The organism is Streptomyces sp. NPDC004031 (assembly GCF_053604375.1).
Map to the genome: position 1 here is coordinate 1 of NZ_JBSGHL010000052.1, position 57671 is coordinate 57671.

Annotated in this window: 26 protein-coding genes (1 of these 26 running past the window's edge); 20 read left to right on the forward strand and 6 right to left on the reverse strand. The window is 74.8% G+C overall.

Going from position 1 to position 57671, the window contains the following annotated elements; all coding sequences use genetic code 11:
• Positions 1 to 557: 4'-phosphopantetheinyl transferase family protein (locus tag ACWERV_RS27765; protein ID WP_452938056.1), on the reverse strand; the 557-nt coding region annotated here is incomplete at its 3' end.
• 77 nt (positions 558 to 634) lie between these two features.
• Here ACWERV_RS27765 and ACWERV_RS27770 point away from each other — a divergent pair.
• Both ACWERV_RS27770 and ACWERV_RS27775 read left to right on the forward strand, forming a co-directional pair.
• A complete protein-coding gene (locus ACWERV_RS27770; protein WP_452938059.1) occupies positions 635 to 16084 on the forward strand; it encodes an SDR family NAD(P)-dependent oxidoreductase in 15450 nt (5149 codons plus the stop codon).
• A 7-nt stretch (positions 16085 to 16091) separates the two neighbouring features.
• Positions 16092 to 23519 (forward strand): SDR family NAD(P)-dependent oxidoreductase, encoded by a 7428-nt coding sequence (locus ACWERV_RS27775; protein ID WP_452938061.1) that lies wholly within the window; start codon positions 16092 to 16094, stop codon positions 23517 to 23519.
• 84 nt (positions 23520 to 23603) lie between these two features.
• Here ACWERV_RS27775 and ACWERV_RS27780 read toward each other — a convergent pair whose 3' ends face one another.
• Complete coding sequence (locus ACWERV_RS27780; RefSeq protein WP_452938064.1) at positions 23604 to 24200, reverse strand: TetR/AcrR family transcriptional regulator; 597 nt, start codon at positions 24198 to 24200, stop codon at positions 23604 to 23606.
• A 64-nt stretch (positions 24201 to 24264) separates the two neighbouring features.
• Here ACWERV_RS27780 and ACWERV_RS27785 point away from each other — a divergent pair, with 64 nt between their 5' ends.
• Together ACWERV_RS27785 and ACWERV_RS27790 are read left to right on the forward strand one after the other, a co-directional pair.
• Positions 24265 to 25290 (forward strand): ATP-binding cassette domain-containing protein, encoded by a 1026-nt coding sequence (locus ACWERV_RS27785; protein ID WP_398186147.1) that lies wholly within the window; start codon positions 24265 to 24267, stop codon positions 25288 to 25290.
• Positions 25287 to 26135 (forward strand): ABC transporter permease, encoded by an 849-nt coding sequence (locus ACWERV_RS27790; RefSeq protein WP_452938067.1) that lies wholly within the window; start codon positions 25287 to 25289, stop codon positions 26133 to 26135. Before ACWERV_RS27785 ends, ACWERV_RS27790 begins: the two co-directional genes overlap by 4 nt.
• Before the next feature lie 61 nt (positions 26136 to 26196).
• Here ACWERV_RS27790 and ACWERV_RS27795 read toward each other — a convergent pair whose 3' ends face one another.
• Together ACWERV_RS27795 and ACWERV_RS27800 are read right to left on the reverse strand one after the other, a co-directional pair.
• Complete coding sequence (locus ACWERV_RS27795; RefSeq protein WP_452938069.1) at positions 26197 to 29583, reverse strand: amino acid adenylation domain-containing protein; 3387 nt, start codon at positions 29581 to 29583, stop codon at positions 26197 to 26199.
• Positions 29584 to 29604: 21 nt separating this feature from the next.
• Positions 29605 to 33561, reverse strand: coding sequence for a type I polyketide synthase (locus ACWERV_RS27800; RefSeq protein WP_452938072.1), 3957 nt, complete (start codon positions 33559 to 33561; stop codon positions 29605 to 29607).
• 361 nt (positions 33562 to 33922) lie between these two features.
• Here ACWERV_RS27800 and ACWERV_RS27805 point away from each other — a divergent pair, with 361 nt between their 5' ends.
• From ACWERV_RS27805 to ACWERV_RS27855, 11 genes are all read left to right on the forward strand, one after another.
• Positions 33923 to 34873, forward strand: a complete 951-nt coding sequence (locus tag ACWERV_RS27805) for a hypothetical protein (protein ID WP_452938075.1) — start codon at positions 33923 to 33925, stop codon at positions 34871 to 34873.
• Between the two features lie 16 nt (positions 34874 to 34889).
• Entirely contained in the window at positions 34890 to 35774 is an 885-nt protein-coding gene (locus ACWERV_RS27810) for a diiron oxygenase (protein WP_452938078.1), read from the forward strand.
• Positions 35771 to 36013 (forward strand): acyl carrier protein, encoded by a 243-nt coding sequence (locus ACWERV_RS27815; RefSeq protein WP_398186131.1) that lies wholly within the window; start codon positions 35771 to 35773, stop codon positions 36011 to 36013. Before ACWERV_RS27810 ends, ACWERV_RS27815 begins: the two co-directional genes overlap by 4 nt.
• A complete protein-coding gene (locus ACWERV_RS27820) occupies positions 36013 to 36840 on the forward strand; it encodes a hypothetical protein (protein WP_452938080.1) in 828 nt (275 codons plus the stop codon). Before ACWERV_RS27815 ends, ACWERV_RS27820 begins: the two co-directional genes overlap by 1 nt.
• Complete coding sequence (locus ACWERV_RS27825) at positions 36840 to 37844, forward strand: NAD(P)H-dependent flavin oxidoreductase (RefSeq protein WP_452938083.1); 1005 nt, start codon at positions 36840 to 36842, stop codon at positions 37842 to 37844. Before ACWERV_RS27820 ends, ACWERV_RS27825 begins: the two co-directional genes overlap by 1 nt.
• Positions 37831 to 38694, forward strand: coding sequence for an alpha/beta fold hydrolase (locus tag ACWERV_RS27830; RefSeq protein ID WP_452938086.1), 864 nt, complete (start codon positions 37831 to 37833; stop codon positions 38692 to 38694). Before ACWERV_RS27825 ends, ACWERV_RS27830 begins: the two co-directional genes overlap by 14 nt.
• Positions 38687 to 38941, forward strand: a complete 255-nt coding sequence (locus ACWERV_RS27835) for a phosphopantetheine-binding protein (RefSeq protein WP_398186119.1) — start codon at positions 38687 to 38689, stop codon at positions 38939 to 38941. Before ACWERV_RS27830 ends, ACWERV_RS27835 begins: the two co-directional genes overlap by 8 nt.
• A 9-nt stretch (positions 38942 to 38950) precedes the next feature.
• Positions 38951 to 39520, forward strand: coding sequence for a 4'-phosphopantetheinyl transferase superfamily protein (locus tag ACWERV_RS27840; RefSeq protein ID WP_398186116.1), 570 nt, complete (start codon positions 38951 to 38953; stop codon positions 39518 to 39520).
• A 197-nt stretch (positions 39521 to 39717) separates the two neighbouring features.
• The gene (locus ACWERV_RS27845; protein WP_452938090.1) at positions 39718 to 46104 is read left to right on the forward strand and encodes an SDR family NAD(P)-dependent oxidoreductase; all 6387 of its coding nucleotides are present in this window, start codon (positions 39718 to 39720) and stop codon (positions 46102 to 46104) included.
• The gene (locus ACWERV_RS27850) at positions 46101 to 46874 is read left to right on the forward strand and encodes a thioesterase II family protein (RefSeq protein ID WP_452938093.1); all 774 of its coding nucleotides are present in this window, start codon (positions 46101 to 46103) and stop codon (positions 46872 to 46874) included. The genes ACWERV_RS27845 and ACWERV_RS27850 overlap by 4 nt, the downstream gene beginning before the upstream one ends.
• A gap of 113 nt (positions 46875 to 46987) precedes the next feature.
• Positions 46988 to 47998, forward strand: a complete 1011-nt coding sequence (locus ACWERV_RS27855; RefSeq protein ID WP_452938096.1) for an alpha/beta hydrolase — start codon at positions 46988 to 46990, stop codon at positions 47996 to 47998.
• Between the two features lie 16 nt (positions 47999 to 48014).
• Here ACWERV_RS27855 and ACWERV_RS27860 read toward each other — a convergent pair whose 3' ends face one another.
• Positions 48015 to 48638, reverse strand: coding sequence for a TetR/AcrR family transcriptional regulator C-terminal domain-containing protein (locus ACWERV_RS27860; protein ID WP_398186103.1), 624 nt, complete (start codon positions 48636 to 48638; stop codon positions 48015 to 48017).
• Positions 48639 to 48751: 113 nt separating this feature from the next.
• Between ACWERV_RS27860 and ACWERV_RS27865 the strand changes: the two genes are divergently transcribed.
• From ACWERV_RS27865 to ACWERV_RS27885, 5 genes are all read left to right on the forward strand, one after another.
• Positions 48752 to 50233 carry an MFS transporter gene (locus tag ACWERV_RS27865; RefSeq protein WP_452938099.1) on the forward strand — a complete coding sequence of 494 codons (1482 nt, stop codon included), beginning with the start codon at positions 48752 to 48754 and terminating at the stop codon, positions 50231 to 50233.
• Positions 50234 to 50927: 694 nt separating this feature from the next.
• The gene (locus tag ACWERV_RS27870) at positions 50928 to 51533 is read left to right on the forward strand and encodes a response regulator transcription factor (RefSeq protein ID WP_452938102.1); all 606 of its coding nucleotides are present in this window, start codon (positions 50928 to 50930) and stop codon (positions 51531 to 51533) included.
• 43 nt (positions 51534 to 51576) lie between these two features.
• Positions 51577 to 52887 (forward strand): cation:proton antiporter, encoded by a 1311-nt coding sequence (locus tag ACWERV_RS27875; protein ID WP_452938105.1) that lies wholly within the window; start codon positions 51577 to 51579, stop codon positions 52885 to 52887.
• A 38-nt stretch (positions 52888 to 52925) separates the two neighbouring features.
• Positions 52926 to 55700: an AAA family ATPase gene (locus ACWERV_RS27880; RefSeq protein ID WP_452938108.1), complete on the forward strand. Its 2775-nt coding sequence runs from the start codon at positions 52926 to 52928 to the stop codon at positions 55698 to 55700.
• A gap of 358 nt (positions 55701 to 56058) precedes the next feature.
• Positions 56059 to 57120 (forward strand): alpha/beta fold hydrolase, encoded by a 1062-nt coding sequence (locus ACWERV_RS27885; protein ID WP_452938111.1) that lies wholly within the window; start codon positions 56059 to 56061, stop codon positions 57118 to 57120.
• A gap of 72 nt (positions 57121 to 57192) precedes the next feature.
• Here the strand turns inward: ACWERV_RS27885 and ACWERV_RS27890 are convergent, their stop codons facing one another.
• Positions 57193 to 57671, reverse strand: the final stretch of a protein-coding gene (locus tag ACWERV_RS27890) for a DUF6351 family protein (RefSeq protein ID WP_452938114.1). 1153 nt of this gene lie beyond the right edge of the window; only the last 479 of its 1632 coding nucleotides appear in the window; the start codon falls outside the window, past its right edge; its stop codon occupies positions 57193 to 57195.

The following is a 57671-nucleotide window of genomic DNA, read 5'->3' on the forward strand; positions in this document are numbered from 1 at the left end:
GAGAGGTCACCGCACCCGTCGGGAAGGGACACCACAGCGCCATGGGCCGTCGTGACGATGCCGCGCAACTGCGTGGCCAGTCCGCTGCCCAGCGCCTTGGCGACCGCCTCCTTGCGCGTCCAGAAGCGCAGCACCTGCGCGTCCCGTCGCTCCTCGGGCAGTGCGTCGACGGCCGCGCGCTCACTGCCGGCGAGCGCGGTACGGGCCAGCGCGCCACGGTCCGGCAGCGGCCGCAGCCGCTCGACGTCCACCCCGACCGGCGCGTCCCACGCCAGCGCCGCGGCCACCACGCCGCCCGCGTGACTGAGGCTCACGTGCAGGCCGCCGGGCTCGACGACCAGCGGGCGCCCCCGCGGATCGCGCTCCCAGGCCTGCTGCTCCGGCGGACATGACGTGTACGCCGCGACCAGCTCCCGGCCGACCCGATGCGCGGCGGCGCGCGTCCCGCGGTAGACCGCGGCGCGCTGCTCCAGATCCTCCGGCGGCCCGCCGGGCGGATCGCCCGCCGCTACCCAGACGACGACGTAGCCGGACCCCGCGAGGTGCGGCTCACCCATCGGTCGCCCCCTTCGGTGTCCCACGGGGATCCCGATGCCGAATTGCGGATGATCATTGTAGAGCAAGGAATTCTTCAATGGCTGAACGACCGCTGACGAGCCCGATCCCTCCGCAGGCCGAACCGATCGCCGTCGTCGGCATCGGCTGCCGCTACCCCGGCGGGGTCCGCGACTTCGCCTCCTTCGGCGCCACCCTGCGCTCGGCGAGCCCCGTCTTCACCGAGGTCCCCGCGACCCGCTGGAGCCGCGAGGCCGCGTACCAAGACGAGGGCGCCACCCACGTGGGCGGCTTCCTCGACGACATCGACCGCTTCGACGCCGCCTGGTTCGGGATCTCCCCCCGCGAGGCCGGGGCGATGGACCCCCAGCAGCGGCTGCTGCTCGAAGTGGCGTGGGAGGCGATGAGCGACTCCGGGCGCCCCGCCGACGCCTGGCGCGGCACCCGCACCGGCGCCTACTTCGGCTTGTTCGCCCACGACTACGCCACGCTGCACAGCAAAACCCTCGGCGTCCAGGGCATCGGCCCGCACTACGGCAGCGGCAACGAGTTCAGCTTCGCGGCCGGACGGCTCGCCTACACCTTCGACCTGCGCGGACCCATGGCCTCGCTCAGCGTCGCGTGCTCGTCCTCGCTGCTCGCGGTGCACCTGGCGAGCCAGAGCCTGCGCTCCGGCGAGACCGACGTCGTGCTCGCGGGCGGCGTCAACCTCATGATGTCGCCCGAGCTGACCGTCTTCATGAACCGCATCGGCGCCATCTCGCCGACCGGCCGCTGCCGCCCCTTCGCGGCCGACGCCGACGGCATCCTGCGCTCCGAGGGCTGCGGCGTCGTCGTCCTCAAACGGCTCTCCGACGCGCTCGCCGACCACGACCGTGTCTACGCCGTCATCCGCTCCTCCGCCGCCAACCACGACGGCCGCAGCCTCGGCATCACCGCCCCCAACGGCGCCGCCCAGGCCGAACTGCTGCGCACCGCCCTCGGCACCGCCGGGCTCGCCGCCTCCGACCTCGACTACGTGGAGGCGCACGGCACCGGCACCCCGCTCGGCGACCAGGTCGAACTCATGGCACTGCACGAGGTCTACGGGCGCGAGCGGGAGAACGGCCTGCGGCCCCTGTACGTCGGCTCCAACAAGGGCATCTTCGGGCACACCGACGGCGCCGCCGGTGTCGCGGGCCTGCTCAAGGGCCTGTGGGTGATCGGTTCCCAGGAGGTGCCCGCGCAGCCCGACCCCGGGCGGCTCACCTCTGCGGTGCCGTGGAAGCGCGGCACGATGGCCGTTCCCCTCGGCCCCGTCGATCTCGCCGGGACCGGCCGCCCGCTGCGGGTCGGCGTCAGCTCCTCGGGCCTCAGCGGCACCAACGTCCACGTCATCGCCGAAGGCGTCGCCCCCGTCCCCGCCGCCGACGCGACCGAACGCCCCGCGGGCCCCTACGTCCTGCTCGCCTCCGCCTTCCACGAGGAAGGCCTGGCCGGTCAGCTCGCCGGGATGCGCGAACGCCTCGCCGCCGACGGGGACCAGCCCGGCGACCTGCTCGCCTCCGCCGCCACCCGGCGCACCCACGAGCGGCACCGCTTCGCCGCCGTCGCCGCGAGCCCGGCGGACCTGGCCGCGGCCCTGGCCGACGACGACGCCGAAGGCACCTGCACCGGCACCGCCGACCCCGAGAACGCCCCCGAGCCGGTCTTCGTCTACTCCGGCCAGGGCGCCCAGTGGGCGGGCATGGCCGTCGACCTGTACGAGACCTCGCCCGTCGTCCGGGACGTCCTCGACGAGTACGACGCGCTGATCCGGCAGGACCTGCCCTGGTCGCTCGTCGAGGAACTGCGGCGCGCCGAGGACAGCCGCCTCGACCGCACCGACTACGCCCAGCCCGCCCTGCTCGCCGTCCAGTCGGCGGTGACCGCGTGGCTCGCCTCCGCCGGGATCCGGCCCGCCGCCGTACTCGGCCACAGCGTCGGCGAGATCGCCGCCGCGCACGCCGCGGGCGTCCTCACCCGCGGCGAGGCCGTCACCCTCGCCGTCCGGCGCGGCCAGATCCTCCAGGAGACCGCCGGCCACGGCGCGATGCTCGCCGTCCGCACCGACCGCGCGACCGCCGAGGCGCTGCTCGCCGAGGCCGGGCTTCCGGTCGTGGTCGCCGCCGTCAACGGTCCCGAGGCCGTCGTCCTCAGCGGGCCCGCGGACGCGGTCGACCGGGCCGCCGGCGCCGCCCAGGCACGCGGCCTGCGATGTAAGAAGCTGGCCGGCGGCTACGCCTTCCACAGCCCGGTGGTCGCCGCGTGCGGCCCCCTGCTGCGGGAGGCGCTCGCCGGTCTCACCCCCGGCGCCCCGGCGGTGCCGCTGCTCTCCAGCGTGCTGCCCGGCGAGACCGGCGTCACCTTCGACGCCGCCTACTGGGAACGCAACCTCACCGACCCCGTGCTGCTGTGGCCCGCCGTGGACGCGCTGCTCGCCGACGGCGAGCGCGCCCTCGTCGAGATCGGCCCGCACCCCACCCTCACCCGCCAGCTCACCGACGCCGTACGGCACCGGAGCCGCCGCGGCCCCGTCACCGCGACCCTGCGCCGCGGCGAGGACGGGCTGCTCGCCCTGCACCGCGCGGCCGCCCGCCTGCACGTCGGCGGCGTCGAGGTCGACTGGACCCGCCTCACCGGCGCCCCCGCCCGCTACCGCACCCTGCCCACCCCCTCGTGGGGCGGCGCCCGCCACTGGCTCCCGGGCGTCGAGCCCGGCGACCAGGGCGGCACGGCCGCCGCGACGGCTGCCCCGGCCCAGGTCCGGCTGAGCCTGCTGGACGACGCGGGACGCGTCATCGGCGAGATGCTCGCCCACCCGGCGGACGGCTCCGCCGCGGCGGAGGGCGGGGGGTACGCCAACGGTGCGGGCCGCGCGGGTGGTTCGGGCCGCGCGAGCGGTGCGGGCGCGGTCAACGGTGCGGACGCCGCCAACGGCAAGGTGCACACAGTTGGTTCGGGCCGCACGGGCGGCGCGGGCGCGGTCAACGGTGCGGGCCACGCCAGCGGTTCGAGCCGCGCGAACGGCGCCGACGCAGTCAACGGCGCTGGTCACGCGGGTGGTTCGGGCGCCGCGAACGGTGCGGGTGCGCGCGGGCGCGGTGACCGGGAGGTGCTGCGGCGCGTCGAGGAGCACGTCGCCACCGTGCTCGGCTTCGCCGACGGGCAGCGGCCCGCCCGCCGCCGCGGGCTGTTCGACCAGGGCCTCGACTCGCTCACCGCCGTCGAGCTGCGCGACCGGCTCGCCGCCGACTTCGGCGTGGAACTGCCCACCACCATCGTCTTCGAGCAGCCGACCGTGGACGCGCTCGCCGCGTACCTCGCCGAGGCCGCGCCGCAGGACGGCCCCGCGCAGGGCGCCGCCGCGGCGGCTCCCGGCTCGGGCCCCGGCTCCGGCTCCGCGGAGACGGAGGACGACGCCGTCGCCGTCGTCGGCATGGCCTGCCGGCTGCCCGGCGCCAACTCGCCCGATCAGTTCTGGGCGATGCTCACCGAGGGCCGCGACGCCGTCCGCGACCTGCCCGCCGCCCGCCGCGCCGACCCGATGTGGGCCGAGGCCGCGCCCGGCGTGCCGCTGCGCGGCGGCTTCCTCGACGACGTCACCGGCTTCGACGCGCCGTTCTTCCGCGTCTCGCCGCGCGAGGCGAAGGCGCTCGACCCGCAGCACCGGCTGCTGCTGGAGGTCGCCTGGGAGGCGATGGAGGACGCGGGCACGCCGCCCGCCGCGCAGGCGGGCAAGGACGTCGGCGTGTACTTCGGCCTCAACACCGCCGACTACCAGCAGCTGCTGACCCGCGACATGGCCGACGTCGACCACTTCTACGGCACCGGTACGACCTTCGCCGCCGCCGTGGGGCGGCTGTCGTACTTCCTCGGGCTCAGCGGCCCCAGCATCGCCGTGGACACCGCGTGCTCCTCCTCGCTGACCGCCGTGCACCTGGCCTGCCAGGGCCTGCGCGAGGGCGACTGCGAGGTCGCCGTCGTCGGCGGCGCCAACGTCGTCGCCGCGCCCACCGTGTCGGTGTCGATGGCCGGAGCGGGCGCGCTCGCCCCCGACGGGCGCTGCAAGACCTTCGACGAGGCCGCCGACGGCTACGGCCGCGGCGAGGGCGCGGCCGCGCTCGTCCTCAAGCCGCTGTCCGCCGCCCGGCGCGACGGCGACCGCGTCTACGCCGTGATCCGCGGCTCGGCCGTCAACCAGGACGGCGCCAGCGGCGGCATGACCGTGCCCAACGCGTCCGCGCAGGTCGCCGTCATCCGCCGCGCGGTGCGGGCCGCGGGCTGGGCCCCGCGCGACGTGGACTACGTCGAGGCGCACGGCACCGGCACCCCGCTGGGCGACCCCATCGAGGTGCGCGCGCTCGCCGAAGCGCTCGGCTCCGGGCGGGCCGCTGACGAGAACCTGCTGATCGGCGCGGCCAAGGCCAGCGTCGGCCACCTGGAGGCCGCCGCCGGCGTCACCGGCCTGCTCAAGGTCGTCCTCGCCGTGCACCGTGGCGAGCTGCCGCCGCAGCCGCTGAACAGGCCCTCCTCGCACATCGACTGGGACACCCTCCCGGTCTCCGTCGTGACCGCGCGCCGCGCCTGGCCCGAACGCGACCACCCGCGGCGCGCGGGCGTCAGCGCCTTCGGCTTCACCGGCAGCAACGCGCACGTCGTCGTCGAGCAGCCGCCCGCGGCCCCCGCGCCCGCGCCGCTGCCGCCGCGCCGCGCCCCGTACGTCCTCATGGTCACCGCGGCGGCCGAACCCGCGCTGCGGCAGGCCGCCGGACGCCTCGCCGCCCGGCTGCGCGCCGCCCCCGCGGAGGTCGACGACATCGTCTTCACCGCCGCCTACCGGCGCTCCTGGCTGGGCCACCGGCTCGCCGTCACCGGCCGGGACGCCGACGCGCTGGCCGCGGCCCTGGAGGTCGCCGCCCGCGGCGGCAGCACCCCCGCCGTACGGACCGCCCAGGTGCCCGACGGCACCGAACGCACCACCGGCTTCCTCTTCGGCGCCGAGCCGCCGTCCGCGCCCCTGCGCGAACAGCTCACCGCGATACCGGAGTACGCGGACGCGCTGCGCGCCTGCGCCGAGCGGCTGACCGCACTGACCGGCGAACGGATCGACCCCTTCGGCGAGCCGCCCGCCGCACCGGCCGCCGCGTACCTGCTGTGCCACCACGTCGCCGCCGCCCGGCTGTGGACCGCCGTCGGGCTCGCGACCGACGCCGTGACCGGCCAGGGCGCGGGCGAGCTGGGCGCCGCCTGGGCCGCGGGCCGGATCGACCTCGACGACGCGCTGCGGCTGGCCGCCGGACAGGAGTCCGGCGCCGCACTGCGCCCCGCCGCGCTCCCCGAGATCCCCGCGGACGGCGCGGAACCCGCCGCCAAACCCGGCGACCTCGCCGCCCGCGCCCGCGGTGTCGCCGCCCCGCTGTCCGGCACCCTCGCGGCGGACCTGGCCGCGGAGGGCGTGGACGTCCTCCTCGACGTGCTGCCGCGCGACCTCCCGGAAGAACTGGCCGCGCTCGGCGCGCCCGTGGACACCGACGACCCCCTGGAGCGCCTCGCGGCCACCGCCGCCGCACTCCTCGCCGCCGGTGCGGTGCCCGCCCCGGCGAAGTCCGCCCGCCCGCCGGTGAGCCTCCCCGCCTACCCGTGGCAGCACCAGCGCCACTGGTACCGCGAAGAGGCCGAACTCCCCGGCGGCCGCCCCCGGATCCCCTGGGTCCTCTCCGCCGCGAGCGCGACAGGCCTGCGAGCCCGCGCGACCGCCCTCTCAGAGGCGGCCACCCCCGGCGCCAACCTCACCGCAATGGGCGCGGCCCTGGCAGCAGCCGCAACCCCCGACACCGTGCCCGTATCCGGTGTGGCAGCGGGAGGAGGGCTGCCCGGGACTGATGCGACCCCGGGCGCCACCCTGCCCGGGACCGGCGCTGTGTCCGGGACCGACGTGCCGTCGGGCGCCACCGTGCCCGGGGCTCCGCAAGACACCGTGCCCGGCACCGGCACACTGCCGGACGCCACTCTGCCCGGGACCGACGCCCTGCCCGGGGCCACCGCGCCCGGCACCGGCACCGGTCTGCTGCCGGATGCCACCCTGCCCGGGGCGGGGGACGCCGCCGTTGGCGGCGGGGTCGGCGGGGAGCTGCTCCGCACGGGGAGCGGGGTGCACCGGGCGGTCGTGTTGGCCGCCGATGCCAAGGGGTTCGGGGACGCGCTTGCCGCTCTCGCCGAGGGGCGTACCGTCGCGCATCTGCACCAGGGGGTGGCGGGGGGCGCGAAGATCGCGCTGGTCTTTCCGGGGCAGGGGGCGCAGTGGCCCGGTATGGCGCGGGAGCTGATGGTCGCGGAGCCCGCGTTCGCCGCGCAGATGCGCGAGTGCGCGCAGGCGCTGGCCGAGTTCACCGACTGGTCGCTGACCGATGTCGTGGCCGGTGCGCCGGACGCGGCTCCGCTCGACCGGGTGGACGTCGTGCAGCCCACGCTCTTCGCCGTGATGGTGTCGCTCGCCGCGCTCTGGCGCGCGTACGGCGTGGAACCGGCCGCCGTCGTCGGCCACTCGCAGGGCGAGATCGCCGCCGCGTACGTGGCCGGGGCGCTGTCGCTGCGGGACGCCGCCCGGGTGGTGGCCCTGCGCAGCGCCGAGCTGGCCCGGATGGAGGGCCGGGGCGGCATGGCCTCGGTCGCGCTCGGCGAGGACGCCGTGACCGCGATCCTGGGGCGTTTCGCGGGCCGGCTCTCGGTCGCCGCCGTCAACGGCCCGACCAGCACCGTGGTCGCGGGTGACGTGGACGCGCTGGAGGAGATGGCCGGGGTCTGCGAGCGCGGCGGCATCCGCTTCCGCCGGGTCGACGTGGACTACGCCTCGCACTCGCCGCACGTGGAGCAGATCCGCGAGCGGCTCGCGGAGGTCCTGGCGGGTATCACGCCCCGCCCGGCGGCCGTGCCGTTCTACTCCTCGGCGACCGGCGGGCTGCTGGACACCGCGCGGCTCGGCGCGGACTACTGGTACTACAGCCTGCGCGAGCGCGTCCGCTTCGAGGAGGCGGTCGGCGCGCTGCTCGCCGACGGGCACACCCTGCTCGTCGAGGCGAGCCCGCACCCGGTCCTGACCCCGGCGGTCGAGGAGACCGCCGAGCGGGCGGGCGGCGGGGCGCGCGCCCTGGGCACGCTGCGCCGTGACGACGGCGGCACGAGCCGCTTCCACGCGGCGCTCGCCGACGCCTACGCGCTGGGCGCCCCCGTCGACTGGCGGCCCGCCTTCGCCGGGCGGGAGCCGGAGCCGACCGACGTCCCGGATCTCGCGGGACGTGAACTCGACGCCTGGCGCTACCGCGTGGACTGGCAGCCCGCCGCCGCCCCCGCCGAGGCCGCGCCCACCGGGCGCTGGCTGGTCGTGGCCCCGGCCGGGGGAGAGGGGCAGGCTCTCGCGCAGGCCGCCGCGGCGGCCCTGACCGCGGGCGGCGCGGAGGTCGTGGCGCTCGCCCCGGACGCCGTGCGCGACGGCCGCGAGCAGCTCGCGGAGCTGCTGCGCGGCGCGGACGCCGGACGGGCCGCGGGCGTGCTGTCGCTGCTCGCACCGGACGGCCGCCCGCACTCCGGCGCCGAGGACGTGCCCGCCGGGACGGCCGCGACGCTGGCCCTCGTGCAGGCGCTCGGCGACGCGGGGGCCGACGTGCCGCTGTGGTGCGTCACGACCGGCGCGGTGAGCGCCGAGGGCGGCGACCTGACCGCGCCCGAGCAGGCCCAGGTCTGGGGCATGGCCCGGGTCGCGGGGCTGGAGGCCCCGCAGCGCTGGGGCGGCCTGGTCGATCTGCCCGCCGCGCCCGGCGCGGACCACCTGGCCGCGCTGTGCGCGGTGCTGGGCGGCGGTATGGGCGCCGAGGACCATGTGGCCGTACGCGACAGCGGTGTGCTGGTCCGGCGTCTGGTCCGCGACCCGGTGGACGGGCGCCCGGCCCCGCGCACGTGGCAGCCGAGCGGCAGCGTGCTCGTCACCGGCGGCACCGGGCGGCTCGGGCGGCGGCTGGCCCGCTGGCTCGCGGCGTGCGGCGCCGAGCATGTGATCCTGGCGAGCCTGCGCGGCCCGGACGCCCCGGGCGCGGCCGAACTGGAGACCGAACTCGTCCGCGCCGGAACCGCGGTGACGCTCGCCGCCGCCGACGCGGCCGACCCCGCCGCGATGGCCGCGCTGCTGGACGCGGCCCGCGCCGCCGGGCGCCCGGTGCGCACGGTGCTGCACGCGGCCGTCGTGCCCGAGCCCGGCCCGCTGGCGGGCACGTCGCTCGTGCAGCTCGCGGGCACGCTGCGGGCCAAGGCGACCGGCGCCCGGGTGCTCGACGAGCTGCTGGAGGGCGAGCACGGGGCGGAGGTGGAGTCGTTCGTGCTGTTCTCCTCCGTCGCGGGCGTGTGGGGCGCCGCCGAGAACGGCGCCTTCGCCGCCGCCGACGGCTACCTCGACGCCCTCGCGGTACGGCGTCGCGCCCGCGGCCTGGCCGGGACCGCGGTGGCCTGGAGCTTCTGGAACGCCTTCGGTGACGACGCCGGGGACGCCGAGGTGCAGGAGATGTTCACCAGCCAGTCCGAGCGCCAGGGCCTGCCGCTGCTGGACCCGGCGCAGGCGCTGGCGGCGCTGCGGCAGGTGCTGTGCCGGGACGAGCCGTCCGTGACGATCGCCGACGTCGAGTGGGACCGTTTCGCCCCGCTCTACACCGCCGCCCGTCCCCGGCCCTTCCTGGACACGCTCCCAGAGGTCCGGGGCGCCGCCGCCCAGGGCGCCGCCGGGACCGGCGACAGCGCGCTGGCCCGGCTGCTGGCCGGTACACCGGAGTCGGAGCGCGAGTGGGCGGTGCTGGACCTGGTCCGTACCGAGGCGGCGGCCGTGCTCGGCTTCGGCAGGGCGGCCGACGTGGACCCCGACCTGCCCTTCACCGAGATGGGCTCGGACTCCGTCACCGCGGTGGAGTTCCGCACCCGGCTCAACACCGCGACCGGCCTGACGCTGCCCGCGTCCGTCGCCTTCGACTACCCGACCGCCGCGGCCGTCACCGGCTGCCTGCTGGAGCTGATCCCCGGCGCCGCCGCCGCGCAGGAGGCCGCCGTCACGTCCGAGAGCACCTTCGGGATGGACGAGCCGATGGCGATCGTGGGCATGTCCTGCCGGCTGCCCGGCGGGGTGAGCACCCCGGACGAGTACTGGCGGCTGCTCGCCGAGGGCCGCGACGCGGTCACCGGCTTCCCCGCCGACCGGGGCTGGGACCTGGGCGGGCTGTTCGACGCCGACCCGGACCGGCTCGGCACGTCGTACGTCAGCGAGAGCGGGTTCCTGCACGAGGCGGGCGAGTTCGACGCGGAGTTCTTCGGGATCTCCCCGCGCGAGGCCGTCACGATGGACCCGCGGCAGCGGCTGCTGCTGGAGGGCGCCTGGGAGCTGTTCGAGAACGCCGGGATCGACCCGCAGACGCTGCGCGGCAGCCGTACCGGTGTCTTCGTCGGCGCCGGTCCCACCGACTACGCGACCGGCGCGCCGCTGGCACCCGCGAGCGCCGAGGGGTACGCCGTCACGGGCAGCACGCCGGCCGTCATCTCGGGCCGGGTGTCGTACTTCTTCGGGCTGGAGGGCCCGGCGGTGACCATCGACACCGCGTGCTCGTCGGCGCTGGTGTCGCTGCACATGGCCTGCCAGGCGCTGCGCTCGGGCGAGTGCACGATGGCGGTGGCAGGCGGTGTCGCGGTGATCTCCAGCCCGAAGGTCTTCGTCGAGTTCAGCAGGCAGCGCGCGCTGTCCGCGGACGGGCGCTGCAAGGCCTTCGCCGAGGCCGCCGACGGCACCGGCTTCTCCGAGGGCATGGGCCTGCTGCTGGTCATGCCGCTGTCGGAGGCCCGCCGCCGGGGCCACGAGGTGCACGCGGTGATCCGCGGCTCCGCGATGAACCAGGACGGCGCCTCCAACGGCCTGACCGCCCCCAACGGCCCCTCCCAGCAGCGGGTGATCCGGCAGGCCGTCGCCAACGCCGGGCTCGCGCTGCGGGACGTGGACGTCGTCGAGGCGCACGGCACCGGCACCACGCTGGGCGACCCCATCGAGGCGCAGGCGCTGCTGGCCACCTACGGGCAGGACCGCCCGGCCGGGAAGCCGCTGCTGCTCGGCTCGGGCAAGTCCAACATCGGCCACACGCAGGCCGCGGCCGGTGCGGTCGGCGTGCTGAAGATGGTGCTGTCCATGCGGCACGGCACCGTGCCCGCGACGCTGCACGTGGACGAGCCCAGCACCAAGGTCGACTGGACGGCCGGGGCGGTCGAACTGGCCGTCAAGGCGCAGCCGTGGCCCGCCGACGACCACCCGCGGCGCGCGGGCGTGTCCTCCTTCGGCGTCAGCGGCACCAACGTCCACCTCATCCTCGAACAGCCGCCCGCCGAACCGGCCGACACACCGCCCGCGGCGCCCGTCCCCGGCGACCCGCCCGTGCTGTGGCCCGTGTCCGCGGCCTCCGCGGCCGCCCTGCGGCAGCAGGCGGGCAAGCTGGCCGAGGCGCTGGCGGACGGGTCCGGCGCCGCAGGACCGCTGCCCCGCGACGTCGGCTGGAGCCTGGCCGCGCAGCGCGCCGCGCTGCCGCACCGCGCGGTGGTGCTGGGCGGCGCGGACGCGGACCACACCGCCCGGCTGGCCCGGCTCGCCGACGGCGAGCCCGACCCCGGGCTGGTGCACGGCACCGCGCGCCGCAAGCCCCGCGTGGTGTTCGTCTTCCCCGGGCAGGGCTCCCAGTGGGCCGGGATGGCCGCCGAACTCCTGGACACCTCACCGGAGTTCGCGGCCTCCGTCGCCGAGTGCGAGCAGGCCCTCGCCCCGTACACCGACTGGTCGCTCACCGGCGTGCTGCGGCAGGCCGAGGGGGCGCCCGGCCTGGAGCGGGTGGACGTCGTGCAGCCCGCGCTGTTCGCCGTGATGGTCTCGCTCGCCCGGCTGTGGCAGCACTACGGGGTGAGCCCGGCGGCCGTCGTCGGCCACTCCCAGGGCGAGATCGCCGCCGCCCACGTGGCCGGGGCGCTGTCGCTGGAGGACGCGGCGCGGATCGTCGCCCTGCGCTCGCTGGCCATCACCAGGCTGACCGGCTCCTCCGGCATGGCCTCGCTCCAGACCGACGAACGGCAGGCGGCCGCACTTCTGGCGCCCGCCGAGGGACGGCTCACGATCGCGACCGTCAACAGCCCCTCGCAGGTCGTCGTCGCCGGGGAGACCGGCGACCTCGACGAGCTGACCGAGGAGTGCAAGCGGCGCGGCATCCGCATCCGCCGCATCGAGGTCACCTACGCCTCCCACTCCCCGCAGGTCGAGCCGATGCGCGAGGACCTGCTGGCCCAGCTCGGGGGCATCACCCCGCAGCGCGCCCGCATCCCCTTCTACAGCGCGGTGACCGGCGAACCGCTCGACACCACGCAGCTGGACGCCGGTTACTGGTTCCGCAACCTGCGCGAGCCGGTGCTCTTCGCCCGCGCCACCAGGGCGCTGCTGGACAACGGCTTCAGCATGTTCGTCGAGGTCACCCCGCACCCGGTGCTCACCGCCGCCGTCATGGACACCGCGGTGTCCGCCGACGACGCCGCCGAGCCCGTCACCGTCGGCTCGCTGCGCCGCGACGAGGGCGGCCTCGCCCGCTTCACCGCCTCCCTCGCCGAGGCCTGGGTCAACGGCGCCGAACTGGACTGGGGCCGGCTGCTCCCCGGCGGGCGCTCCGTCCCGCTGCCCACCTACGCCTTCGACCGGCAGCGGTTCTGGCTGGAGGAGGACCGCGCCGCCGTCGATCCGGCCGACCTCGGCGTGGGCACCCCCGACCACCCGCTGCTCGGCGCCGCCGTCGAACTCGCCGACACCGGCGGCCTGGTCCTCACCGGGCGGCTGTCCACCGCCACCCGGCCCTGGCTCGCCGACCACGCCGTCAACGGGGTGGCCCTGCTCCCCGGCACCGGCTTCGCCGAACTCGCCCTGCGCGCCGGGGCCGAGGCGGGCTGCCCGCGCGTCGAGGAACTGACCCTGGAGGCCCCGCTGCTGCTGCGCGGCGCCGAAGCGGTCCGCCTCCAGCTCCTGGTCGGCGCCCCCGACGACACCGGACAGCGCCCGCTCGCCGTCTACTCCCGGCCCGAGGGCCAGGACGGCGAGTGGACCCGGCACGCCTCCGCGCTGCTCGCCGAGGCCGACGGCCCCGACCCCGCCGGCCCCGCCGCGCTCACCGCCTGGCCGCCGCCCGGCGCCGAACCCGTCGCGATGGACCAGGAGTCCTTCTACGCGGCCGGTGCCGAGGCCGGCTACACCTACGGCCCGTCCTTCCAGGGCCTGGCCCGCGCCTGGCTGCGCGGCGACGAGGTCTACGCCGAGGTCGCGCCGCCCGCGGGCGTCCAGGACGAGGCCGGCCGCTACGGCATGCACCCCGCGCTGCTCGACGCCGCCCTGCACGCCATGGTCCTCGCCCCCGACGCCGACCAGGGCGACGGCAAGGGCCGCACCGTGCGGCTGCCGTTCAGCCTCACGGGCGTCCAGCTCTTCGCGTCCGGCGCCCGCACCCTGCGGGTGCGCATCGCACCGGCCGGGCAGGGCGCGGTCGCGCTGACCGCCGCGGACGAGACGGGCGAGCCCGTCCTCGCCGTCGAACGCCTCGTCACCCGGCCGGTGTCGGCCGAGGCACTGTCCGCGGCCGCGGGCCCCGCCCGCTCGCTCTTCCGGCTCGACTGGACGCCCGTCCCGACGCCCAGGACGAGCGCCGCGGGCGACTGGGCGCTCGCCGGTACCGACCCCTTCGGCCTGACCGGGGCGCTGCCCGGAGCCGGGGTCGCCCTCACCGCCCACCCGGACCTGACCGCCCTGCTGGCGGCCCTCGACGGCGGCGCCCCGGCCCCCCGGGTCGCCGTGCTGCCCTGCGCCAAGGAGGCCGGGGCGGCGCTGCCCGGCGCGGTGCTCGACCTGACCGCCGCCCTGCTGGGCGACCTCCAGGCCTGGCTGGACAGCGAGCGCACGGCCGACACCCGGCTCGTCGTCGTCACCCGCCGGGCCCTCCCCGCGGGCGAGGACGACGAGGTGTACGACCTGGCCGCCTCCCCGGTGTGGGGCCTGGTCCGCTCGGCGCAGGCCGAGAACCCGGGCCGGATCGTCCTGGCCGACCTCGACGAGGACGCGTGGGCCACCGCCCTCGTGCACGCCCTCGCCGGGGACGAGCCGCAGCTCGCGATCCGCGGCGGCGCGCTGCTCGTCCCGCGCCTCGCGGCGACCGGCGCCCCGCAGGGGCGGCTGACCCCGCCGCTCGGCGGACGCTGGCGGCTCGAACCCGACCCGGCCGGTGTCCTGGACGCCATGACCGCCGTGCCCTGCCCGGACACCGCGGAACCGCTCGCGGCCGACCAGGTGCGGATCCGGGTCCGGGCCGCCGGGATCGCCTTCCACGATCTGCTCGTCGCGCTCGGACTGCCGCCGGACGACGGCCTGTTCATCGGCGGCGAGGGCGCGGGCACGGTCGCCGCGGTCGGCTCCGGCGTGACCGGGCTGAAGCCCGGCGACCGGGTGCTGGGCCTCATGCCGCGCGCCTTCGCCACCGAGGCGGTCACCGACCACCGCTGGGTCGTGCCGATGCCCGCGGGCTGGACCTGGGAGCAGGCGGCCGCGGTCCCGTCCGCGTACCTCACCGCCTGGTTCGCGCTCACCGGGGCGGCGGGCCTGCGCGCCGGGCAGCGCGTCCTGATCCACGCGGCGGCCGGCGGCGTCGGCACCGCGGCCGTCCGGATCGCCCGGCACCTGGGCGCCGAGGTCTTCGCCACCGCGAGCCCCGGCAAGCACGACACGCTGCGGCTCATGGGCCTGGACGACACGCACATCGCGTCCTCGCGGGACGCCGGATTCGCCGACCGGATCCTGGCCGCGACCGGCGGCGCGGGCGTGGACACCGTCCTCAACTCGCTGACCGGCGACCTCGTCGGCGCGGGCCTGCGGGTGCTGCCGCGCGGCGGGCACTTCGTCGAACTGGGCAAGACCGACCGGCGCGACGGCGCCCAGGTCGCCGCGGACCACCCCGGCGTCGTCTACACCCCGGTCGACCTGGTGCCGGACCTCGGCCCGCAGCAGGTGCGGGACATGCTCGGCGAGATCGTCGCCCTGCTGCGGGACGGCGCGCTCGCGCCGCTGCCCGTCCGCACCTGGGACGTCCGCGACGCGCCCGCCGCCTTCCGCCACATGGCACAGGCCAAGCACACCGGCAAGCTCGTCCTGACGATCCCGCCCGTGCCCGACCCCGAGGGCACCGTCCTGGTCACCGGCGGCACCGGAACGCTCGGCGCCCTCGTCGCCCAGCACCTCGCCGGACCGTGGGGCATGCGCCACCTGGTGCTGGCCAGCCGCCAGGGCCCGGACGCGCCGGGCGCGGCCGAACTCGTCGCGCGGCTCGCCGAACTGGGCGCGGAAGCGCGGGTGGCCTCGTGCGACATCGCCGACCGGGACGCGCTCGCCGCGCTGCTCGACGGCCTGCCCGCCGAGCAGCGGCTCACCGCGGTGGTGCACACCGCGGGCGTGCTCGACGACACGGTGCTCGGCTCGCTCACCCCCGAGCGGCTCGCCCCCGTGCTGCGGCCCAAGGTCGACGCCGCCGTCCACCTCGACGAGCTGACCGCGGACCTCGACCTCGGCATGTTCGTCATGTACTCCTCGGCCGCTGGCCTGCTCGGCAACCCCGGACAGGCCAACTACGGCGCCGCGAACGTCTTCCTCGACACCCTCGCCGCCGTCCGCCGCTCGCGCGGCCAGGCCGGCAGCTCGCTCGCCTGGGGCCTGTGGGCCAACGACAGCGCGCTGACCGGCCAGATGAACGCCCAGGACCGGGACAGGCTCTCCCGCTCCGGAGCTCGGGCGATGTCCGCCGCCGAGGGCCTCGCGCTCTTCGACCAGGGCGCCATGGCTGCCGAGGCGCTCGTCGTGACCGCGCACATCGACCGCGAGGCACTGCGCGCCCAGGACGCCGCGGGCACCCTGCCGCCGGTCATGCGGCAGCTCGCACCGCGCCGCACCCGGCCCGAGCGCGCCGCCGCCACCGGCGCGGGCACGGCCGGCGCGGGCGGGGCCGAGCAGTTCGCCGGGATGACGGCGGGCGAGCGGCGGCAGGCGCTCGTGGTGCTGGTCAGGAAGCAGTCCGCCGCGGTGCTGGGCCACGGCTCGGCCGCCGCGCTGGACGTCGACCGCGGGTTCGTCGAGATGGGCTTCGACTCGCTCACCGCCGTCGAACTGCGCAACCGCCTCGCCGGGGCGACCGGACTGCGGCTGCCCGCGACCGTCATCTTCGACTGCCCGACGCCCACCGACCTCGCCCGCCGGCTGGGCGAGATGCTCGCCCCGGCCGGTGAGGCACCCGCCGACGAGCCGGACGCCGCGCCCGGCACGGCACCCGGCACCGCCGACGGCACGGCGGACGGCACGGCGGCCGACGACGACGGCCTGGTCGACGACATGGACGTGGACGAGCTGATCCGCGCCGTCAACTCCGGAGAGTGAGGGTCCGATGAGTGCATCCATCGAAGAGGTCACCAAGGCGCTGCGCGCATCGGTCAAGGAGACCCGGCGGCTGCGGGCGCGCAACGACGAGTTGGAGGCGACGCTGCGCGAACCCGTCGCGATCGTCGCCATGTCCTGCCGCCTGCCCGGCGGCGTCACCTCGCCCGACGAGCTGTGGCGGCTGCTCGCCGACGGCCGCGACGCCGTGACCGGCTTCCCCGCCGACCGCGGCTGGGACCTGGGCGGACTGTACGACCCCGACCCCGACCACCTCGGCACCAGCTACGTCCGCGAGGGCGGCTTCCTGACCGAAGTGGCGGGCTTCGACGCGGAGTTCTTCGGGATCTCCCCGCGTGAGGCACTCGCCATGGACCCGCGGCAGCGGCTGCTGCTGGAAGGCACCTGGGAGCTGTTCGAGGCCGCCGGGATCGACCCGCAGACCCTGCGCGGCAGCCGCACCGGCGTCTTCGTCGGCGCCGGACCCTCGGACTACCCGCACGGCATGGAGGGCTACGCCGTCGCCGGGACGACCCCGAGCATCCTGTCCGGCCGGGTGAGCTACGTCTTCGGCCTCGAAGGCCCCGCCGTCACCGTCGACACCGCGTGCTCCTCGTCGCTCGTCACCCTGCACATGGCCTGCCAGGCGCTGCGCTCGGGCGAATGCACCATGGCCGTCGCGGGCGGCGTGACCGTCATGTCGAGCCCGCGCGTCATCGTCGAGTTCAGCAGGCAGCGCGCGCTGTCCGCGGACGGGCGCTGCAAGGCCTTCGCCGAGGCCGCCGACGGCTTCGGCTTCGCCGAGGGCCTCGGCCTGCTGCTGGTCGAACCCCTCTCGCGGGCCCGCCGCCTCGGCCACGACGTCCTCGCCGTGATCCGCGGCTCGGCCGTCAACCAGGACGGCGCCTCCAGCGGGCTGACCGCGCCCAACGGCCCCTCCCAGGAACGCGTGATCCGGCAGGCCGTCGCCGCCGCCGGGCTGACGCTGCGGGACGTGGACGTCGTCGAGGCGCACGGCACCGGCACCACGCTGGGCGACCCCATCGAGGCGCAGGCGCTGCTGGCCACCTACGGGCAGGACCGCCCGGACGGCAGACCGCTGCTGCTCGGCTCGGTGAAGTCCAACATCGGCCACACGCAGGCGACCGCGGGCGCGGCCGGTGTGATGAAGATGGTGCTCGCGATGCGGCACGGCATGCTGCCCGCGACCCTCCACGTGGACGAGCCGAGCCGGCACGTCGACTGGGAGGCGGGCGACGTCGAACTGGCCGTCCAGGCGCAGCCGTGGCCCGACGCCGGGCAGCCGCGCCGCGCGGGCGTCTCGTCCTTCGGCGTGAGCGGCACGAACGCCCACCTGATCCTCGAACAGGCCCCACCCGCGGAGCCCCCCGCGGCCCCCGCGACCCCGGGGACTTCGGGAGGAGCCGCGACCGGCGCGGGTGGCGGCGCCGCGGACGCGGGATCCGCTGCCGGTGCGGGCACGGGCCGTCCCGGGCCTTCGCCCGCTGGCGAGGCAGGCCGCCCGGCGGGCGCCGCGGACGCCGGATCCGCTGCCGCTGCCGCTGCCGGTGCCGGTGCCGGATCCGCTGCCGGTGCGGGCGCGGGTGCCGGGACAGTCGGCTCCGTGGACGCCGGATCCGCGGTGGGCGCGGGCGAGGCCCGTCCCGGGACCGCTGCGGCCGGGGACCCCGGCCGTGCGGCGGACGCCGGATCCGCCGCCGTTACGGGCGAGGGCCGTCCCGGAGCCGGTCGCTCCGTGGACGCGGGATCCGCCGCCGTTACGGGCGAGGGCCGCCCCGGAGCCGGTCGCTCCGTGGACGCGGGATCCGCCGCCGTTACGGGCGGGGGCCGTCCCGGGGCCGGGGCCGCTGACGGCGAACCGGCCGTCGTCGCCTGGCTGTTGTCCGGGCGCGGGGAGCGCGGGCTGCGCGGTCAGGCCGCCCAGCTCGCCGCCCATGTCGCCGGGCACCCGGAGCTGGACGCGCGCGGCACCGCCGTCGCGCTTCTGCGCCGGGCCGCCCTCACCCACCGGGCCGTGGTGCTGGGCCCCGACCGGGACACCCTGCTCGCCGGGCTGCACGCGCTGGCCGAGGGGCGGCCCGCGCCCGGCGTGGTGCAGGGCACGGCCCGCAGCCGCGCCGCCGAGGCCGTGTTCGTCTTCCCCGGCCAGGGCTCGCAGTGGACGGGCATGGCGCTCGGACTGCTCGACGCCGAACCGGTCTTCCGCGACCGGCTCGCCGCGTGCGAGGCCGCGCTCGCCCCCTTCACCGGCTGGTCGGTGCGCGACGTGCTGCGCGGCGCGCCCGGCGCCCCGGACCTGGAGCGGGTGGACGTCGTCCAGCCGGTCCTGTTCGCCGTCATGGTGTCGCTGGCCGCGCTGTGGGAGCACGCCGGGATCGCCCCCGCCGCCGTCGTCGGCCACTCGCAGGGCGAGATCGCCGCGGCCTGCGTCGCGGGCGCGCTGACCCTGGAGGACGCGGCCCGCATCGTGGCGCTGCGCAGCCGCGCCATCGTGGCGCTGTCCGGGCAGGGCGCCATGGCGTCGCTGGGCCTGGGCCGGGAGGAGGCCGAGGCGGTGCTCACCCGCTGGGCGGGACGGCTCGCGGTCGGCGTCGTCAACGGGCCCGGCTCCGTCGTCGTCTCCGGCGACACCGACGCGATCACCGAACTCGTCGACACCTACCGGGACTCCGACGTCCGGGTGCGGCGCCTGCCCGTCGACTACGCCTCCCACTCGCCGCACGTCGAGCGCATCCGCGACGAACTCCTGCGGCAGCTCGCGGGCGTCACCCCGGTGGCCTCCCGGATCCCCTTCTACTCCGCCGTGACCGGCGGCCAGCTCGACACCACCGCGCTCGACACGGACTACTGGTACCGCAACCTGCGCCGGCCGGTGCGCTTCGACGAGGTCACCCGCACCCTCACCGAGCGCGGCTACGAGCTGTTCGTCGAGTCCAGCCCGCACCCGGTGCTGACGATGGGCCTGGAGGAGACGATCGCCGCCGCGGACGCCGCAGCGCTCGTCCTCGGCACCCTGCACCGCGACCGCGGCGGCCCCGACGACTTCCTCGCCTCGGTCGCGCAGGCCCACACCGGCGGCGTGCCGGTCGCGTGGGAGCGGCTGCTCGGCCGCCCCGCCGCTCCCGTCACCGCCCTGCCCCCGTACGCCTTCCAGCGGCAGCGCTACTGGCAGGACCAGGAGCAGCCCTCCGGCGACGCCCTCGGCAAGGCCGGGCTGCGCGCGGGCGAGCACCCGATGCTCGGCGCCGCGATCGACGCCGCCGACAACGGGGCCGTCGTGCTCTCCGGGCGGCTGTCGCCGCAGACCCACGGGTGGCTCGCCGACCACGCCGTCGAGGGCCAGGTGCTGCTGCCCGGCACCGCCTTCGTCGAACTCGCGCTGCGCGCCGCCGCCGAGACCGGCTGTTCCGGCGTCAGCGAACTGACGCTGGAGGCCCCGATGGCCGTCCCGCCGGACGGCGCGGTGCAGATCCAGGTCGTCGCCGCGGCCCCGGACGACACCGGCAGCCGCCGGGTGACCGTCTACTCACGGCCCGAGGACGCCTCCTTCGACGGCGAGTGGACGTCCCACGCGGGCGGCGAACTGAGCGGCCGGCCGCTCACCGCGGACGCCGGCGGACTCGCCGTCTGGCCGCCCGCCGGGGCCGAACCGCTCCCCACGGAAGGGCTGTACGAGGACTACGCCGGACGCGGCTACACCTACGGGGAGGCCTTCCGCGGCATCCGCCGGGCCTGGCGGCGCGACGGCGAGGTCTTCGCCGAGGTCGGCCTGGGCGCCGCCCAGCGCGGCGAGGCCGGGCGCTACGGCGTCCACCCCGCGCTGCTGGACGCGGCGATGCAGGCCGCGGGCATCCTCATGGCGGACGAGGACGGGCCCGCGCGGCTGTGGCTGCCCTTCCTCTTCGGCGAGGTCGCCCTCGCCGCCCCCGGCCTGACCGACCTGCGGGTCCGCGTCCGGCGGCTCGGCCCGGACCGTGTCGCACTGGCCGCCACCGACCTCGACGGGCGCCCCGTCGCCTCGGTGGGGGAGCTGGTCGTACGGGCGGTCACCGCCGAGCAGTTGCGCGCGGCCGACACCGGGTCGCTGCGCGACGCCCTCTTCCGCGTCGACTGGACGCCGGTCCCCGCCCCCGCGGCGTCCGCCCAGCGGCGCTGGGCCGTCCTCGGCACGGACGAGGAGGCCGCGACCGTCGCCCGCCGCCTCACATCCACCGGCCGCCCCACCACCACCCACCCCGACCTCGCGTCCCTCCACACCTCCGTCACCGAGGGCGCCCCCGCCCCGGACATGGTGATCTGGTGCGCACCGCGCCCACGGGCGCAGGGCGCGACGCAGGCCGCCGCGACCGACGGCGCGGCCGCTGGACGGGTCGGTGCGGCCGGTCTCCCGCCGGGCGCGGGTGGCACGGGCGCCGGGCAGACTGCCGCGGCCGGTTCACCGGCGGGGCATGGCGCGGAACCGGCCGCAACGGCCGTCGCCGCGGGCGCCGGCGCCGGACCGGACGCCTCGGCCGGTGGCGCGGACGCCGGGCCGGACACGGCAGCCGGGCTCCCGCCGGGCGCGGGGCACGACGCTGCGACCGGTGGTGCGGGCTCAGGCGCCGGACCGGACACCGCGACCGGCGGTGCGGGCGCGGGCGCCGAGTCGGGCGCCTCGGCCGGTGGTGCGGGCTCAAGTGGCGGGCAGGACGGGCACACCGGGGTCGTCGGGGTTGGCGGGCGGATGCGCGAACTCAGTGCGGTTGTCCTGGGGGTGCTGCAGGAGAAGGCCGTCGACGAGGTTCTGTCCGGGGCGCGGCTGGTGGTCAGGACGCGGGGGGCGGTCGCGGCGGAGGACGGGGCCGGGGTCGCGGATCTCGCCGCCGCCGCGGTGTGGGGGCTGGTGCGCTCCGCGCAGACCGAGCACCCGGACGCCTTCGTGCTGGTCGACGACGACACCGCCGAGGGCGCGTCCGGGGAGCTGTGGGAGGCGGTCGCCGCGTCCGGCGAGCCGCAACTCGCCGTCCGGTCGGGCGCGTTGCTCGCGCCCCGGCTGGCGCGGGCCGCGTCCGGTGAGAGCCTGGTGCCGCCCGCCGGGGCGGCCGCGTGGCGGCTGGAGTGCACCGGCACCCGCACGCTGGAGGGGCTGACCCTCGCCGCGTGCGAGCCGTCCACCGGCGAACTCGGTCCGCGCGAGGTGCGGGTGGCGGTGCGTGCCGCGGGGCTCAACTTCCATGACGTCGTGGTGGCGCTCGGGCTGATCCCGGACGAGGCCGACCTCGGCGGTGAGGGCGCGGGCATCGTGACCGCCGTCGGTGGCGACGTGACGGGCCTCAAGCCCGGCGACCGCGTCCTCGGGCTGCTCACCCACGCGTTCGGCCCGGTCGCGGTGACCGACGAGCGGCTGCTCGCGCCGATCCCGGAGGGCTGGTCGTTCGAGCAGGCCGCGTCCGTGCCGGTGGCCTTCGTCACCGCGCACTACGCGCTGTCCGACCTGGCCGGGCTGGCGCCCGGCGAGTCGGTGCTGGTGCACGCGGCGGCCGGGGGCGTCGGCATGGCCGCCGTCCAGCTCGCCCGGCACCGGGGCGCCGAGGTGTTCGCGACGGCGAGCCCGGCCAAGTGGCCGGTGCTGCGGGCCGCGGGGCTGGACGACGCGCACATCGCGTCCAGCCGCACCCTCGACTTCGAGGAGCGGTTCGCGGCCGAGGCGGGGGAGCGCGGCCTCGACGTCGTCCTCGACTCGCTCGCGGGCGAGTTCGTCGACGCCTCGCTGCGGCTGCTGCGCGGCGGCGGGCGCTTCGTGGAGATGGGCCGGACGGACGTCCGGGACGCAGCGGAGGTCGCCGCCGCCCATCCGGGCGTCGGCTACCGGGCGTTCGTGCTGGACGACGCGGGAGTGGACCGTATCGGCGCGCTGCTCGCCGAGGTCATGGACCTCTTCCGGGCCGGTGCGCTGCGGCTGCCGCCGCTGACGACATGGGACCTGCGGGACGCGATCGGGGCGTTCCGCCACATGAGCCAGGCCCGGCACGTCGGCAAGATCGTGCTGACGGTGCCGCGGCAGCCGGACCCCGAGGGCACGGTGCTGGTCACCGGCGGTACGGGCACGCTCGGCGGCCTCGTCGCCCGCCACCTCGCCGCCCGCGGCGCCCGGCACTTCCTGCTGCTGAGCCGCAGCGGGCCCGCGGCGCCCGGCGCGGACGAGCTGCGGGCCGAACTCGCCGGGCTCGGCGCCACCGCCGACATCGTGGCCTGCGACGCGGGCGACCGGGACGACCTGGCGCGGGTGCTGGCCGCCGTACCGGGGGCGCACCCGCTGACCTCGGTGGTGCACACCGCGGGCGTGCTGGACGACGGCATCCTGGGCTCGCTCACCCCGGAGCGGATCGGCACCGTGCTGCGGCCCAAGGCGGACGCGGCGCTGCACCTGCACGAGCTGACCGCGGGCGCGGACCTCGCCGACTTCGTCCTCTTCTCCTCCGGCGCCGGGCTCACCGGCGCCCCCGCGCAGGGCAACTACGCGGCGGCGAACACCGTGCTGGACGCGCTCGCCCACCACCGGCGCTCGCGCGGCCTGCCCGCGACGTCGGTCGCGTGGGGGCTGTGGGCGCAGACCAGCGCCCTGACGGCCACCCTCACCTCCGCCAGCCGGGCCAAGATGTCCGGCTACTACACCGCGCTGCCCACCCCGCAGGCGCTGGCCCTCTTCGACGCGGCCCGCGGCTCCGCGCAGCCGCTGCTGCTCGCGACGGGCATCCGCACCGGCAGGCTGCGCGCCCTCGCCCGCGAGGGCGGCCTCCCGGCGCTGTGGCGCGGCCTGGTCAGCACGCCGGTGCAGCCGCGGACGGTCGCGGCCGAGCCCGGCAGCGGGGTGGCGCGGCAGCTCGCGCCGCTGAACGAGGCGGAGCGGCACGCCTTCCTGCTCCAGCTCGTCCGCTCGCACGCGGTCGTCGCGCTGGGCGGCGGCGACGCGGACGCGATGGACCCGGACAGCGCCTTCCGGGACGCCGGGTTCGACTCGCTCACCGCGGTGGACCTGCGCAACCGGCTCGCCGCGGCGACCGGCTGCACCCTCCCGGCGACGCTGGTCTTCGACCACCCGACCCCGGCGGCGCTGGCCCGCCACCTGCGGACGAAGCTCACCCCGGACGAGGGCGCGCAGGCCGCGCCCGAGCCGGTGCTCGACGAGATCGAGAGCCTGGAGCGGTCCCTGCTGGGCTCCGCGCCGGACGAGGAGCTGCGCGGCACGATCACCCGGCGGCTGCGGGCGCTGCTCAGCCGCTGGGACGACGTCGCGCCGCAGGGCACGGGGGCCGCCCCGGGCGACGGGGCGGACGGGACGGACGGGACGGAACTGGCCCTGGACACGGCCACCGACGAGGAGCTGTTCGCCCTCCTCGACGGCGGCCTGACGGAGGGCGACCTCCCGCGCGACTGACCGGCCGTACGCCCAGGGGCACCACCGGCGCGGTCCGGCGGAGGGGCGGGAACCCCCTCCGTCAGGGCCGGGCCGCCCGCGGGGCTACTTGCTCCCGCACAGCCGCAGCGCGCTCTCCAGGCACAGCGCTTCCGCGTCGTCCGGGAGCAGGTGCCCGGCGGCGACCTCGGCGGCGGCGGCGTGCTGGAGTCCGACGATCGCGGCGGCGAGCCAGGCCGCGGGCAGTGACACGTCGAAGGCACCGCTGTCCATGCCGCGGGTGACGAGGCGTTCGAGCCGCGGCGGCACCACGTCGGACAGCGCGTTGTGGTTGGGCTCGGGCGTGCGCGGCGCGGTGGGGTTGAGCAGCATCGGGTGGCGGCGCAGGAAGCGCCAGCCCGCGTCCAGGAACTGCGCGAGGGCCTCGGCGGGCGGGGCGCTGTCGAGCCCGGCGGCGTCGAGCGCGGTGAGGTACTCGGTGGCGGCCGCCTCGATGAGCGCGGCGACCAGCGCGTCCCGGGAGGGGAAGTGCGCGTAGACGGTCTGCCGTGTGACGCCGGCGGCGGAGGCGATGTCGTCCATGCTCGCGTCCGGGCGCTCGCCGAGCACGACCCGGCTCGCGTTGAGGATGGCGTCGATGCTGCGCTGCGCGTCGGCCCGGCGGCGGCGCGGCGGTGGGGCGGTTTCCTGCGAGTCGACCATTCCCCGACGGTATGCGTTCGGCCATAACCTTGACAAGCTGTGAGAGATAGTCAACTCTTACGGCATGTCAAAGAATAGCGCGGGCGAGGACCAGCCGGCGGTCGAGGCACGCGGCATGGCCAAGGCCTACGGGGAGAAGCGGGCGCTGGACGGGATCGACCTGACGATCCCGCGCGGCCAGGTGTTCGGGTTCCTGGGCCCGAACGGTGCGGGCAAGACCACCACGATCCGGATCCTTGCCACGCTCATCAAACCGACCGGCGGCACCGCCAAGGTGCTCGGCCACGACGTGCTGACCGAGGCGGACGCGATCCGCGCCCGGGTCTCGCTCACCGGCCAGTACGCCTCGCTCGACGAGGACCTGACGGGTTACGAGAACCTGATCTTCCTCGGCCGCCTCCAGGGCCTGCCCCGCCCCGCCTGCCGGGACCGGGCCGACGCGCTGCTCGCCGCCTTCGACCTGAGCGACGCGGCGGGCCGCCCGGTCAGCGGCTACTCCGGCGGTATGCGCCGCCGCCTCGACATCGCCGCCAGCCTCATCGTGACCCCCGACCTGCTGTTCCTGGACGAGCCGACCACCGGACTCGACCCGCGCAGCCGCAACCAGGTGTGGGAGCTGGTCCGCCGGGTCGCGGCGGCCGGCACCACCGTGCTGCTCACCACGCAGTACCTGGAGGAGGCCGACCAGCTCGCCGAGCAGATCGCCGTCATCGACAACGGCCGCATCGTCGCCGAGGGCACCAGCTCGCAGCTGAAGTCCCGGGTCGGCTCCGGCACCCTGCACGTGCGGCTGCTCGACGAGGAACAGCGCGACCGGGCACGGCAGATCCTCGGCGAATCCCTCGACGGGAAGGTCGAGCTGGACGCCGACCCGTTCGCGCTGTCCGTGCTGCTCGGCACCGCCGGAGCGGACACGGGCGGCAGGGACGTGAGCCGGCTCGTCGGCCGCACCATGACCCGGCTCGCCGACGCCGGTGTGGGCGTCGCCGACCTCTCGCTCGGCCAGCCCAGCCTCGACGAGGCCTTCCTCGCCCTCACCGGCCACCGGACAGCCCCGGCCACCACCGACCACGAGGACCAGACCGCATGAGCAGCCCCACCGCCCCCGCGCGCCCCGCCGCAGCCGGGTCCGACCCCATCGACGCCCTGCTCGCCGCCGGCCGCACCCGCCACCGGGCCGGCCCCGTCGCGGCCTCGGCCGCCTTCGGCAGCCGCGCCATGCTCAAGCTCAAGCACGACCCCAAGCAGCTCGTGGACTCCACCGCCATCCCGATCCTGTTCACGGTGCTGTTCACCTACCTTTTCGGCGGCGCGATCAGCGGCTCCACGTCGGAGTACCTGAAGGTGCTGCTGCCCGGCGTGCTCAGCATGAGCATCGCCATCGTGACGATGTACGGCGGCGGCCGGCTCGCCCAGGACGTCCGCAGCGGCGCCTTCGACCGCTTCCGCGGACTGCCCATCTGGAGCGGCGCGTTCGTGCTCGGCGGCCTGCTCAGCGACGGCGCGCGGTACGTCTTCGCGTCCGTCATCGTCATCGTGCTCGGCGTCGCCATGGGCTACCGCCCCGACAACGGCTTCCTCGGCGTCCTCGGCGCGGTCGCCCTGGTCATCGTGTTCGGCCTGGCGCTGTCGCTGGTGTGGGCCGCGCTCGCGCTCGCGCTGCGCGACCCGGCCGTCGTCATCAGCATCGCCAACGCCGTGCTGATGCCGCTGTCCTTCGCCAGCAACGTCTTCGTCAAGCCCAGCACCATGCCGGGCTGGCTCCAGGCCTTCGTCAAGGTCAACCCGCTCAGCCATGTCGCCACCGCCGCCCGCGACCTGATGAACGGCGGCTCCGGCACCGCCGGCGCGGTCGTCTGGACGCTCGTCGCCAGCGCCGTCATCACCGCCGTCTGCGCCCCGATCTGCCTGCACCTGTACGGCAAGGAGAGCTGACGCCGCGGACGACGGAGCCGGGCCGCCCCCGTCGGCCGGCCCGGCTCCGTCGTCGGGGGGCTCAGTCGGTCGCGGGCCGCAGCACCGTGGCGAGCCGGGCGACCGTGGGGTTGTCGAAGAGGGTGCGCAGGCCCTCGTCCTGGCTCACGGTGGTGCCGAACTCCTTGGCGATCCGCTCCAGGATGCCGATCGCGTGCAGCGAGTCGCCGCCGAGCTCGAAGAAGTTCTCGTCCGTCCCGAAGTCGTCGCGCTCCAGCACCTCCTGCCAGAAGCCCAGCAGCGTGCGCTCCACGTCGTCCTGCGGCGCCGAGTGCGTGCCCGCCGGCTGCTGCTCGCGCGGGGCGGGCAGCGCGGAGGCGTCCACCTTGCCGTTCGCGCTCAGCGGCACCCGCGGGATGACGAGGTAGTGCCGCGGCACCATGTACTCCGGCAGCAGCTCCTCCAACTGCGCCCGCAGCAGCGCCGCGTCCGGGTGGGTGCGCCCCGGCACCGCCTCGCCGTCGTCCGGCACCAGGTAGGCGACCAGCCGGCGGCTGCCCGTGCGCGGGTTGGTGTCCACCGCGACCAGCGCGTCCCGCACCCCGGGGTGGCGGCGCAGCGGCGCGGCGATCTCGCCCAGCTCGATGCGGTAGCCGTTGAGCTTGATCTGCGAGTCCTCGCGGCCCAGGAAGTCGATGTCCCCGCCGGGCAGGAAGCGGCCGAGGTCCCCGGTGCGGTAGAGCCGCTCCCCGGTGCGCGGGTGGGTCACGAAGCGCTCCGCCGTCCGCTCCGGGTCGGCCCAGTAGCCGCGGGCGACACCGCGGCCGCCGATACATATCTCGCCCGTCGCCCACACCGGGCTCGGCTCCAGCCACCCGTCGTACACGTGCATCGTCTGGTTGCCGAGCGCCTTGCCGTACGGGATGCGCGACCACGTCGCGGGCACCTCGCCGATCGGGTGGTGGATCGACCAGATCGACGCCTCGGTGGCGCCGCCCTGGCTCATCAGGACCGTGTCGGGGTAGAAGGCGCGGATCCGGTCCGGGAGCGCGACCGGGATCCAGTCGCCGCTCATCATGACCAGCCGCAGGGCCCGCCCGGGGGGCGGGGCGTCGGCGTCGTGCGCGTCGATCCACACCTGCATCAGCGCCGGGACGCTGTTCCAGACCGTCACACCGTGCCGCTCCGCCAGCTCCGACCAGTGCTGCGGCTCCTGGGCCCGGCCCGGCTCCGGCATCACCACCGCGCCGCCCGCGGCCAGCATGCCGAAGATGTCGTAGACGGACAGGTCGAAGCTCAGCGCGGACAGCGCGAGCGCGCGGTCGGCGGCCGTGACCGCGTAGCGCGCCGTCAGGTCCTGGATGGTGTTGGCGGCCGCCCGGTGGTCGATCATGACGCCCTTGGGGGTGCCCGTCGAGCCGGAGGTGAAGATGACGTACGCCAGGTCCGCCGGGTCGGGACCGGTCGCGGGCGGGGTCGCGGGCGCGGCCCGCACCTCGTCGTCGGCGAAGGTCACCAGCCGGACGCCTTCCGGCCACTCCAGTTCCGTGCGCAGCCGCTCGGACGTCACCACGACCCGCACCCCGCCCTGGTCGAGCAGCTTCGCCCGGCGGGCGGCGGGCCAGCGCGGCTCGACCGGCAGGTACGCCGCCCCGGACCGGGTGACGCCGAGCGCCGCCGCGACCTGCTCGTAGCCCTTCTCGCAGATCACGCCGACGAGCGTGTCCCGCGCCGCCCCCGCCGCCTGGAGGACGTGCGCCAGCCGGTGGGAGTCCGCGACGAGTTCGGCGTAGCCGTGCTCACCGTCCGCGGCGATCACCGCGACCGCGTCCGGGGTACGCGCCGCCTGCTCCTCGACCAGGGCGCACAGCGTCCGGTCCGGGATGTCGGCGTACGTGTCGTTGGCCCGGCGCCGCTCCTCGGCCTGCGCCTGGGGCAGGACGACGATCTCCCGCTCGTCCCAGGCCGCCTCGCCGTCCGCCAGCCGCTCCAGAGCCGCCAGGTGCGCCGCGAACATCTCGTCCAGCATGCCGTCGGGGAACAGGCCCTCGACGTAGTCCCAGTTGACCAGCAGTTCCCCGCGGTCCTCCAGCACCTGGTAGTCCAGCCACACCTGGGGCGTCTGGCTCACGCCGTACACCACGTCGCCGAACACCTGGGCCGTCTCGGTCGGGCCGGAGCCGGAGTCGAAGCCCACCATGCTGGTGAAGACCACCGGCATCGCCGCCCCCGGCCGCCCGCCCAGCCGCCGGGCCCGCTCGCGCAGCACCCGCACCCCGGAGAAGGTCGCGTGCCCCAGGTCCTCCATGAGCTGGAGGTGCAGCCGCTTGGCCCGCCCGGCGAAGGAGTCCCCGGCGTCGGGCCGGGTCTCCAGCAGCACCAGCGAGGTGAAGTCGCCGATCACCTCGCCGATCTGCGGGTGCAGCGGCGGGCGGTTGAACAGCGTGAGGTTCATGGTGAGTTCGGGCCGCTTCGACCAGCGGCGCAGCACGTCCGCGTACGCCGCCATGAGCACCGCGGACGGGGTGAGACCGCGACCGCGGGCCGTCTCCTTGACCGCCGCCCAGCGCTCCCGCGACAGCTTGGCGTGCGCGCGGGCGAACCGCGGCCGGCTGAGCTGTCCGGGCTGCACGGCCAGCGGCAGTTCCGGCGCGGGCGCCAGGGTGTCGAGCCGGTCCAGCCAGTACTGCCGGTCCGCCGCGAAGCGCCGCTCGCCCTGCGCCTGCTGCTCGGCGAGCACGCAGTCGCGGAAGGTGACCTCCAGCGGGGCGGGCGGCTCGTCGGGGTCGCAGTAGAAGCGGTACCAGTCGCGCTGGAAGATCCCGAAGCTGAAACCGTCCATGATCAGCATGTCCAGGCTCAGATGCAGCCGCCAGCGCCGCTCGTCCAGCTTCGTCGCCCGCACCTCGAACAGCGGCCAGCGGTCGGCGGGCAGCACCTGGTGCGCCAGCTCGTCGCGGATCTCCTCGATACCGGCCTGCCGCGCGGCCCCGTCCAGCCCGGACAGGTCCGCGACGCGCACCTCGTACGCCGGCACCTCCGGCAGCACGCGCTGCCGCCCGTCCGGCTGGATCACCGCCCGCAGCATGTCGTGCCGCCGCACCAGCATGTCCAGGCTCCGCCCGAGCCGCGGCACGTCGAGGTCGGCGGCGTCGAACTCCAGGTAGCAGTGCGTGGAGTTGCCGCCCAGCTCCACCGCGGGCGTGCGCCCCACCCAGTAGGCCTGCTGGATGTCGGTCAGCGCGAACGGCTCGTGCCGCTCCTCGGGCCGGGGGGTCAGCGTCACCGCCCCGTCCGCCGCCGCGGCCGAACGCGCGACGGTCTCGACGAGCTCGTCCCGGCGCAGCTTCATCTCCTCGCGCAGCTCGGGAGTCAGCGCACCGGGCGGGGCCGTCACATGCAGCCGGCCGTCGGCCAGCCGCAGCCTGACCCCGCGGCGATACAGCTCGGCGAAGAGATCCGTGGTCATCGTGGCTGCCCTTCTGGCGGGTTAGAGGATGAGTTCTTCGAGTGGCTCGCCCGCCGCCGGCTCCTCGTCGCCGGTCACGACGAGGCTGCGCGCCGCGAGATCCCGGCAGACCAGGTCCACGACGTCCGCCACGGTGGCCTCGCCGAGCAGCTTCTGCGGCGGTACGTCCACGTGCAGGCCCGTGCGGAACTGCTCGCGCAGCCGCATCGCCCGCAGCGAGTCCAGGCCGAGGTCGCCCAGCCGGGAGGCGGGGAAGCGGGTACGGACGCTCGCCGGGTCGTCGGCGAACGCGCCGACCATCGAACTGACCCGGGCGAACAGGGTGTCGGTGAGCGCCCGGCGGGCCGCCCGCGGCTCCTCGACCGCGAGCCGCGCCAGCTCGCCCGCGTCCCACGGCTCGTCGCCCCCGGTGTCCCGCGCGTCCTGCCGCGGCGGCTCGGGCAGTTCGGCGGGGCCGAAGGCCAGCCCGGCGACACTCACCAGGGGCTCGCCCGCGTCGTCGTACAGCTCCACGTGCGCGGTGCCGTCCCCGGCGCGGCGCGCATGGCACCACACCCGGGCGGGCAGCTCGCGGTGGCACGTCAGCCGCGCGACGGCCGACGGCAGCCACGGTCCGGCTCCCCGGCCCGTGTCCGCGAGCAGCGGCGCCGCGGCCAGCAGGCACAGCTCGAACACGACGGGGTGCAGGACGTACCCCTCGCCGCCCTCCGCGCCGGTCTCCAGCAGCGCCAGCACCTCGTCGTCCCCGCGCCACGACCGCCGCGCGGCCTCCCGGTACACCGGACCGCACCCGACCCCGGCCGCGTCCAGCCACCCGAACAGCACCCCCGGATCGCCCTCCGCCAACCGCTCCCGCAACCCACCGAGGTCGGCACGGGGAGGGGCGGGCGGATTCTTCTCCGCGGCGCACGCGCTGAAGCGGAGCGTCCAGCGCGGCCGCGCGGGGTTCGCGGGGCCGACGGGGTCCGGCGTACGCCCGCCGGGCGCGGTCGTCGCGGGGTGGGCGGAGTTCGCGGAGTCCGCCGGGGCCTGCGCGGCACCTGTGGGTGAGCCGGGCTCGGGGGGCGTTCCTGCGTCGTCGGCGGGTCGCGCCGGGCTCGGCGCCTGCGCGGTGAAGCCGCGCACGCGGCGGGTCGCGCCCCGCGTCTCCGCCGCCGTCTGGAGGGGGAGGGCGCGAGCGCCCGTGAGCAGGACCGGGGGGCCGAAGTCCAGGTCCTCGACCGTGCGGACGTCCGCGGGGTCGATGCCGTCGCCCGCGCCGTGCCGGGCCGCGGCCAGCGCCCACTCGGCGAGGGCGGCGGACGGCAGGGCGGCCGCGCCGCGCAGCCGGTACTGCCCGGCGTACCAGGACTCACGTGCCGTCAGAGAGCGGGCGAAGCGCCGCTCCGCGGGGTCGGCCAGGTCGATCTCGCCGCCCAGCAGCGGGTGCACGTCCTCGCGCGCGGGCTCGGCGGGGCCGTGGCTGCCGAGGGCGGGCGAGGCGAGCCAGTAGCGGCTGCGCCGGAAGGGGTAACCGGGCAGGCGTACCTGCTCGCCCGGCCCGGCCGGACCGTCGAAGGCCGCCTCCCAGCGCACCGCCGTCCCCGCGGTCCAGGCCGCCGCAAGCCGCGCCAGCAGCTCGCCCACACTGGTGACGGCGCCCGGGTCCAGCTCCAGGCACACCGCCGCGCCCTGCTCCCGCGCGGCGGCCGGGGCGTCGCCGCCCGCGGCCAGGAAGCCGCCGGTCGCCCAGCGTTCGGGGTCGTCCGGCGCGCCGCCGGAGGCGAGGAGGAGCGTGCAGGCGGGCGTGCCGTACGTGACGCCCTCCGCGGCGGCCCGCAGGGCGCCCGCGTTCTCGTCGGCGCGTGCGGCGGCGGCCGCGAGGGCCGTGGCGTCGGCGGGCGACAGGTCGCCGTCCCCGCGCAGCGCGTCCGTGTCGGCGTCCGCCCGCGCCGCGGCGGCGGCGAGCGCCACCGCGTCGGCGGACGACAGGACCCCGGCCGCGCAGGCCGCGGCGATCTCGCCGATGCCCGCGCCCGCGACGACCTCCGGCTCCACCCCGAAGGAGCGGACCAGCCGGACCATCGCCGTCTGCCACGCGAACACCGCGGCCTGCCGGTAGCCGGCGGGCGGCGCACCGAGCCGCTCCGCCAGCCGCGCGAGCACCTCGGCGTGCGCCTCGGCGAAGACGGGGAAGCGGGCGGCGAGTTCGCGGGCCGCGTCCACGGCCCCCGGCACGTCGCCGGTGAGCACGAGCGCGGTGGGCGTGCCGCCCGCACCCGTGGCCGTCCCGGTGAGCAGTCCGGGCGCCGCCTCGCCGCGGGCCAGCGCGGCGAGCGCGGCACGCCGGGCGGCGGGGGAGTCACCCTCGGGCCCGACGACGACGGCACGGTGCGCGAAGGCGCCCCGCGTCCGCGCGAGCGCCCGCCCGACCCCCGCCACGTCCACGCCGGGCCGCGCGTCCAGGAACTCCCCCAGCTCCCCGGCCATGGCCCGCAGCGCCCCCGCGTCCCTGGCCGACACCACCCAGGGCACGCCGCCGTCCGCCGTACCGCCCGCGGCGCCCGGTGGCGTCTCCGCGCCGTCGGGCGCGGCCGGTTCCTCCACGATCAGGTGGGCGTTCGTGCCGCTGATGCCGAAGGAGGAGACGCCCGCGCGGCGCGGGCGGCCGGGGGACGGCCAGGGGGCGGCCTGCGTGGTGAGGACGACGGAGCCGGCGGACCAGTCGACGTAGGTCGTGGGGTGGTCGATGTTCAGGGTGCGGGCGTGGACGCCCGCGCGCATGGACATGACGATCTTGATGACGCTCGCCACGCCGGACGCGGTCTGCGTGTGGCCGATGTTGGACTTCACCGAGCCCAGCCGCAGCGGCCGCCCCTGCGGCCGGTCCGCGCCGTAGGTCGCGATGACGGCCTCCGCCTCGATCGCGTCGCCCAGCGCCGTGCCCGTGCCGTGCCCCTCCACCGCGTCGACCTGGTCGGGGGCGAGCCCGGCGCTGTCGAGGGCCTGCCGGATGACCGCCTCCTGGGCGGAACGGCTGGGCGAGGTCAGGCCGTTGGTGGCGCCGTCCTGGTTGACCGCGGAGCCGCGGACGACCGCGAGGACGCTGTGGCCGTGCCGCCGCGCGGCCGACAGCCGCTCCAGGACGAGCAGTCCGGCGCCCTCGCCGAAGCCCATGCCGTCGGCGCCCGCGGCGAAGGGCTTGCAGCGGCCGTCCCCGGCGAGCGCCCCGCGGCGGCCGAATTCGAGGATGACGTCGGGCGTCGCCATGACGGTGACGCCGCCCGCCAGCGCGAGGTCGCAGTCGCCGCGGCGCAGCGCCTGGCAGGCCAGGTGGATCGCGACGAGCGAGGACGAGCAGGCGGTGTCGATGCTGAGGGCCGGTCCGTGCAGCCCGAGGGCGTACGCGACACGGCCGGAGGTGGTGCTCGGGGCGCCGCCGATGATCTGCTGGTCGGGCGCGCCCTCGGGCAGTTCCGGCTGCGGACCGGCGCCGTAGTGGCAATAGGACACCCCGGCGTAGACGCCGGTGCGGGAGCCGCGCAGGCCCGCGGGGTCGATACCGGCGTGCTCGACGGCGTCCCACGCGGTCTCCAGCAGCAGGCGCTGCTGGGGGTCCGTCACCAGCGCCTCGTGCGGGGTGATCCCGAAGAAGCCCGCGTCGAAACGGTCGGCCCCGGCGGGTCCGCCGAGGAAGCCGCCCTGCCGTGCGGCCTCGTCCGGGCCTCCGTCGGGGCTTCCGTCCGGGCTTCCGCCGGGACCCGCGTCCGGGCCCCACCCGCGGTCGCCGGGGAAGGGCGTGATCCCGTCGCCCTCGCCCGCGACGAAATCCCACAGCCCTTCGGGCGAGCGCAGCCCCGGCGGGAAACGGCAGCCCATGCCGACGATCGCGATCGGCTCGGTGTCCTTGAGCTCGGCCTCCTGGAGCCTGCGGGCCGTGACCCGCAGGTCGCCGGTGGCCTTCTTGAGGTACTGACGCAGCTTTTCTTCATCAGCCATTGGCCCGCCGGCTCCCGATTCTCAAGAAATGCGCTGCTGCCGAAAGCAAATGATTTAGGATTCACTTCATCCCGCTCGACCCTACTGTGCAGGGGACTCTCCTCATACCCCACCCCTACCCCTACGCATAAGTCTTACAGGGTCGGCCAGGGGTGCGATAGGGGTTGATGGGGCATCCGGAATGGGCTAGTGCAAGCCGGTGGCCTGCTGGGATCTCGTCCGGGCGTGCCGGATGCACCTTCGATAGTGAGTTTCTCATATACCGCCACGCTTTTATTACGGTTAATCTGGGCCGCCAGGTGACAACCGTGCCGCGCCGATTCTGCGGGGGAGAGGTACCGTGTCGGGCCAGTCAGTAGCAGTGGATACGCCCTGGGAAAGGGTCGCGGACTCGATCGAGTTCATTCCCGCCGAATACTCGGTGCGGGACCAGCCGGAATCGGTGGCGCAGGAGATGCTGCGCTGCGGACCGGCGGAGATCGACCGGCTGGTCGCCGCCGGCCTGCCGTGCGAGGAGCGCGACGGCGTCCGGCACTTCGACACGAACGACCTCTACAACCTCGGCATGTACTCCAACACCTCGAAGACCCAGCCGGAGCTGGCCTTCCGGATGCTCTTCCGCTTCGCCGGGCGCCCGGTGGACGACCTGCTGCGGGCGAAGACCTGGGACTTCCAGGTCACCCTGGAGTGCCCGGACTGCGTTGGAGAGGCCCCGTGGCGGCTGGAGGCGCCGGACATCGACCGGTTCGGCGGCCGGCTCGCCGAGGTGACCGAGCCGGACCCGGGCGAGGGCTCCGCCGCGTACACCGCGACCGTGACGACGACCGGCGCGCGCACCCCGGTGATCTCCCCGGTGCTGCGCGAGCTGACGCGGGAGTACCTCGCGGCCGGCTACCGCTGGCAGATGATCCCGGTGCCGATGCAGGCCGACTACGGCCTGGTGCACGAGCTGGGCGCGACCAGCTGCATCGCCGCCAGCCTGCTGCTCACCGAGCGCTTCCGGGACGCCGGGTACCGCGCCGAGGCCAAGCGCGGCTGGTTCTGCGGTGTGCTCGGCGGCGCGCTGGACCTGCCGCACGCGTGCGTCGAGGTCGAGGACGACGACGGGACGCTCAAGACCATCGACATCGCCAAGTCGCAGCTGGCCGCGCGGCTCTCGGCGAGCACCGGCGACTTCCAGGAGCTGTGCCTGGGCTCGATCTACAACAAAGTCATTCCGTCCACCGCTTCCGGCAACGCCGCCCTGGGCTACCACGAGTGCGGCTCGAAGACGCCGGTCCACGTGCGCGCGGATATCCGATCGGTGCGTTGAGGAGACGACTGAACCCATGGCTGTACGCGACATCGAGCCGGTCGAACTGGACCTGGACCGCCTGGAGCAACTGGCCTCGTCCGGCTACTACAACCCGTACACGTACTTCGACTGGCCGCAGACCATCGAGCCGGACAAACCGTGGATGAGCGAGAACCTCACCACGCTGGCCGGCACCGAGATGTGGGACGAGCTGACCCGCGAGCAGCAGGTGGCGCTGACCCGCTACGAGACGATCAACTTCTTCAGCCTCAACATCCACGGCATCCGTGAGCTGATGAGCGAAGTCGTCATGCGCATCCACGAGCGCACCTACGCGGGCGTCTCGGAGTTCATGCACCACTTCATCGGCGAAGAGAACGAGCACATGTGGTTCTTCGCCCAGTTCTGCCTGCGCTACGGCGGCAAGCTCTACCCGGCGCAGCCGAACCTGCAGGCCGACTCGGTCGAGCACCTCTCCCCGCTGGCCCGCGAACTCATCGTCTTCGCGCGTGTGCTGATCTTCGAGGAGATCGTCGACTACTACAACGCGCACATGGCGACCGACGAGTCGCTGCCCTTCATCGCCCGTGAGATCAACCGGGTGCACCACCAGGACGAGAGCCGGCATGTCGCGTTCGGCCGGATGATCTTCACCAACCTGCTGGAGCAGGTCAAGAAGCGCGACCCCGAAGAGGTCCCGGTGATCGCGGAGTACCTGGAGAGCTACCTCCAGTACAGCATCGCGACCCTCTACAACCCCGCCGCCTACCGCGACGCGGGCATCCCGGACGCGCTGAAGCTGCGGCGGCGGGCGCTGGAGCACCCGGCCCGCAAGGAGGCGCACGACCAGATCCTCAAGCGCACCCGGCGCTTCCTGGTGAAGGCCGGCGCGAGTGTCGGGGAGTCCACCCGGTCATGAGCGAATCCATGGCGGCCGTCCAGGAGTTCATCCTGGGCCGCAATCCCAAGCTGGACCACCTGGACGGCGACTTCGACCTGATCGACAGCCGCGCCATCAACTCGCTCGCCTTCGTCGAGTTCATCTTCCTGCTGGAGGAGCTGACCGGCGAGGCGATCGACCCCGAGGACATCGACCTCGACGACTTCCGGACCCTCGACGCGATAGAAGCGCGATTCTTCAAGCAGAAGGCGGCGTGATGACCACAGCAACCGACAACGGCCTGGGCGTTCTCGACGGCGGCCAGCTGCGTCTGCTGCGCGCGATCGACTCGGTCTTCCTGCGCTTCGCCGAGGGCTGGCAGGCCCCGGAGTTCCGCTTCCCGTTCCTGATCGGGACGGAGAACCTGGACCGCTTCGACTACTTCGACAACTTCCCGCACCTGGGCCTGGCCGCCACCCGGCTGGACCCGCAGCGGCTCGCCAAGCACCTCACCGACGCCGAGCGCCCGGTCGACCGCGTCCCGCCGGAGGTCATGGAGCCGACGGCCTTCGCGCTGCCGTCCGCGGCCTGCTACGCCATCTACGTCGACCTGGCGGGACGGACGCTGCCCGCCGACGGGCTCATGCGCACCACGGTGGCCACCTGCTTCCGCAACGAGGACCACTACGCGGGACTCCAGCGGCTGCTGGGCTTCTCGATGCGCGAGATCGTCTTCATCGGCCCCGAGGAGGGCGCCAAGCAGCACCTGGTGCGCGCCAAGGAGACCGTGCTGGCGCTGTGCGCGAAGCTCGGTCTGGAGGTGAGCGTCGAGGTCGCGACCGACCCGTTCTTCGACAAGAACAGCAGCAAGGCCAAGATGCAGCGGCTCTTCCCCGTCAAGGAGGAGTTCATCGTCAACGGTCTGTCGATCGGTTCGGTCAACTATCACCGCAACTTCTTCGGCGAGCGCTGCACCATCCAGGCCGGCGACGACACCGCGCACACCAGCTGCCTGGCCTTCGGCCTGGAGCGGTGGGTGCACACCCTCACCCAGCGCTTCGGCGACACCGCCGCCGCGCTGGCCGCCGTGGAGGCGCTGGCCTGATGCGCGCCACGTTGGCGGAGGCGCTCGGGATCCGGGTGGGCCTGCTCCAGTCGGGGATGGGCGGCGTCGCCGGTCCCGACCTGGCCTGCGCGGTGTCGGAGGCGGGTGGCGCGGGCTGCCTGGGCGGCTACAAGCTGGCCGGCGAGGCGCTGTCGGCCGCGCTCAAGCGGCTGGTCGCCGGTACCGACCGCCCTGTCGGCGTGAACCTCATCCCGGAGGTCGTCGGGCCCGAGGACCTGGACCTGCAACTCGCCCAGGTGCTGGAGGAGACCCCGCAGCACGTCTACGTCTCGCTGTTCGGGATGCCCGACGACGCCGTGTTCGCGCGCGTCAAAGCGGCGGGACGCAAGCTCGTCGTCCAGGTCGGCACGGTCGAGGACGGTGTGCGCGCGGCCGGTCACGGCGCGATCGTCGTGGTGCAGGGCACCGAGGCGGGCGGCCATCTGCTCGGCACCGCGCTGCGCGACGACCTGGTCGGCGAACTGCGCGCGCTGCTGCCCGACGCCTGTCTGGTGTCGGCCGGCGGCATCGGCTCCGCCGACGAGGCGGCCCGCGCGACGGCCGCGGGCGCCGACGGGGTGCTGCTCGGCACCGCCTTCGTGGTGGCCCGCGAGTCGATGGCCCACCCGGTCTTCAAGAGCGCGGTCGTCGCCTCCGGCGAGGCCGACACCGTCATCTCCGACGTGTACGAGATCGGCTGGCCGGGCCGCCGCCACCGGGTCCTCGCGACCGATGTCACACGCGATCCCGACCAGCCGAAGAAATTCATCGGCCGCACCGTGGTCGAGGGAAAGCCCTATGTCGTGCCGCGGTTCAGTGCCGCGGTGCCCACGACCGCCACGAGCGGTCGTATCGAGGAGATGGCGATGTACTGCGGACTTTCCTGCGGCGCCATTTCCGGCGAACTCCCGGCGGCGGACATCGTCGCCGGATTCGCCCGCGTTCTGCCGGGTGCCGGCGCTGTTGGAACTGAATCTGTGGAGGAATCGCATGGCAGGCTATGAAGAGCTGTCCCGGCTGGACATGACGTACAACGACACCCCCCGTATCCGTACCCGGGAGGGCGTCGAGATCTACTACGAGTCGCGTGGCGAGGGGCCGGACATCACGCTGCTCAACACATTCTTCCTGCCCGTTCCCGCATGGCGGGTCTACACCGGGGAATTGGAGAAGAACTACCGCCTGCTCAGTTTCGACCTGTGCAACCACGGCGCCTCCTCCAAGGTTCCCGAGGAGCCGACGTGGGAGGAGCACGTCGAGGACCTGATGGGTCTGCTCGACGCGATGGAGATCGAGTCGACGTACCTGGTGGCCCTGTCGACCTCCACCGTCTTCGCCCGGGAGGCCGCGCTGCGGCACCCCGACCGGATCAAGGGCATGGTGCTGACCGGCCCGGCGTTCGGCCCGCGCGGCATGCGGCGGCAGCGGCAGATCCAGCGGGCGTGGCTGCGCACGCTGGAGAGCCACGGCCTGGAGGGGCTCTACGAGCACCTCTACCCGGAGGTCTTCAGCGCGGAGATGAACGAGGCGCTCGGCGCGCCCGGCTTCCTCGGCTTCCGCGAGAGCTTCAGCGCGCTCGCCACCGTCGAGGAGATGACCAACGGCCTCAAGCGCGCCATGCAGGACAAGAGCAGCCCCGAGCTGATCGCCCAGGTCACGGTGCCGACGCTGGTCCTCACCGGTGACGACGACTTCCTGCTCGGCCCGACCGGTGCCCATGAGCTGGCCGAGATCTTCCCCGACGGGCGCTGCGAGATCATCCCGCGGGCCGGCCACATCGCCTTCATCGACGACCCCGAGGGCTATCAGGGGATCGTCCACAAGTTCATCGAAGAAGTGGAGTCCCGTGCCTGACGACGCGTCCGCCGTGCGGCAGAGCATCCGCGGGCTGCTGCGCGACCAGCACGGCGGCGACCGGTTCGTGGACTCGGTGTCGGACTCCGAGTCGCTGCGGCAGGCGGGGATGTCCTCCAACGCCCTGGTGGCGCTGCTGGTGGCGATGGAGGACGAGTTCGGCTTCGAGTGGGACGACGACGTCCACCCCGAGGTGCTGCGCTCGATCGAGTCGCTGGCCGACCACGTCGTGGCGCTGCGCGTCTGACGGCCGGCCGTGGCAGCCCTGCCGGACCTCCCGGCCGGCGCCGCCGCGGGCGCCCGCCTCGCCTGGCGCCCGGTGCGCCGGCCGTACGGACCGCACGAGCAGTCCGCGGCCGGCCGCCGGGCGGCCGCGGCGGCGCTCGCCGCAGCCGGTTCCGCACGGCGCACCGTGCCGGGCGGCCCCGGCGGCGGCCGGCCGGACTTCCCGCCGGGATTCGCCGGGTCGATCTCGCACACGCAGCGGCTGGCGGTCGCGCTGGTGGTGCCCGGCGCGGCGGCGGTCGGGGTCGATGCCGAAAGCGCGGAGATAGCCCCCCGAGTGGCGCGGTTCGTCCTGCGGGAACAGGAGCGGAATATGCTCCTGGCGCCCGCCGGAGAATATGCCGCACGCGATCTCTTCTCGGCGAAGGAAGCAGCTTTCAAGGCGTTGTCCGGCATTGCCGGAACCGGTGATTTCCTCTTCTGGAGGATCGAACTCACCAGGTCCGGCGATGCCTTGACGGCGTCCTACCGCGATGTGGCGGTACCCGTGTGGATTCGTTCCACGGAAGACCTCTCGTTTGCCGTCGCCATCCTGCGATGATTTATTGCACTGCCGTACGTGAAATTCTCACCTGTTCCCGGCAGTTGACCGCCTGGTAGCCTTCCATTATGTGGCTGCCGCGGTCTCGGCGGAGGTGCCCGATCTTTTCTGTCTGCTTGACGATGAATTTTCCAATCACGGTGCGGTGAGAAATGACGACGTACGCAACCGTGCTCACTCGAAGTGAGGAGAGACTCGTGGGCGGTCTTGGGAACTCCGCGGCGATCGTGGGAGTGGGCTGTCGGCTACCGGGCGGCATCAACAACCTGGACCAGCTGGAGTCGGCGCTGTTCGCCGGGCTCGACCTGGTGACGGAGGTGCCGCCGGACCGGTTCGACCCGGCGCTGTGGACCGCCCCGGGCGACCACCGGCCGGGGCTGAGCTACACCGCCGCCGGCGGCTTCCTGCAGGATGTCACCGGCTTCGACCCGGGGTTCTTCGGCATCTCCCCGCGCGAGGCGGCGCAGATGGACCCGCAGCAGCGGCTGCTGCTGGAACTGACGATCGAGGCCTTCCACCACGCCGGTATCGACCCGGCGACGCTGGAGGGCCAGGACGGCGGCGTGTGGGTCGGCACCTCCACCCGCGGCTACTGGGAGCTGGTCTCCGCGCGGCCCGAGGCCGTCGACGCCCACTCGCTCCAGGGCACCTTGACCTGCAACGCCTCCAACCGGCTGTCCTTCCTGCTGGACTGGCGGGGCCCGTCGTACTCGATCGACACCGCGTGCTCCTCGGCGCTGGTCGCGCTGCACCAGGCCGCCCAGGCGGTGACGTCCGGCAAGGTGCGGACCGCGCTGGCCGCCGGTGTCGGCCTGCTGCTCAACCCCGTCGACTACCTGGGCTTCGCCGAGGCGTCCGTGCTCTCGCCGACCGGCCGCTGCCACGCCTTCTCCGAACTGGCCGACGGCTTCGTCCGCGGCGAGGGCGCGGGCGTCGTGCTGCTCAAGCGGCTCGACGACGCGATCGCCGACGGCGACCGCGTGCTCGCCGTCATCGCGGGCTCCGGCACCAACACCGACGGCCGCTCGGTCAACGTGATGAGCCAGCCCTCCCCGATCACCCAGCAGGCGCTGCTGGAGGAGGTGTACGCGGAGTCCGGCGTCACCCCCGACGAGCTGGTCTACCTCGAATGCCACGGCACCGGCACCCCGGTCGGCGACCCGGTGGAGTGCACCGCGCTCGGCGCCGCGCTCGGCGTGCACCGCGCCGCGGACCGCCCGCTGCCGATCGGCTCGGTCAAGACCAACATCGGGCACCTGGAGTGCGCCTCCGGCATGGCCGGGCTGCTCAAGGCCATGGTCGTGCTGCGCAGCGGCCGGATCCCCCCGTCCCTGCACGTCCAGCCGCGCAACCCGGCGATCGACTTCGACGGGCTCGGCCTGCTGCCAACCGACGTGGAGATCCCGATCGCCCGCGGCAACGGCCGCGCGGCGGCGGGCATCAACTCCTTCGGCATCGGCGGCGCGAACGCCCATGTCGTCCTCGTCGAGCCGGCCGCCCCCGAAGCCCGTGACAGCGCCGCGCCCACCGACGACGAGCGACTGCCGGTGCTGGTCTCCGCGCGCACCCCGGAGGCGCTCAACGAGGCCGCCTGGGCGATGGCGGAGTACCTGGAGGACACCCCCGGCGACTTCTACGACGCCGCCTACACCTCGGTCCTGCGCCGCCAGCGCTACGAGCACACCGCCGTGGTCTTCGCCGGTGACGCGGCGGGCGCCGCCCAGGACCTCTACAGCATCTCCGCCGGGACGCTGCCGGAGGCCGCCGCCCGCTGCGAGACGGCCGCCGCCGCGGGCACGCCCGTCGGCTTCGTCTTCGCGGGCAACGGCTCCCAGTGGGCCGGCATGGGCTCGGCCCTGATGGGCGAGGGCGCCGGGTCGGACCCCGCGTTCAGCGCCGCCGTGCAGGAGGCCGACGCCCAGCTGACCCCGCTGCTCGGCTGGTCGGTGGCCGAGGCGCTCGCCGACGGCGAGTACGACCTGGCTCGTACCGAGGTCGCGCAGCCGCTGCTGTTCGCCGTCCAGGTGGGTCTGCTGGCCAGCCTGCGCGAACGCGGCGTCACCCCGTCGATGGTCACCGGGCACAGCGTCGGCGAGATCGCCGCCGCCTACGCCGCCGGCATCCTCGACATGGCCGCGGCCTGCACGGTGGTGGCGATCCGCAGCGCCGCGCAGGGCCGTACCGCCGGTACGGGGGCGATGGCCGCGGCCGCGGTGAGCGCCGAGGACGCCGCCGCGCTGATCGCGGACAGCGGCGCGCAGGTGGAGGTCAGCGCCGTCAACTCGCCCACCGACGTGACCCTTTCCGGCGACCGGGACGCGCTGGAGGAGATCGGCAAGACGCTCGCCGACCGCGGTGTGTTCTTCCGTATGCTGCCGCTCGACTACGCCTTCCACAGCGCCAAGATGGACCCGATCCGGGCCCAGATCCTCGACGAGCTGGGCGGTCTGGCGACGGGCGACCCGGGCCTGCCGATGTACTCCACCGTGACCGGCGCGGCCGTCGCGGACGGCGGCACGATGGATGCCGACTACTGGTGGCGCAACATCCGCGAGCCCGTCCTGATGGCCGAGGCCGTCGCGGCGATGGCCGAGGCGGGCGCGGGCGTGCTCGTCGAGATCGGCCCGCACCCCGTCCTCGCCACCTACCTGCGCCGGATCTCCCAGGCCCCGGACAGCCCCGGTTTCACCGCGACCGAGACGCTGCGCCGCAACCAGAAGCCGGACCTCGACGCGAACGCCGCCGCGGTCCTCGCGGCGGGCGGCGCCGTCGAGCTGCGGACCTGGTTCGAGGCGCCCGGCCGGGTCGCGGACCTGCCCGCCTACCCGTGGCAGCGCGAGCGGCTGTGGGTCGGCGAGCCCTCCTGGTGGGGGCACGGCCCCGGCGACGGCAAGCTCGTCCACCCGCTGCTCGGCGAGCGCGTGCCGGTCGCCGAACCGCAGTGGGAGGGCACGGTCGAGGTCTCCCGGGTGCCGTGGCTGAGCGAGCACTCGGTCGCGGGCTCGATCGTCATGCCCGGCGCGGCCTTCGCCGAGATGGCGCTGACCGCGGGCCCCGCGGCGATCCGCGACCACGCGATCCAGGTGACCGACCTCGCCGTGACCTCGGGCCTGACCATGCCCGCCCCCGGCGACCCGGCGCAGGTGCACCTCAGCACCGCCGTCGCGGGTGACATGATCACGATCTCCTCGCGCCGGGACCGCCTCGGCGGCGCCCCCCAGCCGTGGCAGCAGCACGCCCGCGGCAGGCTGCGCGCCGTCACCGGCCCGGCCCCCGAGGCGCTCGACGTCGCGGCCGTCCGCAGCCGCCTGGACGGCGAGATGACGCTCGACCACGACGCGTTCTACGGCATCAGCGACCGCGCGGGCACCGTCTACGGCCCCGGCTTCCGCGCCGTGACGAACGCCTGGTTCCGCTGCGACGAGGCCGGTACGGGCGAGCTGCTCGCCGACTACACGATGCCGCCCGCCCCCGCCGCCGAGATGACCGGCCCCACCAGCCGCTACGTCGCCCACCCCGTGCTGCTCGACGTCGCGCTGCACGCGGGCGGCCCGCTCAACTCCTCGCTGCGCGACGGCTCGATGCTCTTCATGCCCGTCGAGTTCGGGGCCCTGACCGCCTGGACCCGGCCGCCGACGCAGGGCGTCATCCATGTCGTCGCGCACTCCGAGACCGGCCGCGAGGCCGTCTGGGACGTCACGCTGGCCGCGCCGGACGGCACCGTCGCCGTCACCATCAAGGACATGCGGCTGCGCCTCATCGAGGGCCGCCCGCAGCCCGCGCTGGGCATCTGGTCGGCCTTCTCCGAGACCTACGCGCCCGAGTCCGGCGGCTCCGCCGACGCCGACACCGCGGCGGCCCCGACCGCCTGGACGCTGCTCGCGGACGAGGGCGCCCTGCCCTTCGCGCGGTCCCTCGCCGGGCCGCTCGGCGCCGCGGCCCCCGCCGCCGTCGCCCCCGGCGACAGCGCGCGCTGGGCACAGGCGGTCCGGCAGGCCGCCGACGCCGAGGGCGACGCCGCCGTGGCGCTCGTGCTCTCCGAGGGCGGCGACGACCCCGTCGCGGCCGCCGCGGACGCCGGGCAGATCCTCCGCGACCTGGCCATGGCCTGGCAGCAGCGCCTCGCCGGCACCCCCGACGGGCGGCTGACGGTCTGGCTGGTCACCGGGCCCTGCGGCGTCATGGCGCACCCCGGCACGCGGAGCGCCGGGAGCGCCGCGGCCTCCTCGGCCTGGGGCACCGCGCGCACGATCACCAACGAGGTGCCCGGCGTCACGACCCGCCGGATCGCCGTCGAACCCGCCCTCGACCCGGCGCTGGCCGGGCGTGTCGCCGAGGTGCTCGCCGCCGACACCGGCCAGGAGGACGAGTTCGCCGTCTTCGCCGACGAGGTGCGCGTGCCCCGCGTCGCCCCCGTGGACGTCTCGACGGGCGAGCCCGCGGCCGCGGACACCGCCGGGGAGGCCGCGCGCCGCGGCAGGTCCGCGGGCCAGGCCACGGCCCTCCAGGTGCGCACCATCGCGCTCACCCCGCAGTTCGGGCCCGCGGCGATACCGATGCCCGAGCCCGGCCCCGGCCAGGTCGTCATCGAGGTCAGGGCGGCCGCGCTGAACTACAAGGACGTCATGCTGGCCACCGGCCTGATGCCCATCGAGCCGATGCAGGCCGACTGGCGCGCGGGCGTCAACGCCGGTCCGCTGATCGGCCAGGAGTGCGCCGGTGTCGTCGCGAAGCTCGGCCCCGGCGTCACCGGCCTGGAGGTCGGCCAGGCGGTCATGGCCGTCGGCTGCGGTTCGCTGGCCAGCCACGTCAAGGCCGAGGCCGCCGTCACCGTGCCCGTGCCCGAGGGCATGGACTTCCCGCAGGCGGCCACCCTGCCGCTGGTCTACGCGACCGCCCACTACAGCCTCAACGTCCTGGCCGGCATGGCCGAGGGCGAGATCCTGCTGCTGCCGGGCGCCGCGGGCGGCGTGGGCCTGGCCGCGCTCAACCTGGCGCGGCTGGCCGGGGTACGGGTCATCGCGCTGGCAAGCACCGAGGAGAAGCGGGAGCTGCTGCGCGAGCGCGGCGCCTGGCGCACCCTCGACTCGCGCTCCGCCGAATTCCCCGACCAGGTACGGGAGCTGACCGGCGGCCGGGGCGTGGACATCGTCCTGAACTCGCTCACCGGCACCGCCGCCGTCAACTGCCTCGAACTGCTCGCGCCCGACGGCCGCTTCGTCGAGCTGGGCAAGCGCGACCTGTACGGGGACGCGGGGCTGCGGCTGCGCCCCTTCCTCAACACGCTGTCCTACTTCGCCGTCGACCTCGCCCAGCTCATCGACCGGCGCCCGGACCGCGCGGGGGCCGTCATGCGGGACATCGCCCGGCTCGCCGCCGAGGGCGAGATCGAGCCGCTGCCGCACACCGTCTACCCCTCGGCCGCCCTGGACGACGCCTTCAACCGGCTCAAGCGGTCCGAGCACGTCGGCAAGCTCGTCATCGACACCACCGGCATCGCCGCCCAGCGCGTCACCTTCGACCCCGACGGCGCCTACCTCGTCACCGGCGGCACCGCGGGCTTCGGCGCCGCCACCGCGTGCTGGCTCGTCGACCACGGCGCGGGCCGGGTCATCGTCACCGGCCGCCGCGAGCCCGCCGAGCTGCCGGACCGACCGGGCATCAGCTTCACGGCCGCCGACGTCACCGACCGGGCCGCGATGGCCCGGGTCGTCGAGGAGGCCAGGTCCTGCGCCCCGGGCGGGCTGCGCGGTGTCTTCCACTGCGCCGCCGGTTACGACGACGGCCCGCTGGAGGACCTGACGCGCGGGCGCTACACGTTCGTCCTCGCCCCGAAGCTGGAAGGCGCCCGCATCCTGGACGAGTTGACGAGCGACTGCGACCTGGACCACTTCGTCCTCTACTCGTCCATCTCCGCCCTGCTCGGCAACCGCCTCCAGGCCTCCTACGCCGCCGGCAACCTGGGCCTGGAGACCCTGGCCCGGCAGCGCCGGGACCGCGGCCTGCCGGCCCTCGCCGTCGGCTGGGGCGCCATCGCGGGCACCGGCGTCGTCGTCCGCGACAACCTGTCCGACTCCATGACCCGGCTCGGCCTCGAACCGATCCCGCCGTCCGAGGCGCTGGACTGCCTGGGCCGCCTCCTGACCGGCGACGCGCCGCACAGCGCCGTGATCGCGCGCGTCGACTGGGAGCGGGCCGGGCTCATGTTCCCCGCCGCCACCGCGGCCCGCTTCTCCCCGCTCGTCACCTCCGCCTCCGGACCGGCCGACCGCAGCGGCGCGAGCCTGCGCGAGCAACTGCTGGCCAGCGGCGAGGCCGAGGCGGAGGAGCTGGCCACCCAGGCGCTCACCGGCGTCATCGCGACCATCCTGCGCACCGAGCCGGAACGCCTCTCGCCCTCCGTACCGCTCAACCGTCTGGGACTCGACTCGATCCTGGCCACCGAGCTGGGCGTCACCCTGCGCCGCCAGCTCGACCTCGACATCCCCACCCTGGAGATCCTTGCCAGCCAAGGCATCCGCGACCTGGCCACCCGCGCCATGTCCGCCGCCGGGGTCAGCCACGCCAAGGAGCAGCACTCGTGAACGACTGGATCGTTCCCATCGTCTCCGACCCGGACGCGCCGGTGTGCATCATCGGCCTGCCGCACCCCGGCGGGGGTCCCAACTTCTACGCGCCCTGGGCCGACGCCACCGGCGTCGAGATCCTCGCCGTCCAGCCGCCGGGCCGCGAGGCCCGTACCGGCGAACTGCCCATCACCGACCTGCCCCGGCTGGTCCGGCAGACCGCGCACGCCATCGCCGGGATCTGCGGCAACCGCCCGACCGCGCTGTTCGGGCACTCCGCGGGCGGCCGCTACGCCTTCGAGGTCGCCCGAGCCCTGGAACGCGCCCACCGCGGCCCCGCGCTGCTGTGCCCCTCCGGCATCTCCGCGCCCGACCACCCGTACTGGACCAGCACCGCCGAGAAGCTGCTCACCGACCCCGTCACCGCGTACCTGATGCTCGGCGGCGAGGCCCTGCCCGGACAGCTGGAGCACGACCAGGCCACCGTCGACTCCTTCATCTCGCTGATCCGTGCCGACGCCCGGCTCTACACCGGGCTCGGCATACAGCCGCCCGTCCCCCTGCGCTGCGCGGTGGCCGCGTTCGCGGGCGACGACGACGCCATCGCCGACCCCGACGACATGACGGGGTGGCGGGACTGGGCGTCCGGCCCGGAGGCCTTCACGCTGCACCGCTACCCGGGCGACCACTTCTACATCCGGCACCACTTCCCGGAGGTCCTGGCGGACCTGCTCGCCGACCTGGCGCAGACCGCGGGCACCGTCGGGGCCGCCGCCCCGGCGAGCTGACCGCCCCGGCGAAGGCACCACCCGGCACCACCAGGCACCGCCGCCCCGCTCCCGGGGCGGCGGTGCCGCGCCCGTGTTCCGCCCCACCGCGCCCCGCACGGAGGAGAGTTGCGATGCCCCTGGACCGTCATCTCCGGCACCTGATCGCCTGGCAGAGCGCCGAGGGCCCGCCGCTCGCCGACCGCGACCTGCCGGTCGGGCAGGCCCGCGCGCGCTACCGGGACAACGCCGTCCGCCGCCACGAGGGCACCGGCGCGCCCGCGGTCACCGCCGAGGACCGGCTCGTCGACGGGCCCGGCGGGACACGGCTGCGGCTGCGCGTCCACACGCCGCGGGACGCCGGGCGGCGCGTCGTCACCTTCCTGCACGGCGGGGGATGGGTGCTGGGCGACCTCGACAGCCACGACTGGGTCTGCCGGGAGCTGGCGGCCGCGCTGCGCGCCGTCGTGGTCGCCGCCGACTACCGGCTGGCGCCCGAGTCCCCCTACCCCGCGGCGCTGCACGACGCGGTGGCCGCGGCCCGCTGGACCGCCCGGACCTACCCCGGCGCCCGGCACGTCGTCGCGGGCGACAGCGCGGGCGCCAGCCTCGCGCTGGGCGTCGGCCTGCACGCGCCCGACGTGCCCCTCGCCGCGCAACTGCTGGTCTACCCGCCGGTGGACCCGAGCCTGATCCTCGCCTCGGCGGGGGAGTGCGCCAAGGGCTACCTGCTCAGCGTCGAGGACATGGCGTGGAACTACGAGCAGTACGTGCCCGACGCGCGGCTGCGCGCCGACCCGGCGGTCGATCTGCTGCGGGCGGACCTGCGGGGCCTGGCGCCCGCGGTCGTCGCCACCGCGGAGTTCGACCCGCTGCGCGACGAGGGCGTGGAGCTGGTGGCGCGGCTGCGCGCCGCGGGCGTGACCGTACGCCACGAGCCGGGCGACGGGCTGGTCCACGGCTACTTCCTGATGCAGGCGATGGTGCCGGCGGCCGCCGCGTGCGCCCGCCGGGTCGTCGGCGAGCTGGAGGCGCTGCTCGGCCCGGATGGGGGCGGCGGCGCGGAAGGCGGCGTGGGCGGCGGTAAGGGCGCGGCGGACGCGGGGGGTGACGGCGGTGGACCGCCCCGGGGCGCGGCCGGCTGACGGGCGGGGCGACCGCTCAGACGGGCTCGCCCTGGAGCCGGATGAGCCCCTCGATGAAGACGTTCAGGCCGTAGGCGAACCGCTCGGCCGGGTCCGCGCCGGTCAGCGAGTCGAGCGCGGCCGCGAACTGCGGCGACACCTCGACGTTGAGCCGCTCGTTGCGGTCCCGCCAGTCGTGGTCGCGCGGCAGCTGGAGCTGGGCCTGCTCCTCGATGGTGTGGCCCAGCACGTAGTAGAAGAGCGAGAAGCTGACCCAGCCGGCCTGCGCGGGCGGCAGCCCGGCCCGGCAGAGCACCTGGACGGAGGTGTCCGACCCGATGATGGTGTTGGCCCCGGGCGCGAACGTGCCGGCCACCACCCGCGCCCCGTCGCGGCGGGCGAGCAGGGCCGCGCGCAGCCGGTTGCCCAGGATCCGGATCTGTTCCGGCCAGGCGACGTCCGGCAGCGGGTCGCCGATGCCCGCCACGATCTTGTCCGCCATGGCGTCCAGCAGCGCTTCCTTGTTCGGGAAGTGCCGGTAGAGGGCGCCGCCCTGCACGTTCAGTGCCGCACCGAGCTTGCGCATCGTCAGCTGGTCAAGGCCCTCGGAATCGATGAAGCGCAGGGCCCCGTCGACCACGTCGGCTTCGCGCAGCGGCATCAGTTACTCCCTCTGATTGACATCCCCAGGTCCGTATCGTAGCGTGAACAACGTTCACGTAAACGCTGTTCACGTGAACGGTCGTTCGCTCGTGGTTGTGTTGAGGAGACCTCATGCCCGAGACCCGAACAACCCCCGCAGCACCCGCGGTTCTCAAACCGAACCTCCCCCTCGGTGTTGTCGTGGCCATGTCCTGCCTGGCGCTGTTCATGGTGGTACTGGACTCCACCATCGTCACCGTCGCGCTGCCCGACATGAAGTCCGGTCTCGACCTGTCGAACAGCCAGCAGCAGTGGATCGTCAGCGGCTACCTGATCACCCTGGGCGGCTTCCTGCTGATGGCCGCGCGGGCCGGCGACCTCTACGGGCACAAGCGGGTCTTCCTCTTCGGCGCCGTGGTCTTCACCGCCGCCAGCCTGGTCGGCGGCCTCGCCGGGGACGGCGGCGTACTGATCGCCGCCCGCATCGCCCAGGGCGCCGGCGCCGCGGCGCTGACCCCCGCGAGCCTGAGCCTGATCACCGCCAGCCACACCGACGAGCACGAGCGCGAGAAGGCCCTCGCGCTGTGGAGCATGACGAGCGGCGTGGCCGGCCTGTTCGGCGTGGTCCTCGGCGGTGTGCTCACCGCGGAGATCAACTGGCGCTGGGTGCTCTTCGTCAACGTCCCGCCCGGCATCGCGCTGACCGCGGCCGGTGTGATGTTCCTGCTGCCCGCCGCGGGCTCCCGCGAGACCCGGCTCGACCTGCCCGGCGCGCTGTGTGTCACGCTGGGCATCGGGGCGCTCTCCTACGGCCTCTCGGAGGCCTCCGGCAAGGGCTGGGGCTCCCCGGAGGTGGTCGCCTCCCTCGTCGCCGCAGCGGTCCTCGTGGCGGCCTTCCTGGTCGTCGAGGCGCGCAGCGCCCGGCCGCTCATCCCGCTGGACCTCGTGGCGATGCGGACGCTGCGGGTGGCGAACGTGTTCATGTTCGCGGTGGGCGTCACGCTGACCGCGCTGATGTTCTTCCTGTCGCTCTACCTCCAGCAGGTCATCGGCTACAGCGCGCTGCGCACCGGCATGGCGATGCTGCCGGTCACGGTGGTCTTCATCGCCGGCGGCCTGGTCTCCCGGTCGCTGACCCCGGTGCTCGGCCCGCGCACGATGCTGATCGCCGGCGGCCTGTTCGCCACCGCGGGCACCGCCTGGCTCGCGACCATCCCGACGCACGCCGCCTACGTCTCGCACGTGCTCGGTCCGAACATGGTCGGCGGCTTCGGCATCAGCATCATGCTGCTCGCCGTCACCGTCAGCGGCACCACCGGCGTCCCGCCGCAGAACGCCGGCGCCGCCTCGGGTCTGCTCAACACCTCCCGGCAGATCGGCGGCGCGCTCGGCCTGGCCGTCCTGGTGACCGTCAGCTCCAGCGTCACCTCGCACGCCGGCGGCAGCCACGCCCACGCGCTCGTCCAGGGCTACCGGGTCGCGTTCCTGGTGATCTCCGGCTGCATGCTGCTCGCCGCGATAGCCGCTCTCGCATTGCCGGGCGCCGCCGCACCCGCCGAAAAGAATGCCGCCGAGGAGCCGCTGGACGGTAAGCCGGTGACCACCCGGCCGTAACCGCCGGGGGCAGCCTCCAGGATTCTGCCCGAGAAGCGGGCCGGGACACGGAAACGTGTCCCGGCCCGCTCTTTTGTGTGTCCACCGGCAGCCCATGGCGCTACGATGCGCGAACTCGCCATCCTCGCCGGACCATCCTCGCCGTCCCGGCCTTGATCGGTTACCCTGAAATCCATTGAAGCAATTCTTGTCGCATTTACTGTAACGGCCAATACCGGAATTTCGGTAATAACCGAACCTGCGTCCGGGGCATGTCTGTCACATGTCCGCGGCACGGCCCGGGATTGTTCAATGGTCTACCGAACCTTTGGCCGAAACCTGTTGACTTGTATCTGGCCGACTGACTATCTTCCATGAATGTCACACGTCGCTCAAAACGGGGGAGCACGGTGCGCTTCTTGATCGCCCACGACGTCTGTCGTACGGTACGGTTCCATCGCCGAGAGGCCGGCGTGGTCCTTTTCGGACCCGCCGGCCGTGCCGGTGGAACAGACCCTCGGCGGGTACCCCGCTCCGAGCCCGGTGTCACGGGTGCCGGAGTCTTCGGGACCGCCGGTACGGGTGCTCTCGGCTCACGGCTCGCCCGGACCGGTACGGGGTCGGACGGGCCGCTCCCGGACTGAAGTACAGACCGAAATTCGGCTGGACCTGTTCTTGACAACCGGCGAGTCGTTTCTCATTCCAGGGGGCATCGATGAGCATCAGAGTGATGTTGTCAGATGAATTACTGCTGTCCCGGAGTGCGCTCGGCGCATTACTGGAAAAGCGTGCCGACATTGTTGTCGCCGGTGCTGTCGGCGGTGATTCTGAGGCGGTTGAATTCGCCGAGACGCATCGCCCGGACGTTGCCATCATAGGATTCGACGGCACCGACGGCAGTGTGATAAGAGTTGCCGAGAAAATAGGGTCGCTGCCGGAGTGCCGGACCCTGCTGCTGGCCGAGAGCTTCACCCGGTCGATCGTCCGCCAGGCTTTCTCCGGCGGGGTCGACGGCATGCTCCAGCGGCGCGTACCACCCAGCTGGTTCTTCGAGGCCCTGCATCGCATTCACCAGGGCGAACGCGTTTTTGACGCCGACTTGACGGTTGCCGCGCTCGCCAACGAGGGCTGCCCGCTCACCTCCCGCCAGCTTTCCGTCCTGGAACGTCTCTCCCAGGGCGACACGACCGTGGAAATAGCCTCACGGCTTCATCTCTCCGAGGGCACCGTGCGCAATTACCTCTCGTCACTCGTGACGAAACTCGACGCACGCAACCGCATCGACGCCCTGCGAATCGCCAAGGACGCGCGCTGGATCTGAAAGTCCCGCTTCCCCATGTCGTTCCGCCGAGCAAGGGATGGTAATGAACACGGATGCGCTGACCGCCGATGTCATCGGCGACATCGCCCTCGTCCTCGGGACGTCCAGCCTGCTCGGCGCCCTCGCGCGCAGGATCGGACAGCCCACCGTCGTCGGCCAGATCACCGCGGGTGTCGTCCTCGGACCGAGCGTCCTGGGCCGGCTCCCGGGCAACCTGACGGAACGTCTCTTCACGCACGAGGCCGTGCCCTTCATCTCCCTCATCGCCCAGATAGCCGTGGTCATCTTCATGTTCGGCGTGGGCTACGAGATCGACCTGCGGTCGGTGCGCCGGCACCGAAGACCCGTCACCTTCGTCGCGGTCGGCGCGATCGCCGTCCCGCTGGCCATCGGCACCACGATCGCCCTGACCATGGACCAGCTGGACCTCCTGCACGGCGCGCACACCGAAGGCCGCTCCTTCGTCCTCTTCTTCGGCGTGGCGACCTCCATCACCGCGCTCCCGGTGCTCGCGGCGATCGTCCGCGAACGCGGCATCGCCGGCACCACCGTGGGCGACATCGCGACATCCGCGGCCGGATTCATGGACGTCGTCGCCTGGCTGGTTCTCGCCGCCGCCGTCGTCGGCACCGATGTGGCCGGCGACCGGTCCTTACCCCGGACCATCCTGCTGCTCGTGGGCTTCCTCGCAGTGGCAGCGGTGGTCCGTCCCCTGCTCCACTGGACGCTGGTACGTCCGGACTCCCCCCTGTCGGAGAAGGCCCCGGCCGCGCTCGTCCTCGCCGCGGCGGGTGCCTGGGCCACCGCCTCGCTCGGCCTGCACCCCATCTTCGGCGCCTTCGTCGCCGGAATGGTCATGCCCAAGCCCAAGGGCGCCCCGGACAAGGGCCTGCTGCACACGATGGAACGCACCGGCGGCCTGCTGCTGCCGCTGTTCTTCGTCGTCACCGGGCTGACGATGAACATCGGCGCACTCGGCGGCGACGGGTTCGCCCTGCTCGGGGTGGTGCTGGTGTGCGGGATCGGCGGCAAGGTCGGCGCAGGCTACGCGTCCGCCCGGCTCGGCGGCCTCGGCGTCCGGCAGTCCGCCATGATCGGCGCGCTCGTCAACACCCGCGGCCTGACCGAGCTCATCGCCCTCAACGTGGGCCTGAACGCCGGGATCATCGACGCCCGGCTGTTCACCATCCTCGTCCTCATGGCCCTGATCACGACCTTCATGACCGCGCCGCTCATCACCGTGATCGAGCGCCGGCATCCGGCCGCGGCCTACCCGGCCGACCCCCTCACGGTCTCGCCCCCGGAGAGCGGGAGTGCTTCGGAGAGCCCGTACTCGACCGTTCGTCCGCGCTGAAATCTGCGCTGCCCCTGATTGCGAGATGGTGAGTTGTCATGGAAAAGCTGGTCGAACGGGACGAGGAAGAGAAAGCCCTCGCCCAGATCTACAGCGAATGCTCGGCGGGACGATGTCAGATGGTCGCCATCGGCGGCCCGCTCGCGCAGGGAAAGACCGCGCTGCTGGACTCCTTCGCGCGGGAGGCCGACATCGCGGGTGCCACCGTCCTGAAGGCCACCGCCTCCAGCTTCGAGCGCTACCAGCCGCTCGGTGTCATCGACCAGCTCCTGCGCGGCTACCGGCCGCACCTGAGCGGCGCCGACCTGGAGGTGCGCGGGCTGGTGGAGAGCGTCGGCCAGGCCGGGGCGCACCGCCACCGGGAGATCTCCCCGCCCATCCTCGGCCTGCTGCACGGCGCCTTCCAGTACCTCACCGACAGCTCACCGCTCGTGGTGTGCATCGACGACGCGCACTTCATGGACGTCGAGTCGCTCCAGTACCTGCTGGCGCTCATGCGCCGGATGGGCGGCGCGCCGCTGACCGTCGCCCTGGCCTACTGCCCGGGGATGGGCCGCGACACCGTCCAGCGCATCATCCAGGCCGAGGTGCTGCGCATGCCCAACTGCACCCAGCTGGACCTGGAACCGCTGTCGGTCACCGGCGTCGCCGCGGTGCTGGAGGAATACTGCGACCTGGAGACGGCAGGCCGCGTCGCCGCCGACACCGCCGCCGTGTGCGGCGGCCGCCCGCTGCTGGTGCACGCGCTGGCCGAGGACTGCGCCGCCCGCGCCGCCGGACCGGACACCGCGCTGCCGCCCGCCGCCGGGTCCGCCTTCGGGCGCGCCGTGCTCAGCTGCCTGTACCGGGCCGAACCCGTGGTCCTGCGGATCGCGCAGGCCATCGCCGCGCTGGGCGAATTCCGCTCGGCCTCCGCCGTCGCACGGCTGTGCGGCATGGACCCCGGCTCCGTCGAATGCGTCGTCGCCTCCCCGGGCGTCGGCGGACTGCTCGACCACGACCTGCTCGGCCTGCACTGCGTCCGCGAGGTGGTGCTCGGCAGCCTGCCCCCCAAGGAGCGGCACGAACTGCGTGGCCGCGCCGCCCGGCTGCTCTACCAGGAGGGCGCCCCCGCCCTCGTCACCGCCGAGCACCTGATGCGGATCGACGACGCGGTCCCGTGGGCCCGCCAGGTGCTGTGCGACGCCGCCGAGCAGGCACTCGCAGGCGGTGAGCACGAACAGGCCGTCGGCTACCTCGAACGCGCCCACCGCGAGTGCGTCGACGCCCGGGAGCGCATCGACACCGCCGCCCGGCTCACCGACCTGATGTGGCGCTACGACCCCGCCGCCGTCAAGAGCTACCTGCCCGAACTCGTGGCCGCCGCCGAGCAGGGCGAGCTGTCCGTACGGCAGGCCGTACCGGTGGTCCGCAGCCTGCTGTGGAACGGTCAGGTCGAGCAGGCTACGCGCGTCATGGCCCGCTTCGCCGACGGCACCTGCCCGTCGGCGGGCAAGGACGCCCTGCCGTACGCCGAGCAGATCCGCCGCTGGCTGCCGATCACCTACCCCGGTATCGCCCCCACCGCCGCGGGCGGCGAGAAGAAGACCCGCGCCGCGTCCTCCCGCCCCGGAACCGCCGAGCACCGGGCCGCCACCGCGTTCGGCGCGGTGCTGCGCAACGCCGGGGAGGAGGGCGCGGTGCCGGCCGCCGAGCTGGTGCTGCGCGAGGCGCTGGCCGGAGCGGTCAACCCGGCCTCGTCGCTGGCCGCCCTCATGGTCCTCATCTACTCCGACAACCTCGACAAGGCGTCGGTGTGGTGCGACGCGCTGCGCGCCTCGCTGCGCGGGACGTACGGCCTGGTGTGGAACGCGCTGTTCACCTCCGCGCGGGCCGAGATCCACTACCGCCTCGGCGACCTCGCGAACGCCAACCGGCAGGCGCGGGCGGCCCTCACCCTCATGCCGCGGGAGAGCTGGGGGGCGGCCATCGTCATCCCGCTGTCCCAGCTCGTCCTGACCACGACGGCCATGGGCAAGCTCGCCGAGGCCGAGAGCTACCTCGACATCCCCGTCCCCAGCGCGGCCTTCGGCACCCTGGGCGGGGTCGTCTACCTCGACGCGCGCGGCAACTTCCACCTCGCGCGCGGCCGTTACGACGCCGCCCTCCAGGACTTCCTGGCGGCCGGCCACCTGATGAAGCTCTGGGAGGCGGACTGCCCCTCGGCCGTACCGTGGCGCACCAACGCCGCCCGCGCCTACCTCCACATGGGCCGGGTCGCCCAGGCCAGGGAACTGCTCACCGAGCGCATGTCGCTCTTCCCGCTCGGCCACGCCCGCGCCCGCAGCCTCACCTACCGCACCGTCGCCGCGACCCTGCGGCCCGACGAGCGGCCCCCGGTGCTGCTGAAGGCCGCGAACATCCTCGACCGCTGCGGCGACTCGCTCAACCTTGCCTACACCCTCGCCGACCTGGGCCGCGCCTACGAGTCGCTGGGCCAGCCGGTGCAGGCCTGCCGGCACGCCCACAAGGCGCGCACCCTCGTGGAACGCTGCGCCGCCGCCCCGCTGCCCGAACCGCCGGCCGCGGTGGCCTCCCGGGAGAAGGCCGAGCCCCGCCCCGCGGGCGACCCCGGCCCCGCCGCCCGCCGGCTCAGCTCGGCGGAGTGGCGCGTGGCGGCCCTGGCCGCCCGGGGCTCCACGAACGAGCAGATCGCGCGCAAGCTCTTCATCACCGTCAGCACGGTCGAGCAGCACCTCACCCGCGCCTACCGCAAACTCGGCATCCGCCGCCGCACCCAGCTCCCCACCTCCCTCGCCCAACTCGTCCCCTGAGCCCCGCCCCACCCCGGCCGAACGGCCACCGAACCACAGGTCGTCGCGCACGGAAGGTCTCGCACACATCGTCATACGGCCCTCCGTGGAGGCCGCTCCGGCCCGGCGGAGCGGCCTCCACGGAGGGCCGTTCGCTCTGTGAGCGCCGTGTGGTGAGGTGCTCCGACGGCTGACCCGCTCGCCGCCGTATGACCACGATCACCGCGTGTTCGTCCGTCAACTGGCTGATACGCGCGTGTCCTTACGGTACGAAAGTGATGGGCGCAGGCTGTTGTGACGACGTCACCCCGGCGCCCGTCCCGGCCGTCCCGCGGCACCACGGGCCGGTCGGCCGGAGAGGACCGAGGGAAGGACTCCTATGATCGACAGGCGCACTTTCGGCAAGGCGGCGGGACTGGGCACGGGCGCGGCGGCCGCCTCGCTCGCAGGGCTGCAGACCGCGTCGGCCGCGGCACCGCGCGGGACGGCGGCCGGGACCGCCGCGCCGACCGTGCCACTGATCACGCCCGGCACGCACACCACGTTCGCCCCCCTGAAACGGGTCGAGGCCGGTGAGCTGGAGATCGGCTACGCCGAGGCCGGTCCCGCCCACGGCCCCGTCGTCATCTGCCTGCACGGCTGGCCGTACGACATCCACAGCTTCGTGGACGTCGCCCCGCTGCTGGCGGCGCAGGGCTACCGGGTGATCGTCCCCTACCTGCGCGGCCACGGCGCCACCCGCTTCCTGTCCCCGCGGACCTTCCGCAACGCCCAGCAGTCGGTGGTCGCGCTCGACATCGTCGCGCTGATGGACGCCCTGCGGATCGACAGCGCGGTGCTGGCCGGTTTCGACTGGGGCTCCCGGACCGCCGCGATCATCGCGGCCCTGTGGCCGGAGCGCGTCAAGGCCCTGGTCCCGGTGAGCGGTTACCTCGTCACCCACCTGCCCACCCAGCTGAAGCCGATCGCCCCCCGGTCCGAGTACGCCTGGTGGTACCAGTACTACTTCGCCACCGACCGCGGCGCGAAGGCCATGAGCGACGCCACCGACCGGCACGACCTGTGCCGGCTGGTGTGGGACACGGTCTCCCCGTCGTGGGATTTCGACGACGCGACCTTCGAGCGCACCGCCGCGGCCTTCACGAACCCCGACTACGCCGCCATCGTGATCCACAACTACCGCTGGCGCCTGAGCCTCGCCCCGGGCGACCGCCGCTACGACCACCTGGAGGAGCGGCTCGCCGCGATGCCGGCCGTCACGGTGCCGAGCGTCGTCCTGGACGCGGAGCTGGACCCGTTCAGCGCGGGCAACGACACCGCCTACCGCGGCCGGTTCACCGGCCCGTACCGCTACCGCCTGCTGGAGGGCATCGGGCACGACCTGCCGCAGGAGGCGCCGACCGCCTTCGCCCAGGCCGTCGTGGACGCCGACCACCTCTGAACCGCGCAGGCGCGTGCCCTGCTCCGCGGGCGGACCGCGGAACAGGGCACGCGCCCGTGCCGGGGTGCGGCGTCAGTGCCGGGAGGGCGCGACGCAGCGGTAGCTCGCGGCCGAGGCAGGGTCACCGTGGCCGGTCCAGCGGGAGACCTCGGGGTAGTGGCACAGGTCGCGGGTGACGGTCCCGCCGGAGGGCAGCGAGGCCGCGGCGCTCAGGGTGCGCGGGGCCTTGCCGTGCTCGACCCACTGGGTCAGGGCGCCCAGGGCGTCGGTGGGCGCCGGGCCCGGGGCCGGGGTGCCGGCGCAGTGGCTGACGCCCGGGGCCAGGAAGAGCCGGTAGAAGTCGTCGACGTTCTTCGTGCCGCCCATCAGCCGGTCGACCTTCTCCCGGTAGTCCACCGTGCCCTGGGCGGGGATGTACTGGTCGGCCAGGCCCTGCCAGCTGAGCAGCTTGCCGCCGGACGCGCGGAAGGCCGTCAGATCCGGGTCGTCGGTGCCGATGACCGCGTCGTACTCGGCCTCGGACTGCCGGAAGAGCTGGGCGAACCGGTCGT

Excerpts from the sequence above, each read along its gene's own strand:
- ACWERV_RS27770 (WP_452938059.1), top strand. The coding sequence starts at position 635 with ATGGCTGAACGACCGCTGACGAGCCCGATCCCTCCGCAGGCCGAACCG.
- ACWERV_RS27775 (WP_452938061.1), top strand. The coding sequence starts at position 16,092 with ATGAGTGCATCCATCGAAGAGGTCACCAAGGCGCTGCGCGCATCGGTC.
- ACWERV_RS27780 (WP_452938064.1), bottom strand. The coding sequence starts at position 24,200 with ATGGTCGACTCGCAGGAAACCGCCCCACCGCCGCGCCGCCGCCGGGCC.
- ACWERV_RS27785 (WP_398186147.1), top strand. The coding sequence starts at position 24,265 with ATGTCAAAGAATAGCGCGGGCGAGGACCAGCCGGCGGTCGAGGCACGC.
- ACWERV_RS27790 (WP_452938067.1), top strand. The coding sequence starts at position 25,287 with ATGAGCAGCCCCACCGCCCCCGCGCGCCCCGCCGCAGCCGGGTCCGAC.
- ACWERV_RS27795 (WP_452938069.1), bottom strand. The coding sequence starts at position 29,583 with ATGACCACGGATCTCTTCGCCGAGCTGTATCGCCGCGGGGTCAGGCTG.
- ACWERV_RS27800 (WP_452938072.1), bottom strand. The coding sequence starts at position 33,561 with ATGGCTGATGAAGAAAAGCTGCGTCAGTACCTCAAGAAGGCCACCGGC.
- ACWERV_RS27810 (WP_452938078.1), top strand. The coding sequence starts at position 34,890 with ATGGCTGTACGCGACATCGAGCCGGTCGAACTGGACCTGGACCGCCTG.
- ACWERV_RS27815 (WP_398186131.1), top strand. The coding sequence starts at position 35,771 with ATGAGCGAATCCATGGCGGCCGTCCAGGAGTTCATCCTGGGCCGCAAT.
- ACWERV_RS27820 (WP_452938080.1), top strand. The coding sequence starts at position 36,013 with ATGACCACAGCAACCGACAACGGCCTGGGCGTTCTCGACGGCGGCCAG.
- ACWERV_RS27825 (WP_452938083.1), top strand. The coding sequence starts at position 36,840 with ATGCGCGCCACGTTGGCGGAGGCGCTCGGGATCCGGGTGGGCCTGCTC.
- ACWERV_RS27830 (WP_452938086.1), top strand. The coding sequence starts at position 37,831 with ATGGCAGGCTATGAAGAGCTGTCCCGGCTGGACATGACGTACAACGAC.
- ACWERV_RS27855 (WP_452938096.1), top strand. The coding sequence starts at position 46,988 with ATGCCCCTGGACCGTCATCTCCGGCACCTGATCGCCTGGCAGAGCGCC.
- ACWERV_RS27860 (WP_398186103.1), bottom strand. The coding sequence starts at position 48,638 with ATGCCGCTGCGCGAAGCCGACGTGGTCGACGGGGCCCTGCGCTTCATC.
- ACWERV_RS27865 (WP_452938099.1), top strand. The coding sequence starts at position 48,752 with ATGCCCGAGACCCGAACAACCCCCGCAGCACCCGCGGTTCTCAAACCG.
- ACWERV_RS27870 (WP_452938102.1), top strand. The coding sequence starts at position 50,928 with ATGAGCATCAGAGTGATGTTGTCAGATGAATTACTGCTGTCCCGGAGT.
- ACWERV_RS27875 (WP_452938105.1), top strand. The coding sequence starts at position 51,577 with ATGAACACGGATGCGCTGACCGCCGATGTCATCGGCGACATCGCCCTC.
- ACWERV_RS27880 (WP_452938108.1), top strand. The coding sequence starts at position 52,926 with ATGGAAAAGCTGGTCGAACGGGACGAGGAAGAGAAAGCCCTCGCCCAG.
- ACWERV_RS27885 (WP_452938111.1), top strand. The coding sequence starts at position 56,059 with ATGATCGACAGGCGCACTTTCGGCAAGGCGGCGGGACTGGGCACGGGC.